Annotated in this window: 51 protein-coding genes (1 of these 51 only partly in view); 29 read left to right on the top strand and 22 right to left on the bottom strand. The window is 58.2% G+C overall.

Annotated elements, in window-relative coordinates; all coding sequences use genetic code 11:
- Positions 1-61 precede the first annotated feature (61 nt).
- The 3 genes from AC061P_RS10405 (at position 62) to AC061P_RS10395 (ending at position 2,774) form a co-directional block, all read left to right on the top strand.
- Entirely contained in the window at positions 62-838 is a 777-nt protein-coding gene (locus tag AC061P_RS10405; protein WP_480391151.1) for a biotin--[acetyl-CoA-carboxylase] ligase, read from the top strand.
- A 3-nt stretch (positions 839-841) separates the two neighbouring features.
- Positions 842-1,384 (top strand): PH domain-containing protein, encoded by a 543-nt coding sequence (locus tag AC061P_RS10400; RefSeq protein WP_449647246.1) that lies wholly within the window; start codon positions 842-844, stop codon positions 1,382-1,384.
- An 88-nt stretch (positions 1,385-1,472) separates the two neighbouring features.
- A complete protein-coding gene (locus tag AC061P_RS10395; RefSeq protein ID WP_480391150.1) occupies positions 1,473-2,774 on the top strand; it encodes a UDP-glucose dehydrogenase family protein in 1,302 nt (433 codons plus the stop codon).
- On the opposite strand, the gene AC061P_RS10390 is transcribed toward AC061P_RS10395, so the two are convergent.
- On the bottom strand, positions 2,673-3,281 hold the full coding sequence (locus AC061P_RS10390) for a GtrA family protein (protein WP_480391149.1): 609 nt from the start codon (positions 3,279-3,281) through the stop codon (positions 2,673-2,675). The two genes, AC061P_RS10395 and AC061P_RS10390, sit on opposite strands and share 102 nt — an antisense overlap.
- 103 nt (positions 3,282-3,384) lie before the next feature.
- On the opposite strand from AC061P_RS10390, the gene AC061P_RS10385 reads away from it, so the two are divergent.
- Genes AC061P_RS10385 through AC061P_RS10375 form a run of 3 tightly spaced genes read left to right on the top strand, consistent with a single transcriptional unit; the run spans position 3,385 to position 6,370 of the window.
- Positions 3,385-4,503: a 5-(carboxyamino)imidazole ribonucleotide synthase gene (locus AC061P_RS10385; RefSeq protein ID WP_480391148.1), complete on the top strand. Its 1,119-nt coding sequence runs from the start codon at positions 3,385-3,387 to the stop codon at positions 4,501-4,503.
- An 8-nt stretch (positions 4,504-4,511) separates the two neighbouring features.
- Entirely contained in the window at positions 4,512-5,015 is a 504-nt protein-coding gene (gene purE, locus AC061P_RS10380) for a 5-(carboxyamino)imidazole ribonucleotide mutase (protein ID WP_449647242.1), read from the top strand.
- Positions 5,012-6,370, top strand: coding sequence for an LCP family protein (locus tag AC061P_RS10375; protein WP_480391147.1), 1,359 nt, complete (start codon positions 5,012-5,014; stop codon positions 6,368-6,370). The genes purE and AC061P_RS10375 overlap by 4 nt, the downstream gene beginning before the upstream one ends.
- Before the next feature lie 75 nt (positions 6,371-6,445).
- Here the strand turns inward: AC061P_RS10375 and AC061P_RS10370 are convergent, their stop codons facing one another.
- Genes AC061P_RS10370 through AC061P_RS10350 form a run of 5 tightly spaced genes read right to left on the bottom strand, consistent with a single transcriptional unit; the run spans position 6,446 to position 11,391 of the window.
- Positions 6,446-7,576 (bottom strand): glycosyltransferase family 4 protein, encoded by a 1,131-nt coding sequence (locus tag AC061P_RS10370; RefSeq protein ID WP_449647240.1) that lies wholly within the window; start codon positions 7,574-7,576, stop codon positions 6,446-6,448.
- Positions 7,573-8,427 carry a dTDP-4-dehydrorhamnose reductase gene (gene rfbD / locus AC061P_RS10365; protein WP_449647239.1) on the bottom strand — a complete coding sequence of 285 codons (855 nt, stop codon included), beginning with the start codon at positions 8,425-8,427 and terminating at the stop codon, positions 7,573-7,575. The genes AC061P_RS10370 and rfbD overlap by 4 nt, the downstream gene beginning before the upstream one ends.
- A complete protein-coding gene (rfbB, locus tag AC061P_RS10360; RefSeq protein WP_449647238.1) occupies positions 8,424-9,407 on the bottom strand; it encodes a dTDP-glucose 4,6-dehydratase in 984 nt (327 codons plus the stop codon). The genes rfbD and rfbB overlap by 4 nt, the downstream gene beginning before the upstream one ends.
- Positions 9,404-10,417 (bottom strand): NAD-dependent epimerase/dehydratase family protein, encoded by a 1,014-nt coding sequence (locus tag AC061P_RS10355; protein ID WP_449647237.1) that lies wholly within the window; start codon positions 10,415-10,417, stop codon positions 9,404-9,406. Before AC061P_RS10355 ends, rfbB begins: the two co-directional genes overlap by 4 nt.
- Positions 10,418-10,452: 35 nt before the next feature.
- Positions 10,453-11,391, bottom strand: coding sequence for a glycosyltransferase family 2 protein (locus tag AC061P_RS10350; RefSeq protein ID WP_449647236.1), 939 nt, complete (start codon positions 11,389-11,391; stop codon positions 10,453-10,455).
- Positions 11,392-11,457: 66 nt separating this feature from the next.
- On the opposite strand from AC061P_RS10350, the gene AC061P_RS10345 reads away from it, so the two are divergent.
- The 6 genes from AC061P_RS10345 (at position 11,458) to AC061P_RS10320 (ending at position 18,571) form a co-directional block, all read left to right on the top strand.
- Entirely contained in the window at positions 11,458-12,450 is a 993-nt protein-coding gene (locus AC061P_RS10345; protein WP_449647235.1) for a glycosyltransferase family 2 protein, read from the top strand.
- A gap of 115 nt (positions 12,451-12,565) precedes the next feature.
- Entirely contained in the window at positions 12,566-13,177 is a 612-nt protein-coding gene (locus AC061P_RS10340) for a dTDP-4-dehydrorhamnose 3,5-epimerase family protein (RefSeq protein WP_480391146.1), read from the top strand.
- Positions 13,177-14,046: a glucose-1-phosphate thymidylyltransferase RfbA gene (gene rfbA, locus AC061P_RS10335; RefSeq protein ID WP_480391145.1), complete on the top strand. Its 870-nt coding sequence runs from the start codon at positions 13,177-13,179 to the stop codon at positions 14,044-14,046. Before AC061P_RS10340 ends, rfbA begins: the two co-directional genes overlap by 1 nt.
- Positions 14,043-15,398 carry a glycosyltransferase gene (locus AC061P_RS10330; protein WP_449647232.1) on the top strand — a complete coding sequence of 452 codons (1,356 nt, stop codon included), beginning with the start codon at positions 14,043-14,045 and terminating at the stop codon, positions 15,396-15,398. Before rfbA ends, AC061P_RS10330 begins: the two co-directional genes overlap by 4 nt.
- 47 nt (positions 15,399-15,445) lie before the next feature.
- Complete coding sequence (locus AC061P_RS10325; RefSeq protein WP_480391144.1) at positions 15,446-16,984, top strand: DUF2142 domain-containing protein; 1,539 nt, start codon at positions 15,446-15,448, stop codon at positions 16,982-16,984.
- 9 nt (positions 16,985-16,993) lie between these two features.
- Positions 16,994-18,571, top strand: a complete 1,578-nt coding sequence (locus AC061P_RS10320) for a DUF2142 domain-containing protein (RefSeq protein ID WP_480391143.1) — start codon at positions 16,994-16,996, stop codon at positions 18,569-18,571.
- On the opposite strand, the gene AC061P_RS10315 is transcribed toward AC061P_RS10320, so the two are convergent.
- The gene (locus AC061P_RS10315; RefSeq protein ID WP_480391142.1) at positions 18,549-19,844 is read right to left on the bottom strand and encodes a nucleotide sugar dehydrogenase; all 1,296 of its coding nucleotides are present in this window, start codon (positions 19,842-19,844) and stop codon (positions 18,549-18,551) included. The genes AC061P_RS10320 and AC061P_RS10315 overlap by 23 nt on opposite strands.
- A gap of 169 nt (positions 19,845-20,013) precedes the next feature.
- On the opposite strand from AC061P_RS10315, the gene AC061P_RS10310 reads away from it, so the two are divergent.
- On the top strand, positions 20,014-21,195 hold the full coding sequence (locus AC061P_RS10310; protein WP_480391141.1) for a hypothetical protein: 1,182 nt from the start codon (positions 20,014-20,016) through the stop codon (positions 21,193-21,195).
- On the opposite strand, the gene AC061P_RS10305 is transcribed toward AC061P_RS10310, so the two are convergent.
- The 5 genes from AC061P_RS10305 to AC061P_RS10285 form a co-directional block, all read right to left on the bottom strand.
- The gene (locus AC061P_RS10305) at positions 21,186-22,331 is read right to left on the bottom strand and encodes a glycosyltransferase family 4 protein (RefSeq protein WP_480391140.1); all 1,146 of its coding nucleotides are present in this window, start codon (positions 22,329-22,331) and stop codon (positions 21,186-21,188) included. The genes AC061P_RS10310 and AC061P_RS10305 overlap by 10 nt on opposite strands.
- The gene (locus AC061P_RS10300) at positions 22,328-23,506 is read right to left on the bottom strand and encodes a glycosyltransferase family protein (RefSeq protein ID WP_480391139.1); all 1,179 of its coding nucleotides are present in this window, start codon (positions 23,504-23,506) and stop codon (positions 22,328-22,330) included. Before AC061P_RS10300 ends, AC061P_RS10305 begins: the two co-directional genes overlap by 4 nt.
- 135 nt (positions 23,507-23,641) lie before the next feature.
- Entirely contained in the window at positions 23,642-24,169 is a 528-nt protein-coding gene (locus AC061P_RS10295; protein ID WP_480391138.1) for a hypothetical protein, read from the bottom strand.
- Positions 24,166-25,047 (bottom strand): glycosyltransferase family protein, encoded by an 882-nt coding sequence (locus tag AC061P_RS10290; RefSeq protein WP_480391137.1) that lies wholly within the window; start codon positions 25,045-25,047, stop codon positions 24,166-24,168. Before AC061P_RS10290 ends, AC061P_RS10295 begins: the two co-directional genes overlap by 4 nt.
- 504 nt (positions 25,048-25,551) lie before the next feature.
- Complete coding sequence (locus tag AC061P_RS10285; protein ID WP_480391136.1) at positions 25,552-27,360, bottom strand: ABC transporter ATP-binding protein; 1,809 nt, start codon at positions 27,358-27,360, stop codon at positions 25,552-25,554.
- 315 nt (positions 27,361-27,675) lie between these two features.
- On the opposite strand from AC061P_RS10285, the gene AC061P_RS10280 reads away from it, so the two are divergent.
- Both AC061P_RS10280 and AC061P_RS10275 read left to right on the top strand, forming a co-directional pair.
- Positions 27,676-28,398 carry a glycosyltransferase family 2 protein gene (locus AC061P_RS10280; RefSeq protein WP_480391135.1) on the top strand — a complete coding sequence of 241 codons (723 nt, stop codon included), beginning with the start codon at positions 27,676-27,678 and terminating at the stop codon, positions 28,396-28,398.
- Between the two features lie 4 nt (positions 28,399-28,402).
- Positions 28,403-28,783, top strand: coding sequence for a DUF2304 family protein (locus AC061P_RS10275; RefSeq protein WP_480391134.1), 381 nt, complete (start codon positions 28,403-28,405; stop codon positions 28,781-28,783).
- Between the two features lie 44 nt (positions 28,784-28,827).
- On the opposite strand, the gene AC061P_RS10270 is transcribed toward AC061P_RS10275, so the two are convergent.
- The 4 genes from AC061P_RS10270 to AC061P_RS10255 all read right to left on the bottom strand — a co-directional run bounded on the left by AC061P_RS10270 (position 28,828) and on the right by AC061P_RS10255 (position 32,750).
- On the bottom strand, positions 28,828-29,763 hold the full coding sequence (locus tag AC061P_RS10270) for a glycosyltransferase (protein WP_480391133.1): 936 nt from the start codon (positions 29,761-29,763) through the stop codon (positions 28,828-28,830).
- Positions 29,764-30,084: 321 nt separating this feature from the next.
- Positions 30,085-31,065: a Gfo/Idh/MocA family protein gene (locus tag AC061P_RS10265; RefSeq protein WP_480391132.1), complete on the bottom strand. Its 981-nt coding sequence runs from the start codon at positions 31,063-31,065 to the stop codon at positions 30,085-30,087.
- Entirely contained in the window at positions 31,066-32,142 is a 1,077-nt protein-coding gene (locus AC061P_RS10260) for a DegT/DnrJ/EryC1/StrS family aminotransferase (RefSeq protein ID WP_480391131.1), read from the bottom strand.
- Positions 32,139-32,750, bottom strand: a complete 612-nt coding sequence (locus tag AC061P_RS10255) for an acyltransferase (RefSeq protein WP_480391130.1) — start codon at positions 32,748-32,750, stop codon at positions 32,139-32,141. The genes AC061P_RS10260 and AC061P_RS10255 overlap by 4 nt, the downstream gene beginning before the upstream one ends.
- 164 nt (positions 32,751-32,914) lie before the next feature.
- Between AC061P_RS10255 and AC061P_RS10250 the strand changes: the two genes are divergently transcribed.
- The 3 genes from AC061P_RS10250 to AC061P_RS10240 all read left to right on the top strand — a co-directional run bounded on the left by AC061P_RS10250 (position 32,915) and on the right by AC061P_RS10240 (position 37,388).
- The gene (locus AC061P_RS10250; protein WP_480391129.1) at positions 32,915-34,090 is read left to right on the top strand and encodes a glycosyltransferase; all 1,176 of its coding nucleotides are present in this window, start codon (positions 32,915-32,917) and stop codon (positions 34,088-34,090) included.
- Positions 34,091-34,151: 61 nt separating this feature from the next.
- Positions 34,152-35,126, top strand: a complete 975-nt coding sequence (gene galE / locus AC061P_RS10245) for a UDP-glucose 4-epimerase GalE (RefSeq protein WP_480391128.1) — start codon at positions 34,152-34,154, stop codon at positions 35,124-35,126.
- A 243-nt stretch (positions 35,127-35,369) separates the two neighbouring features.
- Positions 35,370-37,388: an acyltransferase family protein gene (locus AC061P_RS10240; protein WP_480391127.1), complete on the top strand. Its 2,019-nt coding sequence runs from the start codon at positions 35,370-35,372 to the stop codon at positions 37,386-37,388.
- 62 nt (positions 37,389-37,450) lie between these two features.
- On the opposite strand, the gene AC061P_RS10235 is transcribed toward AC061P_RS10240, so the two are convergent.
- The 3 genes from AC061P_RS10235 to AC061P_RS10225 are packed head-to-tail and all read right to left on the bottom strand — an operon-like array spanning position 37,451 to position 41,271.
- Positions 37,451-38,752 (bottom strand): O-antigen ligase family protein, encoded by a 1,302-nt coding sequence (locus tag AC061P_RS10235; protein ID WP_480391126.1) that lies wholly within the window; start codon positions 38,750-38,752, stop codon positions 37,451-37,453.
- Complete coding sequence (locus tag AC061P_RS10230; protein ID WP_449647215.1) at positions 38,749-40,077, bottom strand: O-antigen ligase family protein; 1,329 nt, start codon at positions 40,075-40,077, stop codon at positions 38,749-38,751. Before AC061P_RS10230 ends, AC061P_RS10235 begins: the two co-directional genes overlap by 4 nt.
- A gap of 9 nt (positions 40,078-40,086) precedes the next feature.
- Positions 40,087-41,271 carry an acyl-CoA dehydrogenase family protein gene (locus AC061P_RS10225; RefSeq protein ID WP_449647214.1) on the bottom strand — a complete coding sequence of 395 codons (1,185 nt, stop codon included), beginning with the start codon at positions 41,269-41,271 and terminating at the stop codon, positions 40,087-40,089.
- A 108-nt stretch (positions 41,272-41,379) separates the two neighbouring features.
- Between AC061P_RS10225 and manA the strand changes: the two genes are divergently transcribed.
- From manA to AC061P_RS10185, 8 genes are all read left to right on the top strand, one after another.
- Positions 41,380-42,558, top strand: a complete 1,179-nt coding sequence (gene manA, locus AC061P_RS10220; RefSeq protein ID WP_449647213.1) for a mannose-6-phosphate isomerase, class I — start codon at positions 41,380-41,382, stop codon at positions 42,556-42,558.
- Between the two features lie 125 nt (positions 42,559-42,683).
- The gene (locus AC061P_RS10215; RefSeq protein WP_480391125.1) at positions 42,684-45,029 is read left to right on the top strand and encodes an FG-GAP repeat domain-containing protein; all 2,346 of its coding nucleotides are present in this window, start codon (positions 42,684-42,686) and stop codon (positions 45,027-45,029) included.
- Between the two features lie 21 nt (positions 45,030-45,050).
- Positions 45,051-46,304 carry a polysaccharide biosynthesis protein gene (locus tag AC061P_RS10210; RefSeq protein WP_480391124.1) on the top strand — a complete coding sequence of 418 codons (1,254 nt, stop codon included), beginning with the start codon at positions 45,051-45,053 and terminating at the stop codon, positions 46,302-46,304.
- Positions 46,305-46,428: 124 nt separating this feature from the next.
- Positions 46,429-47,418, top strand: a complete 990-nt coding sequence (locus AC061P_RS10205) for a GDP-mannose 4,6-dehydratase (RefSeq protein ID WP_480391123.1) — start codon at positions 46,429-46,431, stop codon at positions 47,416-47,418.
- Complete coding sequence (locus AC061P_RS10200; protein WP_449647210.1) at positions 47,415-48,362, top strand: GDP-mannose 4,6-dehydratase; 948 nt, start codon at positions 47,415-47,417, stop codon at positions 48,360-48,362. Before AC061P_RS10205 ends, AC061P_RS10200 begins: the two co-directional genes overlap by 4 nt.
- 140 nt (positions 48,363-48,502) lie before the next feature.
- On the top strand, positions 48,503-48,829 hold the full coding sequence (locus tag AC061P_RS10195) for a WhiB family transcriptional regulator (protein ID WP_449648192.1): 327 nt from the start codon (positions 48,503-48,505) through the stop codon (positions 48,827-48,829).
- A gap of 92 nt (positions 48,830-48,921) precedes the next feature.
- Entirely contained in the window at positions 48,922-51,735 is a 2,814-nt protein-coding gene (locus AC061P_RS10190) for a glycosyltransferase (protein ID WP_480391122.1), read from the top strand.
- Positions 51,732-53,312 carry a DUF5719 family protein gene (locus tag AC061P_RS10185; protein ID WP_449647208.1) on the top strand — a complete coding sequence of 527 codons (1,581 nt, stop codon included), beginning with the start codon at positions 51,732-51,734 and terminating at the stop codon, positions 53,310-53,312. Before AC061P_RS10190 ends, AC061P_RS10185 begins: the two co-directional genes overlap by 4 nt.
- A 21-nt stretch (positions 53,313-53,333) precedes the next feature.
- Here the strand turns inward: AC061P_RS10185 and AC061P_RS10180 are convergent, their stop codons facing one another.
- A complete protein-coding gene (locus AC061P_RS10180; RefSeq protein ID WP_449647207.1) occupies positions 53,334-53,777 on the bottom strand; it encodes a metallopeptidase family protein in 444 nt (147 codons plus the stop codon).
- 63 nt (positions 53,778-53,840) lie between these two features.
- On the opposite strand from AC061P_RS10180, the gene AC061P_RS10175 reads away from it, so the two are divergent.
- Both AC061P_RS10175 and AC061P_RS10170 read left to right on the top strand, forming a co-directional pair.
- The gene (locus tag AC061P_RS10175) at positions 53,841-54,050 is read left to right on the top strand and encodes a DUF3499 family protein (RefSeq protein WP_449647206.1); all 210 of its coding nucleotides are present in this window, start codon (positions 53,841-53,843) and stop codon (positions 54,048-54,050) included.
- The gene (locus AC061P_RS10170; protein WP_449647205.1) at positions 54,043-55,467 is read left to right on the top strand and encodes a phosphomannomutase/phosphoglucomutase; all 1,425 of its coding nucleotides are present in this window, start codon (positions 54,043-54,045) and stop codon (positions 55,465-55,467) included. The genes AC061P_RS10175 and AC061P_RS10170 overlap by 8 nt, the downstream gene beginning before the upstream one ends.
- Here the strand turns inward: AC061P_RS10170 and AC061P_RS10165 are convergent.
- Positions 55,464-56,324, bottom strand: a complete 861-nt coding sequence (locus AC061P_RS10165) for an RDD family protein (RefSeq protein WP_449647204.1) — start codon at positions 56,322-56,324, stop codon at positions 55,464-55,466. The genes AC061P_RS10170 and AC061P_RS10165 overlap by 4 nt on opposite strands.
- Before the next feature lie 16 nt (positions 56,325-56,340).
- Here AC061P_RS10165 and AC061P_RS10160 point away from each other — a divergent pair, with 16 nt between their 5' ends.
- Entirely contained in the window at positions 56,341-57,336 is a 996-nt protein-coding gene (locus tag AC061P_RS10160) for a stage II sporulation protein M (RefSeq protein ID WP_449648191.1), read from the top strand.
- Here the strand turns inward: AC061P_RS10160 and AC061P_RS10155 are convergent.
- Positions 57,333-57,504: the 3' portion of a DUF58 domain-containing protein gene (locus AC061P_RS10155; protein ID WP_449647203.1), read on the bottom strand. 1,121 nt of this gene lie beyond the right edge of the window; the window shows 172 of its 1,293 coding nt (coding positions 1,122-1,293); its start codon lies beyond the right edge, outside the window; the stop codon is at positions 57,333-57,335. The two genes, AC061P_RS10160 and AC061P_RS10155, sit on opposite strands and share 4 nt — an antisense overlap.

Below are 57,504 nucleotides of genomic sequence, written 5' to 3'. Positions count from 1 at the left end.
GTTTGAGGCCCGTTTCATTGAGGAAACACTAGAGACAGAGCGCTGCCTCTACGCTGAAGCGATGCAACTCCCTCTAAGCTCCGCCGTTCTCCCGCTGCTTGAGCACCTCGATGAGGTCGGATCAACCAACCACGAATTGATGGCGCGGGCCGCTAACTCCACCGCACAGCACTTTTCTGCGCTGGTCACGACGAACCAGACCGCGGGCCGCGGCCGGTTGGGACGGGAATGGATCGCGCCACCGGGAAAAACATTGGCCGTCTCCGTGCTATTCGCTCCAGAACGAGCCTCCATCGAATCATTAGCGTGGATGCCGCTCATTGGCGGCCTGGCCATGGCGCGGGCAGTACGCAGCCTCGTCAACGATCGCAAAGTCACCCTTAAATGGCCTAACGACGTTCAGATTGAGTCACTGAAGGTGTCTGGCCTGCTCTCTGAACTTGTCGCGGGAGGCTCAGGTGTGATCGTTGGGGCAGGGCTGAACCTCACGATTGAGCCCGCTGAGCTGCCGACATCCGTCTCGACATCGTTGCTGATCGAGGGCGTTGATCCCGGAGTTGATCTGGCGCTCAGCAGCTATCTCAGCGAACTTGTCGAACTCTACAAACGATTTAGCGATGGTGGTCTCGATGCGGTTCGAAGCGGAATTGCGGATGCGGCGCGGGCAGAGTGCGGAACCATTGGGCGTCGAGTGAGAGTGGAGCTTCCCGGCGGTGAGCGCATTTTCGGAACGGCCGAGACGATCGATGACCGCGGACAATTGGTCGTGATGGATGATGCGAACGGCCGCTTGCAGCACGTCGCGGCTGGGGACATCACCCACCTGCGGTATGAATGACCTATGCCTAATGAGACTGTGAGCGTTCAACGTGAGGCAATTGTTGCCCGTGTGCGTTCTCACGCGCGAGCGCTCATCTTTCCCGGCATTGTTTTGGTTGCCACGGCGGGAGCACTCGGCTACTTTTTCGGCAGTTTCGCCGAGGATTGGCAGAATCTTGCCTTGCTCACGGCCGGCTTGTTGCTGATTGTTGTCGCGTGGTTTTTGCCATTCTTTGGGTGGCTAGCGCGAAACTACACAATCACGACGCGACGAGTAGTGCTCTCAAGTGGAGTATTCGTTCGCGTCAGGCAAGAGCTGCTTCATAGCCGTGGTTATGACGTGACGGTGCGCCAAAATTGGGTGCAGCGGATGTTCGGCAGCGGTGATCTTCTGATCAACGCCGGTCATGACTATCCGGTCACCCTGCGCGACATCCCGTCGGTAGCGATCACCCAAGCGGCGCTGCACGACCTTATGGAGAACAACCAGAATGTTGTCTCGATGCGGCGCCAGCGAGACGAATCTCACGCTTCAGACGAAACGACAGTGTGGGGCACTCGCTAGCCTGCACGTCCACTGACAACGCACATTATCGATCGTGTTTCCGCACCGCGCTACTTTCTATCAACTCTGATCAGATAGGGTGCGCAACGTGAAGATCTCAGTAATCGGATGCGGCTACCTCGGAGCCGTTCATGCATCCTCGCTCGCAAAACTTGGCCACGATGTTGTGGGAATTGACATCGACCAGGCGAAAGTCGATCTCTTGGCATCGGCACAGGCGCCGTTCTACGAACCGGGCTTGCCAGAACTTTTAGGCGAAACCCTCGCAACGGGCAAGCTCGCATTCACGACTGATCTGAGCCGTGCGAATGGAGCGCGGGTGCACTTCATCGCGGTGGGTACCCCTCAACAGGAGGATTCCAATGCGGTCGATCTCACCGCGGTGGAGTCGGCCTTCGATGCGATCATCGCCCATCTTTCTCCCGGCGATGTCGTTGTTGGAAAGTCGACCGTGCCGGTAGGAACCGCTGAGCGTCTTGCTGCTCGTGTCGAGGCCGTAGGCGCCCACTTGGCCTGGAACCCAGAGTTTCTGCGGGAGGGCTACGCCGTGAAAGACACCATTAGCCCCGACCGCCTTGTGTACGGGATTCGCCCAGGGGACGACCATTCTGTCGCCATTCTTGACGAGGTTTACGCCACGGTGCTCGCTCAAGACATCCCTCGAGTGGTAACTGACTTCGCCACTTCCGAGCTCGTGAAGGTCGCGGCCAATGCATTTTTGGCAACCAAGATCTCCTTCATCAACGCGATGGCGGAGGTAGCGGAGGTCACGGGAGCTGACGTCACTCAGCTCGCGGATGCGATTGGTTATGACCAGCGCATCGGTCGTCGTTTCTTGAATGCCGGTCTTGGTTTCGGTGGAGGCTGCCTTCCCAAAGATATTCGTGGATTCATGGCGCGCGCTTCCGAACTCGGGGCGGGTGATGCTTTGAACTTTCTCGGCGAAGTCGATGCGATCAACCTTCGTCGACGAGAGCGCATGGTCGATCTGTGTCGTGAGGTGCTTGGCGGAACCATCGAAGGCGCAAAAATCGCGGTCCTTGGTCTTGCGTTTAAGCCCGACTCCGATGACGTGAGAGATTCCCCAGCGCTCGATGTTGCTGCGCGTCTCGCGGAGTTAGGTGCGTACGTTCGGGCAACAGACCCGCAGGCCATTGAAACCTCACGGCGTCTGCGCCCGGAGCTCGACTATGTCTCTACCGCAGCTGAAGCAACGCGAGACGCGGATGTCGTTCTTGTGCTCACCGAATGGCGCGAGTACCGCGACATCGATCCAAACGAGCTCGGCTCAGTCGTTTCGGTGCGTGCGATCCTCGACGGTCGAAACTGTCTGAACCCGGTGCAGTGGCGTGAAGCCGGCTGGACCTATCGTGCGCTCGGTCGCCCCTAGCGCAGCGTCTGCCGCGGCATCCGCAGTCCTAGTGGCGGCGTGAACGGCAGCAGTGACAGCGGTGTGCTCGGCAGTCAGTACGCCACGACTGGGGCTAAAGACCCACAAACGGTACAGCGCGAATCGGAAGAAAGCACCGAGCGCGAGCCCGACGACATTCGTGGAGATGTTGTCGGCGAGTAGCGAGGTGAATCCGAGGACATAGTGGGAGACCCAGAGACAGAGCACACCGATTGCCATACCGGCGACGCTGACAAGGGCAAACTCGACGCCCTCACGAGCTGCGCCAGTTCGACCAGCAGTGGCGAAAGTCCAGCGTCGATTGCCGACCCAGTTGGCCCCGATCGCGAGGGTCGTGGAGATCACCTTGGCGATCACGGGTCCCTCATGAAGCACATCGGGTGAGAGAATTGTGAGCCGCAACAGATTGAATACTGCGACATCGATCACAAGCCCGCCGAGCCCCACTACGCCGAAACGTAGGAATTGGCCGAGCAGCTTTCGCATGTGATCTCCGCAGTAGACAAGAATGGGGCAGGGCGGTTGGAAGTCTAACCTGCCAAGCTAGGCCCAAAGCTGGGCATCATCTTAGACAGTGCAGGAGTCACTAGTGCCACCGATCGTGGGCGTAATTGGCGGAGGCCAACTGGCCAGAATGATGATCCCGCGCGCAATCGAGCTCGGTATCGAGCTTCGTGTGCTCGCTGAGAGCGACGGAATGTCAGCCAAGTTGGCGGCAACTGCTGTCGGTGACTACACGGATGCTGAGACCGTTCTCGCATTTGCGCGAGACGTCGACGTCATTACTTTCGATCACGAGCACGTACCCCAGGATGTGCTGGCTCAGCTTATTGAGGCCGGAATCGCCGTGCATCCGGGACCAACACCGCTCGCGGTTGCGCAAGACAAAATTCTGATGCGCCAAGAACTGACCCGACTTGGACTTCCCGTTCCCGAGTGGGCGAGCGTAGCGACACCGGCTGAACTCGACGAGTTTCTGAGCAACAACGGCGGGCGGGTGATCGTCAAGACTCCTCGAGGCGGCTACGACGGCAAAGGCGTTCGTGTCGTTTCAGCTTCGAGCGATGTTGCTGATTGGTTCGCGGCGGGTAATCCACTCTTGGCCGAAGAACTCGTGTCCTTTACGCGAGAGCTTGCGCAATTGGCGGCGAGGAGCCCAAGCGGTGAAATCGCACTGTGGCCGTTGGTCGAGTCGATTCAGCAAGACGGCGTCTGTGCCGAAGTCATTGCGCCGGCACCGTCGCTCGCCGCGCCGCTCTCTGCGGAGGCGGCAACCATCGCTCGCACCGTCGCCGACGAACTGGGCGTAACGGGAGTGCTCGCGGTTGAACTCTTCGAAACGTCTGACGGTCGCCTCTTGATCAATGAACTTGCGATGCGGCCCCACAACAGCGGGCATTGGACGATGGATGGTGCGGTCACGAGCCAATTCGAACAACACTTGCGTGCAGTGCTCGATCTGCCTCTCGGTGCGACCGATGCGCGCTCGCCGTGGACCGTCATGATCAACGTGCTCGGGGGACCGACATCCGGAACCATTGCGGAGCGCTACCCCGCAGCATTCGCGAATCAACCGACAGCCAAGTTTCACGAATATGGCAAAGCGCCTCGCCCTGGGCGCAAGGTTGGTCACGTGAATGTGAGCGGTGACGACCTCGATGACGTGGTGTACCGTGCGCGTGCCGCAGCAGCAATTCTGAAGGATTGACACCTACCATGGGTTCCGTGACTCAACCGCAAGTAGCCGTCGTAATGGGATCAGACTCTGACTGGAACGTCATGGTCGAAGCATCCGTTGCGCTGAACGATTTTGGAATCGACCACGAAGTTAGTGTGGTTTCAGCGCATCGCAGCCCCGAGAAGATGATCGCTTTCGGCAAAGAAGCAGCTGGTCGCGGAATTCGAGTCATCATTGCTGGCGCGGGCGGCGCAGCACATTTGCCCGGAATGCTTGCCTCCGTAACAACTCTTCCCGTTATTGGGGTTCCTGTTCCGCTTTCACGACTCGATGGCATGGATTCGCTGTTGTCGATCGTGCAAATGCCTGCGGGTATTCCTGTGGCTACCGTATCGATCGGCGGAGCTCGCAATGCGGGAATTTTGGCTGCACGGATTCTCGGTTCGGGTGATGCTGAACTCACCACGAAGCTTGCCGACTACGCCGCACAGCTCGAAGCCCTTGTTGACGACAAGAACGCTGCACTGAACGCGAGCCTGTGAGCGCAGCAAGCTCCCTCCGTCAACCGGCCGACGGTTCGCCGGAGACGATGACAAAGCGAGCATGGTGGCTGCTCGGGCTCAACGTGCTCATCCCCGGTACTGCTCAACTTCTTGCCGGAAACCGAAAGCTCGGTCGCTTCGGCGTCGTCGCTAGTTTCGTTTTCCTGCTCCTCGTCGTTATCGGTGTGGTGCTCTCGCTCGTTGCACCGGCCGTCATATTCACCGTGGGTAGCAGCACGCTCGGTCTCTGGGCGATCGCGCTCATTCTGGCGTTCTATGCAGTGCTGTGGCTCATCCTCACTGTCAACGCGTGGTCTCTCGCGAACCTTGGTCGGGCTACACCCGGTGGTCGCTCCGCTGTTGCGGCATTCAGCGCCATTGTTTTAGTCGTTGTGGCTGGCACGGCAGGATACGGCGCCTACGTAGCGACTACCGCTAACTCGTTCCTCAGCGACGTGTTCATCGCGGCACCAACCAAAGAACCTATTGACGGGCGCTACAACATTTTGCTCCTTGGTGGAGACGCCGGAGTTGATCGTGATGGATTGCGCCCCGACAGCATCAGCGTTGCCAGTATTGATGCCGAAACCGGAGAAGCCATAATAATTGGCCTGCCCCGCAACATGGAACTCACCCCTTTTGTTGCCGGATCTCCGCTCGCTGACAAGTATCCCGATGGCTATGGCGCCTACGGCTGTGACGTCGACGTTTGTCTTCTCAATTCGATCTACACCGAAGTCGAGCTGAACACCCCCGATCTTTACCCGGATGCTGCGGCAAACGGCAGCTCGCCGGGAATCGAAGCCATGCGTGACGCGGTTGAAGGAATCACCGGACTCGGCATCCAGTACTACGCCCTCATCGATATGCAGGGCTTCTCAGATCTCATTGACTCGCTCGGCGGTGTGACGATCAATGCCGAAGAGGCTGTGCCAATTCACGCGGATGCTGAATTTACGATTGTCGCAGAGTGGATTCCGGCTGGCGTGCAAGTAATGGATGGCTATCACGCACTCTGGTATGCACGATCGAGGCACGACACTACTGATTACGACCGCATGGAACGGCAGCGCCAACTTCAGCAGGCCGTTATCGAGCAGTTCACCCCCGCGAACGTGCTGACGAAGGTGCAAGCGATAGCCGCGGCAAGCTCGAAAGTTGTGACGACTGACATACCGCAGGGGAGCTTGGGCTACTTCGTCAATCTTGCCTCGAAGACACGAGCGCTTCCCATCGGATCGCTGGAGTTGGTGCCAGCGAACGATATCGTCCCGGAGAACCCGGACTTTGACTACGTCCGTGAGCTCGTTGCTGCGGCGACAGTATCCACGGTCGTCGACGAGAACACCGAATAGCTCGCACGCGCACTGATCGGCGCTCGCAAGCGGCGCGACGGGAACCTAACGGCGCTAGTGGCACCGAGCGGGCGGTTAGAGGTCAGCGTGGAGCTGCCACACCTTCTCAGCAGACATACGCCAGTTGAAGGCGCGAGCACGATCCTGACCGGCGTAAAACAAGCGTTCGGCGAAGGCAGCATCGTTCAGCACTCGACCGATACCTTCGGCGAGTGCTTCGCCGTAACCCTCGGCCGGTTCACGTTCGACGACAACTCCAGCATCGGCCGCGATTTCTACCAGCGCGGGCGCATCGGAGTGCACAACAGGAATTCCGAACGAGAGTGCCTCAAGCACAGGCATTCCGAACCCGACATCAAGGTTCGGATACACAAATACGGACGCGTGGTCGAAGGCAACGGAAAGATCCTCGTTGCTGAGAGTGCCTAGGCAGCGAACGCGCTCCGCGCTGACGCCCTCTGCCTCGACGAAGGCCGCGACAGCCTCATCCTCGGGCTCTGGCCCCACCATCAGCAGGACGACGTCGTCATCGAGGTCGCGAAGGGCGCGGATCAGGTGATCCATTCCCCGATGCGGTTCGAGGCCGCCGATGGCGAGCAAGAATCGCTCTGGAAGTTCAAGCTCTGCTGCGCGTTCTTCGACGTTATCTGGCACCCGGAGGCTAGTGCTTGCGGCGCCGCTAATGACCCGTACGCGGTCGCCAAAATTGGCGATGCCCTCGAGTTGTTGCGCAACCGTGTGGCTGGGGACAACGATCGCATCGGCATACTTTTCTGCGCGCTTGAGCATCGCGCGACTCCAGCCGGCCTGACGGCTCCCGATCGACTCTGGCCGCGTCCAGGCCACCGTGTCATGCACGGTAACGACGATCTGATCACCGCGATTGAGGCGATCATGACGACGAAGCGGTGCAAGCAAGCTTGGCGCATGAAGCATGCCGCTGCCCGGGACCTTCGTGAACCCGTGTTGCCACGATGCGCGAAGTTCGCGACGGCTCAGGGCACTCTTGTGAAGCTTCGCAAGGTTGGGCAGACGCGCCTCGATGAGGGCATATTCCTCTTCGGTCGAGGCAGAGACGAAGCCCTCAACAAAGCAATTGCTCGGTGCGCTGGCAATAAGTCCCCGCGTCAACTCTTCTGAATATCGGGCGACACTGCCATGAGTAGGCGAGAGCATCTCGTCGATGATGACGCGGAGAGTGGTCATTCTGCAGTCAATGCTCCTGAATCAAAGGCGGCTTGAAGAGCCTGTTTCCAATCGCGCATCGGCTCAATCCCCGCGTCGAGCCATGCCTGGTGGCCAAGAACAGAAAAGCTTGGTCGCGGCGCAGGCCGTTGGAAAGCTGAACTGTCGGTCGGCTTGACCCTATCAGGATCAAGCCCGGCACAAACGAAAACTGCCTGCGCAAGATCGAACCACGAAGCGCGACCAGAGTTGGTGCCGTGGAAGATGCCAGCAGGCGTTCCGGCATCGATGAGGGTCACAAGCTGAGCGGCGAGATCGCCGGTCCACGTCGGCTGACCATGCTGATCATTCACGACGTCGAGTGTCTCGCGATCCGCTGCCAGCTTCAGCATCGTTCGGGGAAAGCTTGAGCCCTTCGTTCCATACAGCCAGGCGGTGCGCACAATGGTGGTTCGCCCAGGATTGTGCTCAAGGGCCAGCAGCTCACCAGCCGCCTTTGTGCGGCCATACGCTGACACTGGATGCCGCGGCGAATCTTCTGCATAAGGCTCAGTAGCGGTGCCGTCGAAGACGTAGTCCGTCGAGAGCTGCACAAGTCGTGACCCGTGCTGTGCGGCGGCGATGGCGAGGTTATGAGGGCCAACCGCGTTCACGGCGTTGGCGTTCTCTTCGTCGGTTTCTGCATCATCCACTCGGGTGTAAGCAGAGGTGTTGACGATCACGTCGTAACCGCTCAGAACTTCGAGGGCGGCTTCGCGGTCGGTAATGTCGAGCTCATTGCGCGTCAGAGCAGTGGCGTCGCGGCCACTCAGAGCGTGCATGAGGTCAGTGCCGAGCATCCCGCCGGCACCGACAACGGCAATCCGGGTCACAGGGCGGCCTTTTCCTTGAGCGGTTCCCACCACTCGCGGTTGTCCCGGTACCACTGCACTACGTCTGCGAGGCCCTTCTCGAACGGAACCTGAGGGGCATAACCGAGCTCAGCGCTGATCTTGGAAATGTCGACGCTGTAGCGGAGGTCGTGACCGAGCCGGTCCTCGACGCGGTCGACAGACGACCAGTCGGTTCCGGTGTGATCGAGGAGCATTTGGGTGAGTTCTTTATTGGTGAGCTCGGTGCCGCCGCCGATATTGTAGATCTCTCCTGCGCGGCCACCCGTGACTACGAGCGCGATTCCGCGGCAGTGGTCGTCAACGTGGAGCCAGTCGCGGATGTTGTTGCCTTCGCCATAGAGGGGAACGTGCTTGCCGTCAATGAGATTGGTGACGAACAGCGGAATCAGTTTCTCGGGAAAGTGATAGGGCCCATAGTTGTTCGAGCATCGTGTGATCGAGAGGTTCATTCCGTGAGTGCGGAAGTAGCTGCGCGCGAGAAGATCGCTACCTGCCTTCGACGCGGAGTATGGCGAGTTGGGCTCGAGCGGCCGCTGTTCATCCCACGAGCCCTCGGCAATCGACCCGTAAACCTCATCAGTGGAGACGTGAACGAAACGGGGAGTTTTGGCTCGTAGTGCTGCATCGAGCAGTCGTTGGGTGCCAAGAACGTTGGTTTCGACGAAAGCGCTCGCATCGCGTACCGAACGGTCAACATGGGATTCGGCGGCGAAATGCACAATCGCATCGATGTCGCCAAGGATCCCGTCGAGCAGGTCAGCATCGCGGATGTCGCCTTCGACGAACGTGAAGCGAGGGGAATCAGCAACAGGAGCGAGATTCGCACGGTTGCCCGAGTAGGTCAAAGCATCGAGAACGACAACATCGGCACCCTCGAGACCGGGGTAGGCATCTTCGATTGTGCGACGAACAAAATTGGAGCCGATGAATCCGGCACCGCCGGTCACGAGAATTTTCATGAGGGGTTCCTGTCGTTGTTACGCGGTGAGCTGGAGTTGTGAGTCGAGGCGCCGGTGGCCGGAAACTCAGACGCGAGGGTTCGTTTGAGAGCTTCCTGCAAGCTATAGGTAGCCGTGTAGCCGGAGTCGCGTAGTCGGTCAGTATTCACGGTTGTATCCGCGGCAAACTTGCGAATGCGCACCGCACTAATCGGAAAAGTGCGTCGGGTGATTTTAGCGGCAGCATCGAAAACGTAGCCAGCCGCTATCCCCAGCCCCAATGGCAACCGCAGACCGCTAGCAGCATGAACATTCATCTCATCGCGAAGAATCGAGATGAGATCCTTGGTCGAGAGGTCAGGTTTGTCAGCAAAGTTACGGATCTCGATTCCGGCGGGGGCATCAAGGCGACTCGCAATGTACCCAACGATGTTGCCGACGTAGGCCATCGACTTTTTGTTCTCGCCCTTGCCGACCATGATGAATCGTCCAGAAGAAACCTGCTTGGCGAGATTGTAGACGTTGCCGCGGTTGCCTTCTCCGAACACCACAGACGGGCGAACAATTGCCAACGAACGTGAGGCATCCGCGTTCGCCCAAGCGCTAAAGACGACTTCGGCGGCTAACTTGGAGCGGCCGTATTCGTTGAACGGCTCCGGCACGGAATCTTCGGCAGCATTGTTCTTGTCGAGTCCGTACAGCGCGACCGTGCTCGTAAAAACGATGCGATTGATGCCATTGGCTTCTGCTGCGGCGACGAGAGCATGTGCGCCACCGACATTTACCTCGGTGTAGAGGCTCAACGGGGTCACATCGTCACGGTGTTCGGCAGCAAGGTTGATGATTGCGTCGTGACCGGCGCTCGCTGCGGTGAGCTCTTCTGCCGAACGAACATCGCCGGCAATGGACTGTTCTGGAAAGCGAGTCGAAATGTGGCGGTCGAAGTTCGTGAACTTGTGACCCTGTTCGCTCAAGGTTTCAAGAAGGCGAGTGCCGATAAAGCCACTACCGCCGACGACGAGAATCTTCATAGAGTTACTTTCGTTGTGTGCGACAGACAGTTTGTTCACCAGACACCAGCGCCGATCAACAGCGCAATTATCCACTGATCTCTTGGGCGTCGCCTGAGTTGTGACGCGCGGCGAGCCAGAGCGAATCGGGCTCGGAGGTTTCGGTGTTCGACGAGGTCGCGCATCCGGAGCAATTCGGGGCGGTGTTCATCGTCGGCAACGCTGAGCGCGACGCGCGTCAAGAGCCGTGCTTGACCGCGGTGCCACTGTTCGCGAACCAACGAGAGCCGTGACAGGGCGGAGCGTGCCCCCACATTGGCGCCCATGACATTGGCGTCGTGTTGACGGTATTCGACGGTCGGCACCGCATCGATGTGCCACGTCCAGCCGTGTGCCCTCGCCAAGACATAGAGCAACCAGTCGTGATACTGAGGTGGTTTCGTCGTTTCTGGAGAGTCCAAATAGTCCCGCGCCAAGGCAACAAGACGATTGGACATGAGGAAAGTCGAGCCAGGACCCGGGCTCTCAAGCAAATAATCGAAGCGGCGCTGGGGAAAGTCTTTCTTCACCAGACTCTGTCCGCCGTCTGGCGTGAATGACGTCACGTTTGACGAGACACCATCGACCCCCAAAGCGGCGCTCAGCCGTACATGGGAAGCAAGTTTGGTCGGTACCCAAATGTCATCCTGATCAGAGAATGCGTAATACTCGCGATCAGCGGGAACGAGCTGAATGAGGCGGTAAAAGTTGGCGGCGGCACTGCCAGAAGCGCCGTCGCTGGGGATGATTGTGAGGCGTGGCTCTGAGGCGGCACATTCGGCAAGCCATTCGGCAGTGCCATCCGTTGATGCGTCGTCTCGCGCGAACACTTCGACATCCACGCCCTGCTGAGCAAACACACTCTCGAGCTGTTCGGGAAGCCAGCGGCGACCGTTGTGGGTCGCCAGCAGCACTGCGACGCGGGGGAGCACCCCTGGGGTGGAATCGGCAGGCATAACTCCACAATGATAGTTGGCTTGGCGTTGCGCAATACCGCCGGGTGCGAGCCGTAGGCTGGAGCAATGAGCGCAACAGAGCCCACCCCGTCCATCTCGGTGGCCCTCTGCACTCACAACGGCGCAACCTACATCCGGGAACAACTTGTCAGCATCCTTGAGCAAGTGCCGGCGCCGACGCAACTTGTCGTGTCGGATGACGCCTCTAGCGACGACACGATCGCCCACGTTCGCGAAGTTGCGGCCCGCTATCCCGCCGTTGAACTCACGGTGTTCGAAAACATTCCGCCACTGGGCGTAACCAAGAACTTTGAGCAGGCTATTCGGGCTTGCACCGGTGACTTCATCGCCTTGAGCGATCAGGATGACCTCTGGCATGCGGGGCGCCTCGCGCTCTTTGGGGAGCAGTTCGCAGCGCATCCGACTGTCGCCCTTCTGCACAGTGATGCTCGACTCGTTGATGCCGCGGGGGAGCCGCTCGGTCACACTCTCGCCGAGGCGCTGGGAGTGAACGCAGTCGAGGCGGCGAGCATCCATGCCGGTGACGCATTTTCGGTATTACTTCGCCGCAATCTGGTTACGGGCGCCTGCACAGTCTTTCGTCGCAGCCTCGTGGAATATGCCGCGCCATTTCCTCCGTCGTGGGTGCACGATGAATGGCTTGGCGTGATTGCGGCCGCTGTCGCCTCGACCGACTTCATTGAGCAGCCAACCATTGACTACCGTCAGCACGGAGCGAACCAAATCGGCGCGACGAAATTGACGCTTGCCGGCAAATTTGGGCGAATGATGGAACCGCGTCGCGCGAGAAACGCTCGTCTCGAGACCAACATCTCGGTACTGGTCGATCGGCTACAGCGACTCGGCTCCCGGGTGAGCGACGACAAAGTGAACCGCGCGCTCGCCAAGTTGGAGCATGAACGTATGCGAAATGCCCTACCCGAGAAGCGGATGCGACGGATTCCTGCAGTGACGCGTGCCCTCTTCGCCGGTAGCTACGGTCGGTACTCTCGTGGCCCGCTCGATGCTGTGCGCGACGTTCTGCAACCCGTGGACTGAGTCGGCGCGGATATCACGCGGGTTCGACAGATTCGTGTCTAGCTCATACGTCACCGGATTGCCCGCAGCGGAGCGCTGAACTGAGTTCCAAGCCTCGCCGGGTAGGATTCCGGGTGTGCAGATACGTGAACTCTCGGTGCCTGATTCCTACGAAATCACCCCTAAACAATTCGCTGACGACCGCGGCGTTTTCTTGGAGTGGTACCGCTTCGACAAGCTCGAAGAGGTAGTGGGGCACCCGCTCGACCTTCGGCAGGCCAATACGTCGGTCTCGAAGCGCGGCGTTGTGCGGGGCATCCACTATGCGGATGTTCCTCCAGGGCAAGGCAAATATGTCACGGTCACGCACGGCCGCGGCATCGATTTCGTTATCGATATCCGTGAGGGTTCGCCGACGTTTGGCCAGTGGGACTCTGTCATTCTCGACACCGTCGACCGTCGTGCCGTTTATGTCGCTGAGGGTCTTGGCCATGCCTTCATTGCGCTCACCGATGACGCCACCCTCACTTACTTGGTGAGCGACGTGTACAAGCCCGGAGCCGAACACGACATCAACGTGCTCGACCCTGAGATCGGTTTGGTCTTCCCTCCCGAACTTGGTGACCTAGTTCTCTCACCCAAAGACAAAATTGCGCCCACTCTTTCCGAGCGCCTCGCCGATGGCTCCCTGCCGTTGTACGCTGCCGTGAAGGAGTACTACGAGGCGAACCGAAAGGAACGCAACTAATGCGCGGAATCATCCTGGCCGGCGGCAGCGGAACGCGCCTCTGGCCCATCACCAAGGGCATCTCCAAGCAGCTCATGCCCATCTACGACAAGCCCATGGTCTACTACCCCTTGTCGACTCTCATGAGCGCGGGCATCCGCGAAATTTTGATCATTACGACACCGGATGACCAGCCGCAGTTCCAGCGTCTGCTTGGCGATGGCAGTGAACTCGGCATCGAGCTCACGTATGCCGTGCAGCCGTCACCGGATGGACTCGCGCAGGCGTTCATCATTGGTGAAGAGTTCATCGGTGACGAGAAGGTCGCTCTCGTTCTTGGCGACAACATTTTTCACGGTGTGGGGCTCGGATCGAACCTGCGCAAGCACAATGACGTCGATGGTTCGCTCATTTTCGCGTACCACGTGCGCAATCCGCGGGCCTACGGCGTTGTCGAGTTTGACGAGAATTTCATCGTCCAGTCGATCGAAGAGAAGCCCCTCGAGCCGAAGAGCAACTACGCCGTTCCCGGACTCTACTTCTACGACAACTCGGTCATCGAAATTGCCAAGTCGATCACGCCGAGCGCGCGTGGCGAACTCGAAATCTCGACCATCAACGAGCACTACCTTAATCGTGGTCAGCTCCAGGTCAACGTACTCGACCGTGGCACCGCCTGGCTCGACACGGGAACGTTTGAGTCCATGGTGCAGGCCACCGAGTTTGTGCGCGTCATCGAAGACCGCCAGGGCTACAAGATCGGCTGCATCGAAGAGATCGCGTGGCGTGCCGGCTGGATATCGGATGACCAGCTCGCCACCCTCGCAGCACCTCTCGTCAAGAGCGGCTATGGCGTCTACCTCGAAGGACTGTTGGCGGCGGCGAAGTGACTCGAGTACTGATCATCACGGGAGACCCGATTGGTCCCCGGATGGCCGGGCCCGCGATTCGCTCGTGGAATATGGCTCTCGCGCTCGCCGAAGCGGGCAACGAGGTCACGCTCATGACGACCACCAAGCTGCAGACGGTGGATGCTCCTTTTGAGCTCACGCTTGTGACGCCGGGGGAGAACGACGCCTTTGCGAAGCTTGAGCAGTGGTGCGATGTCGTTGTGTTCCAAGGGCACGCGATGCGTCAGTTCGAGGTGTTGCGCACGACAGACAAGATCACCGTGGTCGACATTTATGACCCCATGCACCTCGAGATGCTTGAGCAGGGCCGCGAGCTCGCGAGGGCCACGTGGGAGCTTCGCGTCACGACGGCCACTGAGGTGCTCAACGAGCAACTCGCGCTCGGTGACTTCTTCATGTGCGCCTCCGAACGGCAGCGCCTCTTTTACTTCGGCCAGATGGCCGCCCTCGGGCGCCTCAGTCCCACCACCTACGAGAACGATCCGCATCTCGAAGGTCTCCTGAGTGTCGTGCCATTCGGGCTCGAGCACACACCACCCGCCCACGAGCGCGACACCCTCAAGGCTGTTCTGCCTGGCATCAACGCCGACGACAAGCTCATGATTTGGGGCGGCGGCGTCTACAGCTGGTTCGACCCTAAGACTCTGATCCGCGCCGTTGCGAAACTGGCTGAAACTCGCGATACGGCCAAGCTCTACTTTCTCGGCACCCGGCATCCGGGAGTCGACCAGATGGGTATCGTGCGCGAATCGCACGATCTTGCGAGCGAACTTGGTGCCCTCAACACCTCGGTGTTCTTCAACGAGGAGTGGGTCGACTATGCCGACCGCCAGAACTACCTGACCGAAGCGGATGCCGGCGTGAGCACTCACATGTCGCATATCGAGACGACGTTCTCGTTCCGCACGCGCATCCTCGACTACCTGTGGGCTGGCTTGCCGATGGTGGTTACCGAGGGTGACAGCTTTGCTGACCTGATTGAAACCGAGGGGTTGGGGCTCACCGTGCCTGCCCAAGACGCGGATGCTCTCGCCGCAGCCCTCGACCGTGTTCTCTACGACGAAGCGTTCATTGCCGAGTGCAAGCAGAACGTCGCTCGGGTTCGTGAGGACTTCTACTGGGAGCGCACGCTCGCGCCCTTGGTGAATTTTGTTGCCAACCCGCAGCACGCCGCAGACCACGCTGCAACGCGTCGTCGTGGCGTCACGCTTGGCCGAAAAGTGCGCAAACCTTATGGTCTGCGCCATGATCTCCGGATGGCCTGGCATCACTTGCGCCATACGGGTGTGAAGGCGACGGTAGACAAAGCGGTCGCCCGGGTGCGGCGATAGCTCTCGTTCACAGCAATCTCAAAGTTTACTGCCGTTAGCTTTGAGCAATGTTGACTGGCCTGCGTTCCGTTCTCTCACGGTCAGACCGTCGAATCGGGCTGCTTGTGGCGCCCTTATTGGTGTTCGTTGCTCTTGCGGCGTGGGCGCTGTCTTCGCCCGTTGGCTCAAGTCCCGATGACGATTTTCACCTGACCAGTATTTGGTGCGCGACCGGTAACGCCGACTACTGTGCGTCCAGCGGAGACTCGGGCACAAGACTTGTTCCCCCTGCAGTGGGCGATCCTGCCTGCTTCGCCTACGACGCCGACAAGAGCGCCGGCTGTCAAGACCGCATCGATTTCGCGGCGGGTCCCACCAAAGAGACTGCGCGGGGCAATTTTGCTGGCGGCTACCCTGTTGTCTATTACGGTGCCATGAGCGTCTTTGTTGGGCCGGATGTTCATGCTTCCGTTCTGATAATGCGCCTCATCAATATCGCACTATTCGTGGGACTGGGCGTCGCGCTCTACCTGCTTCTGCCAGTCAACCGTCGGCAAATTGTGGTCTGGCAATGGGCGCTCACGACAGTCCCCCTCGGACTATTCGTGCTCTCGTCAACCAACCCAAGCTCGTGGGCTCTTATGGGCGTCGGCTACGGGTGGCTCGCCCTGCTTGGCTTCTACGAAGCGAACGGGCGAAAGCGGATAGCTCTTGGCGCACTCTTCCTGCTTTCGGCGGTCATGGCATCCGGTTCTCGTAGTGATGCGACTGTCCTCTTCGTGGTTGCGGTCTTTGCTGCTGTGTTCCTTGTGGCACGCAACACTCGACGTTTCTGGCTTTCATCGTTGCTGCCGGTTGCCGGCTTTGTCATTTGTGCACTCTTGTTCCGTGCTTCACGATCAGCGGATGCCGTAACGAGCGGAGTGGATGAGCAGCTGGGGCTGGGCGTCATCCTGCCCCGAATCGCTTATAACCTCACGGAGGTTCCGTCGATTTGGACGGGCATCTTTGGGCAGTCGTGGGGTCTGGGATGGCTCGATACGTCGATGCCCGCGATCGTGTGGGTGAGCGGTGTTGCCGCGCTTATCGGGGCAGGTTTTGTTGCTGCACGCGCATCTTCGGGGAGAAAGACTCTCGTTGTGGCGCTGGGGGCTGTAGCGCTTGCCATGATTCCCGTTGCGCTTCTCGTGCTCGCCGGAAAAGACGTCGGTGATGACTATCAGCCTCGATACTTGTTGCCTTTGATCATTGTCTTCGTGGGCGCCGTGTTCTTCACCGCACGAGGCCAGTTTGTGCACATCTCCCGAGTGCAAGTGTGGGCAATTGTTGCCGCATTGTCTGGCGCTCAGTTCATCGCGCTGTACCTCAACATCCGCCGCTACGTCACCGGAATCGATGCACTAAGTCCGAACCTTGATGCGGGCCGCGAGTGGTGGTGGGCGTTGGCCATCACGCCCAATGTGGTGTGGCTGGTTGGCTCGCTCTGCTTTACTGCGGCGCTCGTCGTGTTGCTTCCCTTACACCGAACGACAGCTCCAGCCTTGACTGATGCTCTCGGGGCAGACCATTCTGCACGGCGACCCCAGCGTTCGCGCTCTCTGAGATAGCCTGTACGGATGCTACCCGGCCGCTCTGAATCTGTTGTCGCGTCCGCGCGTACTCGATTTCTCCACCGTTTTCGCGTCATTTACTTAGCTCCGGTTTTGGCGTTGCTTGCCCTTTCCGCTTGGGCGTTCGCATCTCCGATGGGTGCAGCGCCCGATGATGACTATCACTTGGTCAGTATTTGGTGCGCGACGGGCGATGACGCTTACTGTGCGCCAGGTTCAGCGGACTCGACTCGGATGGTGCCGCAGGCGGTTCTGAGTTCTCCTTGTTACGCGTTCTACAGCGAGGAGAGCGCAGCGTGTCAAAATCGTCTCGATTTCGACAGCGAAACTCTCGTCGAGACGAAGCGCGGAAACTTTGTGGGGGCTTACCCGCCGGTTTACTACGCCGCTATGAGTATTTTCGTCAGCGATGACGAGCACTTCTCGGTGATGGCGATGCGACTATTTAACGTTGCTTTGTTCGTCGGGATTACAACAGCGCTGTACTTGCTCCTGCCTATCACTCGTCGGCCGGCTCTTGTTTGGGGTTGGCTAATTACGACGATGCCGTTGGGTGTGTTCTTGTTGGCGTCGAATAACCCCAGCGGGTGGGCGGTGGCTGGGGTCGGTTCAGCGTGGCTAGCTCTGTTGAGTTTCTATGAAGCTCGAAATCGGTTGGTGCTTGTCGCATCCGGAGTGCTCGTCGTGATTTCCGTGCTGATGGCGGCAGGGTCCCGGGGCGACTCGGCTCTCTACGTAGTGGGAGCGCTCGGTGTAGCGGCGATTGTGGCGTTCGAAAACAGACGACAATTCTGGTTGCGCTCGGTGCTTCCCGCAGTGATGTTCATTGTTTCGGCAGCATTCTTCTTGGCAGCACGTCAAACTGCGGCGGGGACTGGTGGGTTTGGGGGGCAAGACGCTGCACCCGCTTCCGATCAGGCTTCCTCCGCTTTGGATAATCTCGCTGGCTTCGGTCTGCTCGCGTACAACCTTCTCAACGTGCCGTCGCTGTGGACTGGTGTGTTTGGAGGCTGGGCGCTCGGTTGGCTCGATACTCCTATTCCTGCGTCGGTTACTTTCTTCGGTATCGCTACTTTTGTGGGGGTCGGGTTCGCCGGGCTGGCCGTATTGACGTGGCGCAAGGCTTTTGTCATTGCCGGGGTTGGGTTTGTTCTTCTCGCCTTGCCTACGTACGTTCTCACTCAGGGCGGTGACAAGGTGGGGGAGCAAGTGCAGCCTCGTTACATTCTTCCGCTCATAGTGTTGATGGGCGGAATATTAGTTCTGCAGGCGGGACGCAAACAGTTTTCACTGGGCCGCGTTCAAACAATCGCGGTTGTTTTCGCATTGAGCGCCGCAAACCTTGTGGCTCTTCACATGAATATGCGCCGGTATGTAACGGGAAACGACGTTCCGGGATGGAACCTCAACGCGGGCGCTGAGTGGTTCTGGCCCGGCGCACCTGCACCGATGGTGGTGTGGGCAATCGGCTCGCTGGCCTTTGCCGGATTGGTCGTTATCTTGGCGCGCGAAATGTCACTTTCAGCGGCGGTAGTGGCTGAGCCGAAGATCGGCGAAAAAGCTACGGTGTCGGTTTCCCGATAACGCGGTACGTTACTCCAGACCACTGATCGGCACTACTCACGCGGCGTCCGTCGACGAATGTGCGAATGCCGGGCAGCTGCGCAGCGCTGAGAGTCCGGTATTCCTTGTGGTCGGCCTGCACGACGACCGCATCAACAGGCTCCCCGTAGTGGTACGGCGCAAAGCCAAGCTTGGTCAGTTCTTCGTCGGTGTAGAGCGGGTCGTGCACAAGAACTGTTGCGCCGCGGCTTGTAAGAGCATCCACGGTTGCGAAGACTCCTGAGAACGCGGTCTCTTTGACTTCACCGCGGTACGCAGCACCGAGTACTACAACGCGGGCGCCGGCAACGTCGCCGTGTGCGCCCTCGAGCAGCCCAATGGTGTACTCCGGCATTCCGGCGTTTGCTTCGCGTGCAGCCCGAACGATGGTGGCGTCAGGATCGTTCCACAGGTAGAGGCGTGGGTAGACCGGAATGCAGTGACCGCCGACGGCGATTCCCGGTTGATGAATGTGGCTGAAGGGTTGTGAGTTTGTGGCTTCAATCACGGCGTAGATGTCGATGCCGTTTTGACCGGCAAAGCGAGCGAACTGGTTGGCAAGACCGATGTTGACGTCGCGGTACGTGGTCTCGGCCAGCTTTGCGAGTTCTGATGCCTCTGCAGAGCCGAGATCCCAGACACCATTTTCGCGGGCCAAATCGGGGCGCTCGTCGAAATCGAGTACAGCGTTGTAGAAGTCGGTAGCCTGCTTCGCGCCTTCGGGTGACAAACCACCAACGAGCTTGGGGTACTTGCGGAGGTCCTCGAAGACACGCCCGGTTAGGACGCGCTCGGGGGAGAAGACAAGGTGAAAGTCCTTCCCCTCCGTAAGGCCCGAAACCTCTTCGAGCAACGGCTTCCAACGATTGCGGGTAGTGCCGACAGGAAGCGTTGTTTCATAGGAGACTAGCGTTCCGGGAGTGAGGTGCTCGCCGAGCGAGCGCGTGGCAACATCCATCCAGCCGAAGTCTGGTTTCGCATCGTTGTCGACGAACAACGGCACGACGAGTACAACGGCATCGGCGCCGGGAATCGCGTCCGCGTAGTCAGTAGTCGCTCGGAGCTTTCCTGCTGGAACTAGCTCGCTCAGGAGCTCCTGCAAGTGAGCTTCGCCGGGGAAGGGTTCGATGCCCTTATTGATGCGGTCGACGAACTCGGCGTTAATGTCGACGCCCACGACGTCGTGACCCTTCGAGGCAAACTGAACGGCCAGAGGGAGGCCGATCTTACCGAGGGCGACAACTGCGATTTTCACTGGGGAGAGTCCTTCTGTCGAGGGCTGCGCAAGGCGTCAAGCGCAGGGAGGTTAAGTCTAGTTGCCCTTAGCGCCAGAGGTGGCTCTTGTGCGATGGCTTCACAGTTGGTGTACACGGAACTAGGGGGAGTCGAGAACGATAACCTAAGGATGCACGAAAGGTGGCGAGATGATCAAAGAGATCAAGTGGGTTGCGGGTAAAGTTCTGCGTGTTATTCCCGAACCGCTGCTCGGTCGTTTGCTTCCAGGCGAGTTTCGGTTCGACCCCCGTGACCTGCCTGAACTTCCGACACCGCCTATTGGCGCGATTCGCGTATACATTGCTCCGGCGAACTATGCAGGTCAAGGATGGGAGTGGGCTCGCGCCATAGACCGCTACATCGACGGCGCCCAAGCATCAAATATGGTCTACCAGCGAAAGGCCGATTTTCGGTATCAGGCTGACAGCGCTGTCCCTTTAGGTTTCTACGCGGCATCGAGACGCTGGCAGCGCCGCCAGTTTGACTGGGTGGTTAAGAACTTTACTCACGTCATCATTGAGGCGGAACAGCAGCCATTCGGTGCCGTTCTCGACGAATCGGTCACTTCTCAAGTTCGAAGGCTCCAGGCGCGCGGCCTCACCGTTACGATGCTCTGTCATGGAACAGACATCCGGTTGCCGAGTCGCCATCGTGAACTTGTGCCGAATTCTCCGTTCGCGGATTCCCTCGCCGGCGTTGCGCCCAAACTTGAAAAACTCGCCAGAACTAATCGTCAGATTCTCGACGAGTTGGCACTTCCGGTACTCGTCTCTACGCCAGATCTCTTGGCTGATGTTCCCGTCGCGCGTTGGCTTCCTGTCGTCGTTGATGCTGCGCGGTGGAGTGTGACGTCTGAGCCGCTTGATCGTGCAGTTCCGGTTGTCGCCCACGCCCCCAGCAAGGGTGCGGTCAAAGGATCTGAGCTTATTGATCCCATTCTCCAGCGGATGCACGAGAGAGGCGTTATCGAATATCGGCGGGTTAACGGTGTGCCGTCTGCACAGATGCCTGACGTCTATCGGAGCGCAGACATTGTGCTCGATCAGTTTCGGCTCGGGTCGTATGGAGTCGCTGCGTGCGAGGCGATGGCGGCGGGTCGGGTAGTCGTTGGCCACATTACGGATGAGAACCGGGCCAGAGTCAGGGAGTCGACGGGGGAGTCGTTGCCGATCGTGGAGTCGACGGTGGAAGATCTCGAAGAGGTTCTTCTGGGAGTCATCCACAATCGGGAAGGGTCCCGTGAGACCGCTCGCGCAGGTGCGGCATTCGTCGCCAAAGTACACGACGGACGATTCTCAGCTGCAGTTTTTGAGGACCTTTTTCACCCCTGATCTAGGGAGAGTGCGATCGCCGTCGCGGCATGATCAGCTACGGAGCGCAATGAATAGTTGGCCTCAACCCACTCGGAGAGCCGCCTATCCGGATGCTGGCGCGGTGTAGACAGTGCATCTAACATCGCGTCAGCGACCTGCGTGGCTTCCCAGTTTGTCGCCCAGCCCAAGTGGTTCTCTGTGACGAGTTCGTTGAGGGGACCCGCTCCTGAATAGATCACGGGAACGCCGCAACTTAGCCCGGCGAGAGCCTTGGTCGCGAAAGCGAAGTCATAGCCCTGGCCTGGTCGTAGCGAGGCTAGGATCGCGGTCGACCCTCGAAGCCACGCTGAGATCTCGGCGGCTTCTACTGCGTCATGAAACGTGACTCGATCCGCGAATGCGCGTGACCGTGTCTTGATTGCTTCGAGCTCTGAGCCGCCTCCGAACATCTTTAGAGTCACGGTGGGATGCTCTCGGCAGACTCTTTCGAACGCGTCCACGAAAACTGAGGCTCCGTGAACTTCCGACATCGTGCCGGCGTAGATGAAATACGGTGACTTTTCGGTCTTCCGCGGGCCATCAGGAGAGAACACTGAGGTATCGACCCCGGTGCCGACTACCGTGACCCTCGCCCGTTCGGCGCCAAGCGCGACGACTTCATGCCGGATGTCTTCAGAGATCGCGAGCACACCCCGCGCTCCGCTGAGCGTGAGGCGCTCCATCGTCGACACCGCTGAAAGCACGAGGGGGTGCACCCCGAGTTTCTTTACTACAGCGGTGGTCACATCTGCGGAGTAGTAGAAGTAAGGGGTGCGGCGCACCCAGCATGCCAAGCGAGTTGCCATTCCCGTAGTGGGGGGAGGCTCTGCGATTACAACGTCAACGCGCCGGGATAGCAGGAGCCGGAAAAAGAGGGGCACATCAAAACTCAGATATTGCAGGTAGCCACGAACGACGCCGTTCTTGTCACGTAGCACCGGCCATCGCCGGATCCTGTCTGTGCTGCGAGTGGCTCCTGGAGCCTGGGTGGTCAAGACCTTGGTTTCAAATCCGGCGGCATCGAGTGAGCGCGCGAGGTTACCGAGCCGGTACGCAGCTGCTGCTCCTTCCGGCTCGAAGACGCGGGTGGCGATGATCGCCCTGCGCGGAGTCACGAGTCTGTACGAGGAAGTTCGACGAGTGAACGGAATTTAGTGCTCTCTACACTGGCATTGAGCTGTGATGCCGCGCTGTGTGAGGCCCACTTCATCGCTTCAATTTGTGCACTTGACAGATTTGACAGTGTCTCTGCGAGTGACTCAACGGTCCATTCGGGTGCTACGGCACCATTGCCGAATTCACTAACGATCTCAACCATCATTGCACTTTCGCCAATTACGACTCCCAGTCGGCCTTGGATCGCCTCAAATAGTTTGTTGGGCAGAACCCATTCGAGATTTCGGGTCGTTGGCGGGAAGAACATGATCTCAAGGTCATACTCATTGATGCATTCGGCAATTTTGGCCGTCGGCACTGGTTGCCGGAAGAGAACTCTATCTCCCAGATCTGCAGCGTATTCCTTGAGCTCCTGGAGTAGCGCATCATCGTGCATCATCATGAATGTCATGACGAAACGATCGTCGACAAGTCGAATGGCATCAACGATCTCCCACAGTCCGCGTCTCTTGTTGGTGATTCCATGATGGATCATCCGAACTGTCCCGGGCAGTGTGGGCGAGGGAGCAAGCGCAGAAAACTCGGGAATATTTCTCACGACTGTCGGAGGCTCAATACCGAGTTCGCGAGCGTATTGCAATGCTATTCCAGAGCTGACGGTCGATCGCGAAGTGAATCTCTCGTGGCCAATAAGCGCACGAGCCCATTCATAATATGGCGCTGATGCACGAAGCCAGAGTGTATTGCGGCCCAGTTTCTCAGGAAAATACTCGTGAAGGTCGAGATGAATATGGGCGAGCGTCTCCGCGCGGCCAAAAGTTCTACTGTCGACCGCCCAGGGGACAAAATGTCGGTCGTTGAGTATGACCAGATCGTAGTTTCCGTTTCGCACGATGCGTCGAAGTGCCAATGGGATTCGTGCCGCTGTGAGAAGCCGAAATTTTTGAGTATGGGACAGCAGCCCGTAAATTACTGCAGTACCAAAGCGTGTACTTATCCATGATGGTTCAGCCTTCAGCGAAAAGTGCTCACGGGCCCCTGGGGGTCGCTCTCCTAGCCCCAAAGTATCGACGACCCAGCCATCGTCCTGCAGCCATTCAATCTGGCGGAGAACGCGTGGGTCACTCGAAATGTGAGACATTACTGCGATCAATGCTCTCTTTGTCTGAGTCATTTTGAGCGCTTCACCTCTTACCACTATTCACACGAGTCGAGAGCGTGGGGGCCCCCGCAAAATCCCCATTGAGGAATGACACTGTCAACGCCAGGATAAATTGAACCCGTCTCACAGTGACTCCAGTATCGGGTCTCATTCAGGGCTCGCCGTCTCGCTAGAGGTGAAGGATCCTAAAGAGGTTGCCCTGTGGTCGTAGAGAGCTCGACCTACCCACTTCTTCTTCACCGCAAACCATGCTGTTCGGGTGCTGTGGATGTCTGCCGCGATCGCAATGTCAGAGTTGGTTAAGAGTTGGAGTGCTTCGACATTGCGCCGCACGGTCCTCCAGAAAACTCTCCCCTGATCTGTTGGACTAATTGAGTTGAGCAAGCGGCCAATTGAGTACTCCGCCAGCTTCCCGCGCAAATTAAAAAGCCCAAGTCGATCAAAAAAACGATCAAGCCGACCGTAGTCAGATCTCATCAAGCGCACATGTTGCGCCCCGTTGATGACATCCGACCTCAGCCCGAACGAAATGACGGATAGCTCCGTTTCGTCCGGTGAATCATCGAGCAACTTTTCCAGTATCGATGGCTCTCCAGCGACAGCTGAGTTACGAGACGATTCGAACCCCGAACCAATCAGTACAACGATTCGTTGAGAGTCTGGCGTCACGGTCACTGTGAGCCTCCCCGAACCAACGATGCAAGCTCGGCCACTCGGGGCAGTAGCTGTTCGTCTCGTGCGAGGTGTCGAGCCCAATTTTGATTCGCGATGAAGTCGTGTTCTTTCATGTGGACTGCAGCATCTGCGGCATCGAGAATAGCGGTGGTGATATCGGCGACCGTGACGTTCTCGATTGGATACCAACCGGGATACCCGGAGAGAATCTCTGAGGCTGCGGTCTCAGGATGATGTGCGGAAACGATCGGCAAACCTGTTGCCGCATATTCAAAGACCTTTCCGCTAGTCACATATTTGCTGCGTCCAAGAATTAGCATCAGTACGTCAAAGCTCTTGTAGACCTCGGAGATGTTTGTCTTGCTGACGGGGCCTTCGTATTTCACGCCTGCGTCCGCATACTCTTCGAATAGCGCAGCAACAGCCGAATCTGGTTCTGCAAAATGGCCCAACCTGCCGCGAAAAACGAGCTGGGACCGACCTACCAATTCTGACGAAGCTCGAGCTTGAACCCAAGCGTCCAAAGTCTCGCGGAGCGGCATTGGGCCATACGTGGTGCCGAGGAAGCCGAATACGAGCCCTTGATCGCTCGGCAACCGTGACCGCGTTTGATCAAGGAAGCTTGGATCGTATCCGTTCGCGACGACGTGAAACGAGTCTGATCGTTCTGGATACGTTTTCGCGTGCCAATCCCGAATCGCCCCATTGACAAACCATGCTTCAGAACTCAGCGCGAAGAGCTTTTTCTCAAGACGCCTAGATCTTCGACTTCCGATATGTCGTCCCGAGTACACATTGAGGTGCCAAGTGTCTCGATGATCCATGACGTAAGGGATTCCAAAGCGACGGTGCAGCGCATAGCCCGGCATGAAGTCCACATTGGGATTTGAAGTCCCCAAGACAAGATCCACGCTGTCGTTTAGATGAATATCCACGGCTGCGTGTACAAGAGGACGAAGCCAGCTTGCGTAGCTAGGCTCAGGAAACTTTAGGCCCGCCCATTTCCACCGAAGATAGTTCCAGAGAAGTGGCGAAAAAAGTCGCCAGCGACTCCACCGGGAGATGTCGGGCTCCCCGCGTTGTGGGTCAAATGGAATCCGGACCACATTCACACGAGGATCAATCGACGCCTCCGAGTCGGGGTCGCTCCCGGTTAAGCGCTCGAAGGTGTCACGAGTCGCGGTGAGGACGGTAACTCTCCAGCCATTTTGAGCGAAAGCATTGGCTGTAGCGAGTGCGCGATACATCCCGGCGCCTCGGGAGGGCGGATATCCCCAAGCTACGTAAAGAAGGTGAGGCTCGGTGCTGGGGCGGGCTGGGGAGGGTTTCGGCATTGGTCTCATTATAGGCAGAGCTGCGTATCGAACTAGAGTTTGCGCTTGCTAGGAAGCGGGATCAGCTTGATCGCCTCCGAGGCCAGCGAGTCGGGCCTGATTCGCGAAATCGGGCACCGAGGCGACGAGTTCACTAAAAGTCCCTTGTGCGCCGACTTGGCCGTCTTTCATGAAGAAGATTATGTCTGACTCTTTCACCGTCGCGAGTCGGTGAGCAACGGTGATAATCGTCATGGATCCTTTGAGCCGACGGATAGCATCCGTGACTGCAGCCTCCGTCGCCGTGTCGAGTGCGCTAGTTGCTTCGTCCATGACGAGTACCAGCGGATCGGAGTATAAGGCGCGTGCTATTCCAAGTCGTTGACGTTGCCCGCCTGAGAGGGCCAAACCGCGCTCGCCAATACGAGAGTAGATTCCGTTTTCACGGCTCTCAATTATCGAAAGCATTTGAGCCTGATCAAGTGCAACGCGGGCGCGATCCGCGTCCGCGTCATTTGTCCATGTCAAGGCAACATTTTGAAGTGCGCTTGCATCGAAAAGGGAAACGTCTTGCGGTACATACCCAATGCTGTTTCGCCAGTCCACGGCTGCTTCGGTTAATGAGATGTCGTCGATATAGATGTCACCAGACGTGGGTTCTAGCAGTCCCAGGATGAGATCGATAAGAGTCGACTTACCCGCCCCAGACGAGCCAACGAACGCAACTGTGGATCCAAAAGGAATCGATAGAGTGACGCCCGCTACCGCCATCGGGGCATCATCATTGTACTGAAACGAGACATTTTCGAAACGAATCTCGCGCGGGTTCTCGGGGAGTTTGCGTTGCGTAATGTTCGCTTTCAACCGTCGGTGCAATTCTGATCTCTCAATTTCAGTCACGACTGCGTGCGCATGCGGATGGCTCACGGACACCTGTGTCACAACCGATTGAAAACGCACGATTGAGGGCGCGAGCCGAAAGCCGGCGAGGCCGAAAAGCGCGACCGCGGTCGTCGCACCCACCATTCCGCCGGTGAGATATCCAGCGATACCGACCAGCGCGAATCCTCCAACAATCCCGGAGTCAAGGGCGAAGCGAGGTACCTGGCCCAAGAATTGTGAGTTCGACCGTGCTTTGGTCGATCGTGATCGGTTACCTCGTACAACGGCAGCGGCCTCTGCAGTCTTGTTCCTCAGGCTGACCTCTTTAAGGGCGCCGACCATTTCAGTTATCAGACGGGAGCTCCTCAACGAAAAACGAAGAGCCACGAGGCCAGCCTCGCGTGCGCGCTTAGTTACCCAGAAGAATAAAGCGGCACCGAGTAACCCCAGATAGATGATGGCGATTATCGCAACCATGGGCTGGGCGATTGCGAGGACGGTAACGACCATGACGAAACTGAGAAACTCGCCGACAAGTGTGGTGGCCGGAAGAATAAACCCTGAGACAGTGGTGCTCACACTGCTGTCTGTGAGACGGACGATATCCGCGGAGTTGCGCTTGAGCCGGTCTACCCAGTTTGATTCGAGATAGCTGTCAAAAAGGCGTGAACCCAGCTCGAGCTCGTAGGTGGCGAAACGTCGAGTTGCGCGCCACATCATTCCCAACGTTCCCGCGCTCTTGCCAATAATCAGCAAGCAGATGGTGCCGAAGAGGGCGAGCACGCCTGCACCTTCGACTGGCCCGATCACCGGAAGGGTCAGAGGACTGCCAGATGCGAGCGGTGCGATCGCGAGCGCTAGCAGCGCAAGAGCAGCCGCGTCGACCACTGACAGTAGTGCGAGTCCGACCGAATATCTAACGAGGAATCGGCGGGCAGAGCTCGGTAGCAAGCTCAGCACCTCGCGGTACGTGGCTATTAGCGCTTTGAAATTCATAAGTATTCCGTATTCACAAGTTCGTCGATGGTGTGGCGGGTTAAGTGACCAGCTGCTGCCGCAATGGTGTCAACGGTTTTGATGCTGACGTCATTGCCCGCATCCACTTACATCGAGCCGTCTCTTGATTGTCGTCGATCGTGATTTACTTTCGCTCCAAGCACCACAAAGTTCTCAGCTTACCTTCGATTCTACGGGGCTGATCAACCGGCAAAAGTGCTTGTTGAGGGAGGTTCGTGAACCCGAGGTCGCACGGTCATCCTGTCGCTTGCGCCGAAACTCGCACAGTGTGAGCTCAGCCATTGCGCTGTATCGATGGCGCGGCCCGCGCAGCGTGGAATTTGTGATTTGCATTGTGTCAGACTGGACGTCATGGGTCGAACTTGGATTGTTGTGCCAATGTACAACGAGGGCAGCATGATCGGCTCCGTGATTGACGACCTCAAGCAGTCATTCGCACATATCGTGTGCGTAGATGATGGTTCATCAGACGACTCAGCAGACGCCGCGAGAGCTGCTGGGGCCACCGTTGTTGTCCACCCCATCAACTTGGGGCAGGGGGCAAGTCTGCAAACGGGATTTGAGTTTGCTTTGTCCGATCCAGCGATGACGGAAGTCGTTACGTTCGACGCTGATGGACAACATCAGGTTTCCGATGCGGTTTCTATGATTGAGAAATTACACGCAGACGAGCTGGATGTTGTAATCGGCTCGCGATTTTTAGATGACCGAACCTCGATGAGTCGAGCAAAGCGATCGGTGCTTCGTGCCGCGGCCGCATATACGAGGGCGACGAGCGGAATGGAGCTCACGGATGCTCACAACGGGCTGAGAGTTATCGGCCGTGATCTTCTCTCTCGAATCTACCTCACGCAGAACCGCATGGCCCATGCGTCAGAATTGATTGATCAAATCAGCTCGTGCCGGGCCCGTTGGGCGGAGTTTCCCACCCATATCGTTTACACAGATTATTCAAAGAAGAAGGGGCAATCCCTTCTCAACTCAGTCAATATTCTCGTAGAGATCATGTTTAGGTGACCAAATGACCATTGTTTTCCAAATTCTTGCTGCGGTGACAATTCTTGTCGCCGGATACTTCATGTTTCGCGGCGGAGGGGCACGTCACCAGGCTATCCAGCGGATCATGCTGGTCGTATTCATGGCAGCGGCAACTTCATCAGTCTTCTTCCCGCAGCTATGGACCTACGCTGCGCGTTCAGTTGGCGTAGGCCGAGGTGCGGACCTACTTCTTTACATCACCGTGCTTGTTTTCCTAGGCTTTATCGCGACGACGTATCGACGGTTTCGGCGCACTGAGAACGACCTCACCGAATTGGCACGGAAGGTCGCGTTGCTCTCCGTCGAGAAGCGGGATTCGAAAACTCCATCGCCCGAAGACGATGAACGTGAACGCCGGGACTAATTCGTCCTTCGATGGCAAGCGCCCTGCTCCAAGCAGGGCCAAGCTCAATTCGATTGGCTACCGCGGATTGGCTTGAGGAAAGCCTTTCCTTCAGATTCAGCACTGAGTTGGAGAGCCGCGTCATGTGACTTTTGCTTGAGCCTCACGACTTCCTCTTGGGTAAGCGAATTGAGGCTCGAAACTAGTGAATCCACGCTCCAGCCGTCGACGACGATACCGTTGTCGAATTCTTCGACGACCTCAACCATCATCGGGCTTCGACCGATCACCAAACCCAACCGGCCTTGCACGGCTTCAAAGAGCTTGTTGGGTAGAGCGAACTCCAAGTTCTTCGTCACGGGTTTGAAGAACATAATCTCGAGATCATATTTGTTGATCTCCGCGGCGATAGCGGGCATAGGAACTGGAGGCACAAAATTCACCCGTGCGCCGAGAGGTGCTGCCAAGGCGCGCAGCTTCTTCTGAAAGGCCTCGTTGCCGGTAAGCATGAACGTTAGCGTGAAACGCTCGTCGAGCCGCTCCATGGCTTCGATCATTTCCGCTAATCCTCGACTAGCGCTCGCGAGTCCGTGGTAGACCAAGCGCACTCGTCCTGATTCGAGAGCACTGGGATTCTGGCTCTCGTATGGAGGACAATTTCGGACGATTGCGGGAGTATCAATGGCGAAATCCCTTGAATACAGATCTGCAATCCGCGAAGCGACAGTACTTCTCGAATCGATCCGAAGGTCGCCTATCATCGCTCGCTGCCATACGTAGAACCGTCTTGTGAGATAGCGCCATGCGGTTGTGAGCGGTTTTGAGCGGCCGCGGTACTCGTGGATGTCTAGGTGAACGTGCGCCTTCATCGTGGCTTTCGAGAAGATCGCCGGATCGCGGATGATCGGAAGGAAGTCGAAATCGTCGAACACTACCAAGTCATATTTTCCGTTGCGCAGGCGGCGTCTTGCTTCGAGCGGAATCCGATCGCTGGTGAGCACGCGGAACAAATAGCGCAATGGGAAAAGAGCGTAAACAAAAGCAGATCCCCACTTTGTTCCTACCCACGCACGTTGTGGAAGCAGATCAAAGTGCTTGTTGACTTCTTCAGAGGGCCGCCCGCCCCATCCGATGGTGTCTACGGACCATCCGTCCTCAGCTAGCCAAGTGATTTGGTGGCGAACTCGAGGATCATTGCGCGCTTCTGAAAAGACAATTACCAGCGCTGACTTTGAATCTTTCATGGGCTCCTGGGACTAGATCAATGGATGACACTCGCCCTCGACAACTTTTCTGTTGACGCTAAAGGGCTGCAGCGCACACTACTGGATGCGGTAGTTCTGTCCGTCGAGAGCCATGTCTTCGGCGATCTTCACAACGTTTGTACCCTCTGCGAGAGTAACGATTCCTTCGACATTGCCGGTTATGACGGCGTCGCGGAAGGCTTCGTGTTCCGCCCGAAGCGGTTCCTTCTTGTCGAGCGCGAAACGGGTGACGTCTCCTTCGCTGACACCGCGGAAACGAGAAATGTCATCCCACGTGTTTTGAATCACACCGTTTTGGTAATGAGTCAGATCTGCAGTGAGAGTGTCGGCAACGAGCGCGCCCTTCTCACCGGTGATGATCGTTGTGCGTTCCTTAAACGGCGTTAACCAGTTCACCGTGTGACTCGTGATCGTGCCATCGCTGAGGGTGCCGACAGCGACGAGCATGTCCTCGTGTTCGCGTCCACTGCGGAATGCCGTGCGGGCGTTGACAGTAACGAACTCTTGCTGAGTTACCCAAGCGGTGAGGTCGATATCGTGGCTCGCGAGATCCTTGATCACGCCAACATCCGCGATGCGACCAGGGAACGGGCCTTGACGGCGCGTAGCGACCTGATAGATCTCGCCGATCAGTCCGTCTTCGATTCGCTGCCTGGCTGACTGCAGTGCGGGGTTGTAACGCTCGATGTGGCCTACGCCGCCAATGAGTCCCGCATTAGCAAAGAGATCGCGCAGAGCAATTGCATCTGCTGTTGTCGACGCCACAGGCTTTTCGATCAGCGCGTGGATGCCTCGCTCGGCAAGCGTGCGGCCGATATCGAGGTGATAAATGGTTGGCGCTGCAACAACGCAGTAGTCGAAACCCATGTCGAGGAATTTCTCGAGATCACGGACAACCGGCTTTCCTTCTATCTGATCGGCCACTGCCGGTGATGGGTCATAGACCCCCTGAAACTCAACGCCTTCTAGTTCGTTCAGAACCCGGCTGTGGTGGCGGCCCATTACTCCGAGGCCGAGAACGCCTGCGCGTAATGTCATTTAGCTGCCTGCCTTTGCGACGTCGTTTACTGCCTCGACGATGGTGTCACGTTCCTGCTGAGTGAGCGAGGGGTAGACGGGCAACGAGAGCGCTTGAGTAGCGACCTCTTCAGTAACAGGAAGGTCGAGTTCGAGCTTGAACGAGGGCAGACGGTGGATCGGTGTTGGGTAGTACACGCCCGTGCCAATTCCGCGAGCGGCGAGTGCCTCCGCGAATGCATCGCGGTCGTGATCGACCACGCGGATCGTGTACTGGTGGTACACGTGAACTGAGCCATCGGCAGTTGGGGGTGTGACAACACCGCAGAGGTTCTCGTTGAAGAACTGAGCGTTGTCTTGACGCTGCTCGGTCCAGCCGGCAAGTTTTCCGAGCTGGACTCGCCCAATTGCGGCGTGAATATCCGTCATGCGGGTGTTGAAGCCGACGACCTCATTCTCGTAACGACGTTCCATGCCCTGGTTGCGCAGAACGCGCGCCATACGAGCCAGCTCGTCGGACGAGGTTGTGATCATCCCGCCCTCGCCCGAAGTCATGTTCTTGGTGGGGTAGAACGAGAAAGAACCAGCGATTCCCCAGTTGCCGACCGGGATTCCATTGACCGATGCGGCGTGTGCTTGAGCGGCATCCTCAAAGACGAGCAGATCGTGCTTCTTCGCGATAGCCGTGAGCTCGACCATGAGGGCCGGATGTCCGTAAAGGTGAACAGGCATGATTGCCCGGGTCTGTGGCGTGATCGCGGCTTCAACTGCGGCGGGATCAATGGAAAAGTAGTCCTTCTCGATGTCGACGAAGACGGGGGTCGCGCCGGCAAGTGCAACGGCGTTCGCGGTCGCCGCGAAACTGAACGAGGGAACGATAACTTCGTCGCCTCGACCAATTCCGGCAGCGACGAACGCCATATGAAGCGCGGAAGTCCCCGAGTTGACGGCGACGGAGTGTGCGCCGCCGACGATTGCCGAGAACTCAGTCTCGAACGCGGCAACCTCTGGGCCCTGCGCAAGCATTCCTGACCGCATTACGCGGTCAACGGCATCGCGTTCTTCTTGGCCGATTTCTGGCCTGGCTGCGGGAATCACTTACTCTGCACCTCAATCAATTGGTCTGTAGCTATTTCGCGATATTTCGCGTCGGTTATCGGGCAAGTCCATTCCCCAGGAGCTGTCTCTTTTAGCGGATGCCCGGCAGTGCCGACCCAGCCGACTCGTTTAGCGGGGCTGCCAACGACGAGCGCGAATTCGGGCACGTCCTTGACGACGACGGAACCGGCGCCTACTAGCGCCCAACGCCCGATTACCAACGGTGCGATGCACGTTGCGTTAGCGCCGATGGATGCTCCCTCGCGGATGTCGACCCCGACAGGGTGCCAATCATCCGCCGACTTGGGGGTGCCATCCGCGTTGATAGCGCGCGGAAAGTGGTCGTTGGTCAGAACGACTGCTGGGCCGATGAACACGCCAGCGGCGAGCTTGGCCGGCTCATAGACGAGAGCGTAGTTCTGGATTTTGCAGTTCGGGCCAACTTCGACCCCGGTGCCGACGTATGCGCCTCGACCTACGATGCAATTCTCACCGAGTTGGGCGTGCTCGCGGACTTGTGCGTAGTGCCAAACTTTTGATCCCTCTGAGATGAGCGCGCTGTCGGCGACATCTGCGGTGTCGTGTACAAAGCCGCGGGGCACAGTCATAGATCTCCGGAGTATCTGAATTGGGGAAACTTGATGCACGAATCCTATCGCGTCGTCCTGAGTCTCCTAGGAATCCCACTGAAAGAGAGGCGCGAGTGAAAACTGAGTCAAATCCAGAAGGAACTCTACGGATGCTAGCTGAGGTTCTGGCATGATGGCGAGTAATGAAACGTCAGCTGCTTCGTACTCTCGTCGCTCTTCGCGATGTTCTTCCCGAACGGATCTCGGGCCGGCTGCGTGCCAAACGTTTTCGGTACACACCGAGAGACGTGCCTCCTGTTCCGCGCACTGTAGGCGGAGAGGTGCGCCTCTACATTGCCCAAGCAAATTTTGCGGGCCAAGGCTACAGATGGGCGAGAGCCGCCGAATCGCTTCCGGGCGTCGTCGCTGCGAACCTGATGTTGTTGCGAGCACCCGCACGCTTTAGCTCCGATTTCACTGTCCCGCTCACTGTCTCGAGGGCATCGAGTCGCTGGCAGAAGAAGCACTTTGCCAGCATCGTTAGCGGAACGACTCACGTGCTCATTGAGGCATCGCGGCCAATCTTTGGATCCCTATTTGAGGGTGACCTTCGTCGCGAAGTGGCAGCTCTTCAGGAGCGTGGCATTCGAGTCGGAATGATCAGCCATGGGAGTGAAGTGCGCCTTCCCAGTCGTCACGCGGCCGCGCATCCTTTCTCTCCTTTTCATGTGATGGAGCCCAATCAGGTGTCGTCAATGGAACAGGTCGCGCGCAGCAACCAGACGCTCCTTAGTGAATTAGGGGTTCCCACGTTTGTCTCTACGCCGGCGTTAATGATTGAGCAGCCTGAGGCCACGTGGTTGCCTGTTGCTATCGACACCAGTGAATGGTCGAGTGCACACGTTCCGTTGGTGCGAGAGGTGCCGGTTGTTGTTCATGCTCCGAGTCGAGAAGTCATCAAACGCTCGGACTTGATCGATGCTGCTCTGTCCAAATTAGATGGCGAGGGTCTGATCTCATATCGCAGAATCGCTGGCTTGCCCAACTCTGAGATTCCTGCGATTTTTGCCGATGCAGATGTTCTCGTTGATGCAGTCGGCACGGGAAACTATGGGGTAGCTGCCTGCGAGGGAATGGCGTCGGGTTGCGTGGTAGTTTCCTATGTTGACCCGCAGGTTGCTCGGTTCGTGCGGAGCGAAACTGGGCGAGACTTGCCCATCGTTCATACAGAGCCGGACCAACTTGAGGACACGATCCGTCGAGTTCTGAATGACCGAAAGCGCTATCAAGACCTAGCTGCTGATGGTCTGAGCTTCGTTGCTGAGTTTCACGATGGTGCTCGCTCTGCTGCTGCACTTCGTCCTTTCCTAGCCACCTAGTCTGCGGATCGGGCAGGGGGTTGTCGTAGGGCAGACCTGACGATTCTCTTAGACTGTCAAGATGCGAGTACTCGTCACCGGCGGAACCGGGTATATCGGCGCCCATACATCCCGATTGCTTGAGGCACGTGGCGACGTTGTCGTTATCGTCGATGACCTTGTCACCGGCACGAAGGATCGCGTTCCGACCATTCCTGTCGTCGAATTAGACCTCGCTACGGATTGTGCTGGCGAGCTCGCAGAAATCATGCGCAGTCAGAAAATCGATGCGGTGATTCATTTCGCTGGTCAAAAGCAGGTACTGCAGTCGCTGCGCAAGCCTGCGTGGTACTACGCCCAAAATGTCGCAAGCGTGGCTCAGGTACTTCTCGCTATGGAATCGGCAGGGGTAAATCGCCTCGTTTTCTCCTCCTCCGCCGCAGTGTATGGAGACGCCTCGGGTGCAATCGATGAGAAGTCACCGACTGATCCCATCAACCCCTACGGCGCGACAAAGCTCGTCGGCGAACAGCTGATCAGCGCCACAGCACGGGCATGGCCCCTCCGTGCCGCAAGCCTCCGCTACTTCAACGTCGGGGGTGCTGGCAGCCCAGAACTCGGCGACACTCAAGCGCTCAATCTCATCCCGATCTGCTTCGAACAAATTGCCGCTGGCAAACCGCCGCTAATCTTTGGCGACGACTATGACACTCTCGATGGCACGTGCGTTCGAGACTATGTGCACGTCAGTGACGTTGCAGAAGCGCATCTAGCGGTGCTCGACGCTCTGCCAGTGCAGCCGGGCAACACCGTTCTCAATATCGGCACCGGCGTCGGCACAACAGTGCGACAGATGGTGGACGCAATCCTGCAGGTTTCCCACAGCGATCTTGTGGCGACGGTTCTCGATCGTCGTCCAGGAGATCCGGCAGCAGTCGTTGGTGTCGTGGACAGCATCCGCGAGTTGACAGGGTGGAGCGCTCGCTACTCTGTCGAGGACATTGTCAATTCCGCATGGCAGTCGCGGCAATACTTTGAGTCGCGTTCGCTAACGTAGGGTCAGATCCGCACAGACATTCTGATCCCAAGTCTTTGCCCCTTCTCAGCGAAGGGTTCTGTAAAATCCCTCAGGGCGACATTGGCAGTTCGAACAACATTTTCGCGCGGCGCCTTGCGCGCAATCGTCTGTTGCCCGCATGGGCCAACACGGGCGGGTTATGCGCATATGCAAAAACACCTGTGGCTCGCAGAAACCCGCACGCGAGCGCCGAATGACTGCGCTAAACGAAAGTTGCATGAAATGAAATCAGCTACCGCGACCGGGGGGTCATTCGTGCGCGCTGGTTTTCGCGCTGACATTCATGGTTTGCGGGCCATCGCCGTGCTATTGGTGCTGCTGTATCACGCAGGACTTCCGGTGCCGGGTGGATTCGTCGGTGTCGACGTCTTTTTCGTTATTTCTGGATTTTTAATAACGAACCATTTGATTTACGAACTAGCCAGTACGGCGCGGATCAGGTTTGCTCGCTTTTACGCCCGGCGAGCGCGACGAATTCTTCCCGCGGCTTTGACCGTAGCTGGACTTACTGTGCTCGGAGCTCTCGCGGTGTTGCCGACCGAGCTTGTGAAGTCATCAGTTCAGGATGCGATCGCGACGGTTTTCTATGTTCCCAATTTTGTTTTCGCGATTAGAGGAACCGATTATCTCGCTGAAACAGCTCCATCTCCTTTTCAGCACTATTGGTCTCTTGGGGTCGAAGAACAGTTCTACCTACTTTGGCCACTAGCCTTATTTCTGATCTGGAAAGTCACCAAATCTCTCCGCGTGCGCATAGCGTTGGTGACGCTCCTCGTTATCGTCTCGCTTGCCCTGAGCGTGACTCTTGTTGACCTGAGCGGACCGTGGGCCTTCTTCTCGCTGCCCTCTCGTGCCTGGGAGCTCGGCACTGGCGCACTGATCGCGCTCGTTTACGGTCAACTCACGTTGCTCCGCCCGGCTTTCGCGGCAGTCCTTTCTTGGCTGGGGTTGGCGCTGATCATAGTTTCTGCGGTTACCTATGGAGAGGGAACGCCTTTTCCCGGTGTTGCGGCGCTTGTACCCGTGCTCGGTGCGGCTTGTCTGATTGCTTTTGGGGAGCGAGCTGGCGCTCTCGGTCCTCTGAGCCTTCTACGGCTGAGAATTTTCCAATTCTTGGGCACGATTTCGTACTCGCTGTATCTCGTTCATTGGCCGCTTCTAGTGTTTACGCAAAACATTGACTGGATTAAGCCGGAACAACTCGACGCATCCTTGCTGATCGTTGGTCTGCTCTCGGTGCCAGCGGGCTGGGTGATGTATCGATTCGTGGAGAAGCCCTTCATCCGCAGCAAGGTACAAACGAGTGTTTCTTCACGACGCACCCTCGCCTATACGCTCGGGGCGTCGGTCTCAGTGGCAGCGCTTGCGCTGTCGTCACTTTTTCTCGTCAGCCTCCGGCCGACCGATTCCGGGGTCGAAGCTCGCCCCGTATCAGAAGCGACATTGGGCCCGAACTTCACGTCTTACGTTCCATCGAATCTCGAGCCATCACTCGCTACGGCCAGCGAGAGCGTGCCCGTAATCTATTCTGACGGCTGCCACCTTTCAGCATCCGACACCGTGCCTCAGAGGTGTGAGTTTGGAGACGTGGCAGGCAGCAGCGCCACGGTCGTACTCTTCGGAGACTCCCACGCTGCACAATGGTTTCCTGCCTTAGAGCAAGCCGCCGTCGTAAACGAATTCTCGCTATGGAGCTTCACCAAGTCGTCATGCCCCTCTGTTCTTGTCGATTTGCTGCTCCGCAACGTTCGCTACTCGGCTTGCGACGAATGGCGCGACGCAGCAGTTGGTCAAATAAATGAGATGAAGCCAGACTTGCTCGTCATTTCCAACCTCAGTAGGTACACGGCGCTCAACGGAAAACCGGTCACCCCCACAATGTGGGCTGAAGGGTATAGCGAATTGCGCGCACAGATAGACCCGACCATTGCGATAGCGGTTATTGCAGACACGCCCCGCTTTGAGGCGACTCCCGCACTCTGCCTAGACAAGAACCTGAAGTCTGCTGATGAGTGCTCAATCGCCGAAGCGGATGCCATCGACGAGACGTTTGCGGTCGCTGATCGCGATGCTACCGCGATGATTGGTGCCACCTATGTCGACCTGACCGACTACTTCTGTTACCGAGCAGAATGCGGAACCATTGTTGGCTCGACGCTTGTCTATCGGGACTCGCACCACATCACCGTGGAGTACTCGCGACTTCTATCCGGAGCGCTCTGGCGAGCACTAAACGGGTAGTCGTTCGCCGGAGAGGCTCGCTGGTCACCGAGAAGCAGCCTCGCTAATCTAGGGTGCCTTGGTTAGACCATCGATGTGGGCTTTGCGTCGAGCGCATTTCTCCAGCTCAGCTCTCGCGCGGCCTTGACACAGCACACGACAAAGGTCAGCCATCCAAACTCGATCAGTAACGAGCTTTCGGCGCTCGCACTGAGGATGAGCGTCAAGAGAACCAAAGCGGGCCACGCGTAAACGACACTGCGGCGACGTGACGCCAGCAGCCACGAGCGCATAAAGGCGAGCCCCAGGAGTCCAATAAAAATTAGGAAGCCAACCAAGCCCAGTTGGAACCAGACGTCGAGGTAAGCGTTGTGTGCCGAGCCAGGGACGCGACTCCCGAAGTTTCCGAACGCTGTAAACGGTGCAAGATCAGCATTCCACGCGCCGATCCAGCCCCACCCTTCGAGGCGATGTACCTCACCGAGGTCCCAGAGTTGACGCCACACCCGCAAGCGATAGGTGAGATCGCCGCTCGCATCAAATGAGGCAACGATGGCGACTCGTGATAGCCAACTGATGATCGCACCAGCGGCAACGAATCCGATCAAAACGAACTGCCAATACCGGCGTCGCCCGGAAGGAACCCGGCGCAGTGCATAGAGAGCGGCGCTAGCGGCCAAGACGACCAATGCAGTACCAAAGGCAAGGGGAGATTGGGAGAGAGCAAGCACAACACCGGCGAGCACAAGTGAGCCGATAGCGTAGCCGCGCTGGAGGGACTTGGTGCGCAGCTCGGTTGCGAACGTGATTAGGGCAATGACAGCGATGACGCCCAGTTGGTTTCGTGAGCCAAAGATGCCCTGGATTGGCTCCGCAATGCCGAGGTTGCCAGCGATTGCCAGGGCCTTGAATGAGGTATCAAAGACAAGTCCCGTCAAGATCTCTAAAGCAATCGATACGACCAAAACGAACCGCATCACATCCCCAAAAGTGCGAACAATCTGGATGGTGTCGCGCACCAGAGCGATATAGATCCCCAGCACTGTGAATACAAGCAGGTAGCTCAGCGCTGCTAGGGATGCCCACTGGTATTGGCTCCAGAAGATCGTGAGCCAGGACCACAGCGTGAATACCATCAACGAAATCGGAACGAGTGCGCGCCAACCGATGTTGCCCCACTGCGCTGCTAGCGATGCGCCGACGAACAAGACAAGAACGACCAGAATGGCGAGCAGCCCTGGCCCGCCAATTGTGTTGCGAAGAGCAAACGCGCACAGTGCTGTACCAACTGTCGCCGTTGAGAGAACCGAAGACACTCGAGCGGAACCGAGCACTGTTGCGCCCGTGTCGATGATCGCTCGGTAGCGGGGCGGAGGCTGAATCATGTGATGCTGACCGTCCAGTCGGGCCGTTTCGTCTTGACCGCAATGATCACGAGCATCGCGAGAGCGTATTCGCCGATCAGCCGGCTCTCGGGGATGCTTTGCACGACCAGAGCGACCATTATCAAAATGGGCAAGAAAGTGAGCGCAGAATATGGATCTGTTACTCCGGGCATCGTGCGTGGGCGATCCACGGCAAGAAGCCAAGCTCGCAGCAAGGCTGAAGCCACGAGCGCGCCGAAGACCACGACACCCACAATTCCTAGTTGAAGCCAGACATCAAGCCACGTGTCATGAGCTTGAACCTGAACAACACCGTTGCGAATAACAAGCCCCTTGAATGGCTCGGTCCAGGGCATCCAAAAGCTGATCCAGCCCCAACCAAACACTGGACGTTGCTCGGCAAGCCCGATGACCGTTTGCCAGATCTCGGAGCGGCCGGTGAGGTCGCTGCTCTTGCCGAGCAACTCGAAAATGGTGCCCCGCAGTGCGAAGCCAACCGCGGCGCCGACGCCAGCAACAGCCACAAACCCCACAGCGCTCCAGCGGCGTCCACGCTCACTGCCACGGCTACGGATGACGAATAACCCCACTGCAGTGATGGCGACAGCGGCTAGCGCCACCGTCACCGTCGCGGAACGCGTAAAGAAGAGAGTGACTGCGGCCAGCACGATCCACGAAATTGACCACCGCCTGCTCACGCTCCCGGTGGCCCATTGGATCGCAAAAGCAATCAGGCCAAGAAGAGCCAAAAATCCGAGATGGTTGGCATTGCCAACGATGCCCTGAATGCGCCCCTGATCGAAAGTCTCGAAGAGCTCGTTGCGCGACCAGTAGAGCATTTTCGGAATAGTGTCGTAGCCGGGCACCGCGACTTCTGGTTGAGCAGTCCACGGCAGGATCGGACCGCGAACTATTGTCGCAATGATCAGTTCGAAAACGAGTGATGCGGCGATCAAGATGCGCAGTACTCGAGCGAGCCCGTCGAGCAACTGTTGCCACGTGAAGCTAATCGCCAGCGCTAGTGCGCCCAGAACCGTGAGCCAAGTCGTCAGCAGACCGAGGGCGCTCGCGGCCGGATACTGCGACCAGGCCAGTGACACTGTCGCCAACGCCATGAACACAACAAAGGGGTAGGGCAGCCCGCCAATACTCCAGCGGTGCCGAGCCTGAACCAGAATCACTGCGGATGCCGTGGCAATCGCAATTGCCACGGCACCGAAAACCACCCAGCCGACAGAGAATCGCCAAGCATCTCCGCCGAACAGAATCAAGAGCGAGAGAACGAGGTACCAGGGCCGCGCCCGTGGGTGCTCAATCAGTCGCATTACGCAAGATTAGACGAATGCTGCCTTACCTGTGATCGCACGGCCCACGATGAGCGTATTCATTTCACGAGTTCCTTCATACGAATAGATCGCTTCGGCATCCGCGAAGTGACGCATTACGCCGTAATCGAGAACGATGCCATTGCCGCCGAGCACTTCACGGCACCAAGCGACGGTCTCGCGCATCCGGCTGGCCGTGTATTCCTTAGCCAACGCGGCGTGCTCATCTTTTTGGGTGCCCTCATCGAGCATCTCAGAAACTCGGGTAACCATGCCGATGGATGCCGTGATGTTGCCGAGGCTCTTGGCGAGGTGTTCTTGAACAAGCTGGTGGCTACTGATGGGCTTGCCGAATTGGATGCGCTCCCCGGTGTACTTGACGGCGGCTTCGTAAGCGCCGATCGAGTTTCCGACGGCGGCCCAGGCGACTTCGGCCCGAGTGAGTCGAAGCACGGCGGCAGTGTCGCGGAATGATGTGGACTTCTGCAGACGGTTAGCTTCGGGAACAACAACGTTCTCGAGCACAATGTCAGCATTCTGCACGATGCGCAGAGCTTGCTTGTTCTCGATCCGCGTCGCTGAATAGCCGGGGGTGCTCGTGGGAACGATGAATCCCTTGACCTGGTTGTCGGCTTCGTCGCGAGCCCAAATGATGGTGACGTCGCTGATGGAGCCGTTGCCGATCCAGCGCTTCGCACCGTTGATGATCCAGTTGTCACCGTCACGCTTGGCGACGGTCTGGAGTCCTTGGGCAGTGTCGGAACCCGAGAGTGGTTCGGTGAGTCCGAAGGCGCCGAGCAACTCCCCGGAAGCGAACTTGGGCAGCCACTCGTCGCGCTGCTCTTGTGAACCAGCGACCCCGATGGAGCCCATGACAAGGCCGTTCTGCATGCCAACGAGCGTCGCAGCGCTGGCATCGACGCGGGCCAGTTCGAGGGCGACCCAGCCGCGGAACACGGCAGAGTTCGGGAACTGCTGGGTTTCAGCCCAGGGGAGTCCGAAGAGCCCGAGGTCAGCGAGTCCCTTGACGACTACGTCGCGGTCGAAGAACTCGGCCTTTGCCCACAGATCGTTCGCAATCGGGCGCACCTCTTTATCGAGAAATGCGCGCAGCTTCAGGATGGTGTCTTTTTCCTGATCGGTCAGCGCATTCTCATAACCGTAGAAGTCGCTGCTGAGGGTCTCAAATGACATAGTCGTCGCTCCATTGCTTATCGAAATCACTGTGATCCTAAAGCGTGAGTACACGTCGCTTCTAGACGGTTGGTACTTTGGGCTAATGCTGAGAGAAGAGTGGACTGAATGTTTGTAGGCATCACTAACACGCCCCGTGATTACGCGTGGGGTTCAGCTGGCGAAATATCCGCGCTATTGGGCACGGAACCGACAGGAAAGCCTGAGGCTGAACTCTGGTTTGGTGCGCATCCGGGGAGCCCGAGCGTCATCGTCGATCCAACTCAGACAGATGGAGCGACAGATCTCAATGAGTGGATCCAGCAGGACGCTGCCCGCATCCTTGGTTACGGTCACAGTCGGCTCCCGTTCCTTCTGAAAGTGCTTGCCGCTGGAGCGCCGCTCTCCCTGCAGGCACACCCCACCCCTGAGCAAGCCGTCGAGGGGTTCGCCAGGGAGAACGCTGAGGGCATTCCCCTCACAGCGGGGCACCGCAACTACAAAGATGCTTCCGCTAAGCCAGAACTCATCGTCGCAGTAAGCGATACCTTCGAGGCGCTGTGCGGCTTTCGATCAATGGCCGACACCCGAGCATCCATTGAACGACTAGCTGAGTTGGATGCCGCAACCGCCAACCCCAGGCCGGCTCTGTTTACCGAGTGGTTGGCTTTCGCTCGCGACGACACCGATATGCGCGCGATGTTCGAGTGGCTGATCTCGGCGGGGGACCCTTTGCCGGAGCTCGTGAAACTGGTGAGCGCGCTCGCCGATGATGCCGGGGAAGAATTTGCGCTTGTCCGCACCCTCGCTGGGCATTACCCCGGGGATGCAGGGGTACTTATCGCGTTGATGCTCAACCATGTCACTCTGGCGAAGGGCGAGGCCCTGTTTTTGGCGGCTGGCAACATCCACGCCTATCTAGGGGGCTTGGGAATCGAATTGATGGCATCCTCCGACAACGTATTGCGCGGCGGTCTCACTCCGAAGCACGTCGATGTGCGCGAGTTGCTGAGCGTGCTTGATTTCTCGGCGAGCCCGGTGCCCTATTTGCCCGCACGAGCGTTGGGGTCGACCGCTCAGGTCTTCCAGCCACCGGTGCGTGATTTCCAATTGCTCGTACTCACGGGTGATCAGACTGTGGAATTGGTTGGCGCCGCAATCGCTGTTTGTGTGGATGGGGACTTCACCCTTGACGGTGAAGAGAACGCCACGGTGCTCAAGCGCGGAGAGGCTACGTTCATCACTGAGCATGAGCGGAGGGTGCGTTTTCGTGGCGAAGGAACCCTCTATGTGGCGACAATCCAGTAGTTTTCGCGCCCAAAACGGGGGTGGAGATTGCCAATCCTGATGCGGAGGAGCGTCAGGGAACGTAGTGTTTAGAGATACGTCTAGTGTTTCTTAGCACTGGGCAGTTCAGTAGGGGGACAATCGCGATGGGCAACAGCCGCACCAGATTGAAAATGCTTGCCGCAGCTCTTGCAGGTTTTGCGCTAGCTGGCACACTCATTGTCGCGCCATCTCCCGCTCCGGCGAGTGCCGTTACGGGTTCTGAATTCAGCGCCGGAAACATTATCAGCGACGCCCTGTTTTATGACGGTCAAGCGATGACCAAAAACGAGATTCAGGCTTTCCTGAATTCCAAAATTGGCACGTGCATCAACGGTCGCTGTTTGAATGTCCTTACTGCTCCGGTAAGCAGCCGCGCGAAGGATGTATCGCAGACGACGGGAAACCTCATCTGTGAAGCGTTCACCGGGGGAACCCTCAGTGCTGCTGACATCATTTATCGCGCACAGGTAGCTTGTGGAATTAGCGCGAAAGTAATTCTCGTTACTTTACAAAAGGAACAGGGCTTGGTCTCCAGCCGGGCGCCGGGTGAAGCGGCCCTTGACCGGGCAATGGGCATGGCATGCCCCGATACTGCACCGTGCGCCGAATATGCTCTCGGGTTCGGCAACCAAGTTTATTTAGGGGCACGACAGCTGAAGGCCTACAAGGCCGCGGCATTTGCGAAGCAGCCCGGAGTGCACCAGATTCAGTACCACCCGAATACCTCGTGTGGCAGCAGCTCAGTAAATATTGTCAACTATGCAACAGCGGCGTTGTACAACTACACCCCATATCGCCCCAACGCCGCAGCGCTGGCCAACTTGGGTGGAGTTGGTGACTCCTGCTCGTCCTACGGGAACCGAAATTTCTGGTGGTACTACTCCAACTGGTTCGGCAGTTCTGTAGAGCCGACGATCGTCTCGACCGACACCGGTTCGCACTTGCTCGCGCGCACCGCATCGGGATCGCTGTCAATTTTCCAACCGAACTCCAAGGGTCAGATAGCGAAAGCTGAAGGCATCGGTTCTGGTTGGTCGTCCATGAGCTCAGTGATCACTGCGGGCGATGTCGATGGCGATGGACACAGAGATGTACTCGCGATTGATGGCTCGGGAACGATGTGGCTTTACCCGACTGACGGTGTCGTCGGTTGGAAGGCCCGGACAGAGGTCCCTGGAAATTGGGGTGACTATGTTCGAGTATTCAGCGCCGACCGCTTTGACGGAAATGAATGGTCGGATCTCATGGCGATCGACAGCGCCGGAGGCTTGTGGCTCTTCGGCGGAACCGGGCGAGGCTCGTTCGCCGCGCCTAAGCAGATCGGTCGCGGGTGGAGCTCGCTAGACCAAGTTTTCGTTGCTGGTGACTTTGATGGGGACAAGAAGAGCGACGTCATCGCGAGGGACAGCCGGGGCGACCTTCGGATTTACACGGGCAACGGTTCCGGAAGCTTCAAGAGCACCTACAAGATCGGCTACAACTGGTCGAAGCTCACATCAATTTTCGCAGCTGGAGACTACAATCACGACTCGAAGGCAGACGTTTTCGCTCGTACTTCCTCCGGTTCCATCCTGGTTTATCTTGGCAACGGCCGCGGTGGCTGGCTCGGTAGCAAGACTGTTCCTGGGGACTGGTCCGATTTCGATCTGATTACTGGTCCGGGTGCCTCGGCAGGCGACGCCTACATGGCCCCTCCGGGGTTTGGCGATTTCAACATTGACACCAACGCGGACCTCGTCGCGCAAACTAGCGGCGGTCGCGTTCTGCTTTATCCCACAAATGGCGCGGGCGGCTGGCGTGGAATGGTGAATACGGGCCAGGACTTTCCCGATTCCACCGCGCTCGTTGCTATCGGTGATCTTTCGAGAACTGGCTCGCCCGATCTGCTTGCACGTGACGAGTCCGGTGCGTTGTCGCGCTACTCCATCGGCGCAGACGGTACTTTCGGCGACGCAACCAACTTGGGCGACGGCTGGGACGCATACGAGACGTTGATCGCCGCAGGCGATCCGAGCGGCAATGGAATACCCGACCTACTTGCGGTCACTTCCGGCGGCGTCATGATGAGATTCCTCGGTCAACCTGATGGAACTTTTGACGCTGGCACTCAAATCGGTCGCGGGTGGGGAACGATGACGGCGATCTTCAACATCGGCGACTTTGATAGTGACGGGTATACCGATCTTGTCGCGCGTGCATCGAATGGCGACCTCCTGCTGTACGGGGGAACGAGCACCATGGTCTGGAAATCGCCGGTAAAGATCGGCAATGGCTGGGGCAAGGCAACCGCGATAACCGCATCAGGCGACTTTGATGGCGATGACAATCCCGATATCGTCGCCCGCTTCTCTGACGGTTTACTGCGCGTGTACGCGGGCAATGGCCGCGGAGGCTGGAAGACCTCGTTCATTGTCGGTCGCGGCTGGAATGGCATCGACTGGATCGGCTAGTCAACGCAGTAACCTCGACGTATGTTCGTCAAACGCATCCTCGGCTTTGCGGGGCTGCCGTTCCTATCGTTGATTACCCCTTTTTTGTTCTTGCCGATTCTGGCGAGGGTCGCTGGGGCTGATGCGTGGCTTGCGATAGCCGTTGGGCAGTCCAGCGGTGGCTTCTTCGCGCTCATTGTTGCGCTCGGATTCAACACGGTAGGGCCTCCGCTGATTGCGCTTGCTGAGCCGAGCATCCGGCCCCGAATATTAGCGACGAGTGTGCAGGCGCGATTGCTTGTGTGGTTGCCCAGTGCCGTACTCGCGGGCGCTATCGCTGCCGCTGTATCCCCAAGCGACTATCGGGTGGATGCCGCGGTGATGGCGGTCGCGATGAGCTTGACCGGATTATCGAGTGCCTGGTTCATGATCGGGCTCGGGCGCGCAAGTTTGATCGCGATCTATGAGATATCGCCTCGCATCGTTGCCACGATCATCGCTGCCGTGATCGTGTTGAATGCTGGCGATGTGCTCTGGTATCCGGTTCTCCTTGTTCTTGCGTCTGTCGTCAGTGTTGGCCTTTTTGCTCTGCGCACGGCAGGGATAGCTGAACTGCGCCGTCGAGATGGCGCCGCTATTCGCGAAGTGTTTTGTGCCAATCGCTCGGCCGTAACCACCGAGGTTGCCGGGGGAGCGTACAACTCTCTTGCCGTCACCTTCGTCGGAGCTACCGCGGCAAGCGCCCAGGCTGCTGCGTATGTTTCGGGCGACAAGTTGTATCGCATAGGACAGTATTCCGTTTCGGCGTTAGGCAATGCGCTTCAAGGGTGGGTTGTTGAAGAGGGTGATGCAGAGTTTGGTCGCCGCATCCGCCGTTCATTGATCGTGCATGCTGGCCTTGGGCTTTCTGGCCTCACCGCCTTTGCTCTTCTTGGTCCTTGGCTCTCTGAGGTGCTCTTCGGTGCGGAAGTCGCAATCAATGAGGCCACTGCCCTCGGTCTTGGGGTAGCAACCCTGGGTATCGCACTCGGCACGTCGCTTGGTCGCATCACACTTGTCGGAATGGGCGCACGACGACAATTCATGCTGAGCGTGCTGCTCGCTGCAGCAGTCGGCGTTCCCGCCATTCTCGTGCTTAGCGCAACCTATGGAGCCGCCGGCGGCGCTTGGGGGTTAGCTATCGGCGAAACGGTATCGGTGTGTACTCAAGCGCTCTTCGTCTGGCGATTAAGGGTCAAGGCGGGCTCCTTTGTCGTGGCAACGACGAGGACGAAAGACAGCCAGACTGAGTCCTAGGCTTCAATGCCGCGGACGCAATCGGGCTCTGCACAGATGCTCAAGTTCCAGTAGCGTTGCATCCGCCGAGATATCGGCTCAGAACCCGGGAACAGCCGGCCGCTAGCAAGCAAGAGAGACAACTATGAAGCGCGCATTCATCACAGGTATCACCGGCCAAGATGGGCTCTATCTTGCAGAGTTGCTTCTCTCGAAAGGGTACAAAGTTTTCGGCCTAATGCGGGGGCAGAACAACCCGAAGCGCGAATTGCTTGAGCAGCTCATCCCGGATGTCGAAATTTTGACCGGTGACCTCACCGACTTGTCGAGCCTCATGCGTGCGATGAGCGTCGCCAAGCCCGATGAGTTCTACAATTTGGGCGCGATCTCCTTCGTCGCCTACTCGTGGGAGAACGCACACCTCACCAGTGAAGTTACGGGCATGGGAGTGCTCAATGCTCTCGAGGCAGTGCGGCTTCACATGGCGGCCACTGGTCAAGATGTGCGGTTCTACCAGGCATCGAGCTCCGAAATGTTTGGCAAGGTTCAAACCGTGCCGCAAAACGAAGACACGCTCCTGTGGCCGCGCTCGCCCTACGGCGTTGCCAAGGTCTACGGCCACTACATGACCATCAACTACCGCGAGTCGTACGGGATGCACGCCTCGTCTGGTGTGCTCTTCAACCACGAGTCGCCGCGCCGTGGCCCAGAATTTGTCACTCGCAAAGTCAGCCGCGCCGTTGCCCGCATTTCGTTGGGTCTGCAAGACAAGATCACCCTCGGCAACCTTGACGCCCAGCGCGACTGGGGGTTCGCGGGAGATTATGTCGAAGCAATGTGGTTGATGCTTCAGCAGGATGAGCCAGACGACTATGTCATTTCGACTGGCGAAACTCAGAGCATCCGTGCGCTTCTCGACCACGCCTTTGCCGCTGTAGGAATCGATGACTGGACAAACTATGTCGAGCTGGATGCGCGATTCATGCGCCCCGCCGAGGTCGATCTGCTCGTTGGCGACTCAGCAAAAGCCAAAGCCAAATTGGGTTGGGAGCCTACGGTCAAGTTTCCGGAGCTCATCGCGATGATGGTTGACGCTGACGTAGCGGAGCAGAAAGCGCTTGCCGGACTCAAATGACACTGGCACTGATCACGGGAGTCACTGGCCAGGATGGTTCGTACCTTGCCGAGCTCCTGCTTGCGCAAGGCTACGAGGTGCACGGCGTCACACGTGATGCCGATGAGGTCGTCACCAGCGGAGTTGTTGCTCACGAACTGGATCTCGGCACTGACAGCGCCATTGCTCAACTCATTGCGGACATCGAACCGCACGAGATTTACAACCTTGCTGCCCTGAGTTCGGTATATCAGTCGTGGCAGAATCCGGCGCTTACTGCGCGATTGAATGGTTCGGTGGTCGCCGAAATGTTGGCGGCGGTGAAGCTAATTCACGATCGCGGCAATACCGACATCCGTTTCGTTCAGGCGTCGAGTGCTGAGATCTTCGGTGCGCCAACAGAATCGCCTCAAAACGAACAGACGGCAATACGCCCCACAAGTCCCTATGGGGCGGCTAAGGCGTACTCACACGGCCTTGTGGGCGCCTATCGCACCGCTGGCGTGGCTGCTTCCTCAGTGATCCTGTACAACCATGAATCTCCGCGTCGCCCTGAGGCGTTTGTCACCCGCAAGATAACGGCTGCCGCGGCCCGAATTTCGGCGGGACTGCAAGAGACGTTAGAACTCGGAAACATGGATGCACAACGGGATTGGGGTTGGGCTCCCGACTATGCGGATGCGCTAATGAGAGCAGCGCAACATCCTGAACCGGATGACTTTGTGATCGCGACCGGTGTTTCTCATTCCGTTCGTGACTTCGTGATTGCTGCGTTCGATCGTGCTGGTGTCGATAATTGGCAAGACCGAGTTAGTGTTTCTGGCACACTGCTGCGTTCGGGGGATGCCGCCCTCCAACTGGGGGATGCGAGCAAGGCTCGGAAGATTCTAGGTTGGTCTCCAACGGTGAAGTTTGAGGAAATCGTGGCGACTATGGTCGATCACGATCTCGCTTTGCTGAGTTAACTGAACTCACGGCGCGCCATAACCCTTAAGTTCTGGTCGAGGCAATTATGATCTGCGACTTGACTCTCGGGAACTACACCGGTGTAATTATGTAACGCGATTTGATGCGAAGCATTGAAAGCGGAGGGGAGAGAGACCAGATGGGCAACAGCGGATACCGCTCGGGAGTTCCTGACGACTGGTTCGTTGACCCCGTTCGACTCGGGGTCCCTGGTGTGCGGCAACCGCTCACCGACGAAGACGGCAATGCACTTTCGTGGCAGACAGACTCGCTCTGTGCTCAAACTGATCCTGAAGCGTTCTTCCCGGAAAAGGGTGGGTCCACGCGGGACGCGAAGAAGATCTGTTCTTCCTGCGAAGTACGCACTCAGTGCTTGGAATATGCTCTCGAAAATGACGAGCGTTTCGGTATTTGGGGCGGGCTTTCCGAGCGCGAACGTCGCAAACTGCGCAAACGCGCCAGTTAATTACGCAGCTTTCGTTGAGGGCAACTCTCAGACTCGCTCGAGCGCAGCGAGTCGAGTCGGATTGAGTGCCGTCGACGCATAGTCTCAAACAAATGCAGCCGAGAGTCACAGCAGTCATCGTCGCCAGAAACGGCGCCAAATATCTGCCACGAACGCTAGCCGCGATTGCGGCGCAAACTCGGCGACCCGATTCGGTCATTGCGGTTGATGCAGACTCCAGCGACGAGTCGTTGTCGATCATGGTTGAGTCTGCACCAGCGCAGATCGCAGACGCTCACGGTAGGCGCACCTTTGGCGGAGCAATCGCCCAAGCGCTGCAATCTGCTGCGCCTCAAGCAGCAGAAAACGAGTGGCTCTGGTTGCTGAGCCATGACAGTGCTCCAGAACCCAATGCTCTCCGCGCCCTCCTTGGCGCTGTTGAAATTGCCCCATCGGTAGCCGTGGCCGGGCCAAAACTCGTTCGCTGGGACGATCCTGCGGTCATCTCAAACTTCGGCGAATCGCTTACACCGCTCGGACGTTCGCTCGGCCTCGTCAGTGATGAGCTCGACCAAGCTCAGCACGATGTGCAAACAGATACTTTGGGCGTAGCAGCCGCCGGAATGCTTGTCCGGCGGCAAGTCTGGACAGCGCTTGGCGGCTTCGATCCCCAACTGCCATCGGTGGATGCCGCGCTCGATTTTTGTGTTCGCGCTCGACTGGCCGGTCATCGGGTAATCGCCGTCGCTGATGCCCGCGTCGCCAGCGCCGGAGGCCCCGAGCTTTTCGGAAAACGGTCAGTTTCGGCCGCTGCCCACAATCGGGTTCAGCGCTTTGCCCAACTGCACCGCCGTTTGGTTTATGCCCCAGGATTCGCGGTGCCATTGCACTGGCTCACCCTCCTGCCGTTGGCAATCATGCGCTCGCTCGGGCACCTTGTCGGAAAACGGCCCACTGCGGTTGCCGGTGAATTGGCTGCCGCATTTGCGGCAATCTTTGATGGTGGTGGTGTTGTCGCCGCCAGACGCAACCTCAAGCGCAATAAGCGTCTCAGTTTTGGCGCGGTCGATCCGCTCCGAATCACGTGGGCCGAGCTTCGCGAGCTGCGCGCTCACGAACGCAGCGGCGATGCGCCAGATGCCGCTTTCGAAGTCGCTCGCCCCAAATTCTTCGGTAATGGAGGCGCCTGGGTTGTTTTGCTCGCTGCTGTCGCGGGCGTCATCAGCTTTTCCCGCTTTGTCGACGTTCCGGCTCTGACCGGGGGAGGGCTGCTTCCGCTCTCATCAAGCCCGGCAGAACTCTGGTCCCATGTCGGTTACGGCTGGAACGATTTGGCGCAGCAGGTTGTTGCGGCTGATCCCTTTGCCGTTGTTCTCGCCGTGATGGGGTCACTGACTTTTTGGAATCCATCCTTCAGCATCGTTGTGCTGTATCTAGTGGCGCTCCCGCTTGCTGCCCTTGCTGCGTGGCTCTGTGCTGCATCCATTTCGGAACGAACGTGGGCACCGACCCTTGCGGCCGTGGCCTGGACGCTGGCGCCCAGTTTCTTGATCTCTCTCGGCGAGGGGCAACTGGGGGCCGTCCTCGTGCACTTGCTGCTTCCGTGGCTTGTGCTCACCGTGCTTCGAGCCGCGCACAATTGGGCGATGTCGGCGATCGCCGCGCTTCTGTTCGCTGTGATCGCTGCGTCGGCACCTAGCCTCATCCCTGCACTACTGATCGCCCTCGTGGCGTGGATCATTGCCCGGCCCAAGGCATCGCACCGCCTGTTGTGGATTGTGATTCCTGCCGCCGCGCTGTTTGCTCCGCTCGTCGTCCAGCAGGTTTCGCGGGGCACACTGTTGGCAATTTTTGCGGATCCTGGCGTACCCGTGGCTCGCGTGGCATCCACCGGCTGGCAGCTGGCGCTTGGCAGCATCGTTCCCGGCGCTAACGGCTGGAGCCCGTTACTTGAGACCCTTGGGCTGAATGGCCAGTACGGTCCGGTGCTCGTTGCGGCACTGTTGTCACCGTTCGCGGTGCTCGCGGTAATGAGTTTGTTTGTTCCGGGAAGTCGTCGAGCGATTCCGGCCCTCTCATTGGCGCTCTTAGGTTTTGTGACTGCCGTCGCCGTCTCTCACGTTTCCGTGAGTTCGACGGGTGAATCGTCGGTTGTGGTGTGGGCGGGTGCGGCCCTCAGCCTTTACTGGTTGGGATTGTGTGGTGCCGTCGTGGTTGCCGTTGAAAGCCTCGAACGACATGCGGCGCTCCCGGCGTTGGTTGCCTTGGTCGGGGTCTTCGTGCTTGCAGCAGCACCGTTGTGGGTTTTGGCATCCGGAGCCGCGACTGTCTCGGTAAGCAACGGCCGCCTCCTCCCCGCATTCGTTGCGGCAGAGTCGACTCAGCACGATGGGCTGGGAACACTCCAGATCACAGTCACCTCCGATTCAACGATCGCGGTAGATGTCCATCGTGGTCGCGGTTCCGGTCTTGATGAGCAGTCGACGGTCGCAGCGACGAGCACCGCGCTTTCCGCTGAAGCGAAGCAGACCGCGACTCTGGCGGGCAATATCGCCTCACGCAGCGGCTTTGATGTGGCGGGCGGGCTCACGGATCTTCAGATTGCGTTCATTGTGCTCACTCCTGAGTCCAGTCAGGATGATGCGCCAACTCGTCAACGCATTATTGAAGCCCTCGACGGCAACAGTCTTCTCAACCCCATCGGTAGTACCGACCAGGGCTATCTCTGGCACTATCCGGACGTAAGCGACGTGACGAGCGCCATCGGGCCGAGCAACGTCGGCACTCAACTTGGGCAAGCGATTCTTGCCGGCCAGGCAGTGATTTTCACGCTCACTTTGCTGTTGGCAATCCCGACAACGCGTCGTCGACGGCTGCGTGCGGCGAAGGCAGAGAGCGCTGTGACCGTGATTGAGGCGAGCGAATGACCGGCACAGATCCCACCCACGACGAGGCAGCAGCCCTGCCTGAGCAGCCCACGGGCAGCGAGTTTGACGATGATTCGGAGCTGACGGGAGCTGCCGAACCGGAGTCGAGCACGCGGCGACCGGTATCGGCAAAAGCTGCAGCTCTTGTCGGAGCGCGCGTAATTGTGGGCATTGTCGGTATCGCTACGGCAGCTGCTGTCGTGCTTGGGGCGACCTTCATCGACCTTCCAACAGTGAGTACCTCTCCGCCGAGTGCTCGAGTAGTTCCCGTTCCTACTGCACAGCAGCTCACGTGTCCTGGCCCGCTTTTGCGGTTGTCTGACGAGTCTGGCGCCGCGGCATCGTCAGTGTTCACTCTTGGTCAGGCTGTCACGCGATTCTCATCGAGTTCTGGCGCAGTGGACCAAGCACGCATCACCGCTTCGGATGCGGAAACAGGCGAAGCAATTGCTGCACCGCTAGTTCTCAGTGCTGCCCCTGATGCGCAGGATCCGCAAAGTTTGGTGCGGCTGAGTGGCGCGCAGTCTCAGTACGTGAACGTCGGTGACTATGTCGGTTTTGCTGCCGCAGGGTGCCGCGCGGTCGGTGGAGATAGCTGGCTTGTCGGTGGAGCGACAACGACAGGTCGCACCACTCTGATTGCGCTCACAAACCCGACCGAAGTTGCTGCAACGGTTACCTTGGAAATTTTCGACGAGCGTGGGCTTGTTTCTGCGGCGGGAACTGCCGGAATTGTGGTTCCTCCCAACGGGCAGCGCGTGCTTTCTTTGGCGGGTTTTGCTCCCGGTGTTTTGTCCCCGGTAGTTCATGTCACAAGCACGGGCGGCCAAATAACGGCGGAACTTCAACAGTCGATCGTTCGCGGGCTTGATCCGGGCGGCGTAGACATTCTGGGCCCGACGCAGCCGCCGTCGCGATCCGTAGTCGTGCCGGGAATTGTCATCACAGATCTTGAGGCAGTTCAGGCGTTGCTTGGCACAGTCGCGCAGGGTGACGATGTCATCGCCGCCGTTCGAGTTTTCGTTCCCGGTGAAGAACCTGCAACTATTTCCGCGACGTTGACGCCGGCAGATGACGCCCGAGACCCCATTAATTTCAGCCTCGATCTGAGCGCGGGCGTTGTCACGGATATTCCGCTTGAAGAGCTCGAAACGGGGTCCTATTCGTTGCAGATTGAGTCTGACGTTCCGGTTGTGGCCTCTGCGCGAACCACTTCTGCTGTGTTGTCTGGCGGGGCCGTCACGGCAACAGATTTTGCTTGGTTCTCAGCGAGCCCGGCCCTCGATGATGACACTCAGTTCACGGTTGCTGCAGGGGTGGATGCGCTGCTCAACATTGTGAATCCTGGCGACGATGTGGTGAACCTGACGCTCACCTCCGCTGACGGTGTTGCTAAGGAACTCGCGATTGAGGCCGGACTAACGTTGCGCGTTCCCGTGTCCAACGGAACGACGTACACGCTTGAACACAGCTCTCCGGTTCATGTCAGCGTTACGCAAGCGGAGGACGGGTTCATCGCGGCGTATGCGATTGACCCGCAAACTCCGGGATCCTCCCCACTGACCGTATTCCCGTAGGGGCTTCTCAGCGGTCGACGGCTAGAAGTGTCGAAAACGGTTGGGCGCTAGTTCCCATGGTTCTTTGCCGAGGTATTCAGCTACGGCACGGAATACGCAACTTTCGATCAGCATCCGTCGGTGTAGCTCGTCGTCACGGTGCAAGCGCACCATGCGCTCAATGGGGAGACGAAACAGAATAATGCGGTGCTCATCGGCAACCACTTTCCAACGTGCGACCTTTGTGCCCTCTGGGCTGGTGCCGGGCATGAGGCCAACTTCGAAGCGCGCATTGGCGAGTTCTTCTGGCCACATTTCTTTCAAAAACTGAGCGGCAGAAGCGACCGTGAGCTCGAAGTTGCCGTGGCGACTGCGCAACAGCGGTAGGTGTGGCCCGGTGACGGCAGCGCGGATGCCGCGGCCATGGCGATCTCGCCAGTTGCCACGCACAGAGCGCGTTTGCTCTCGCTTCGATGATCTAGCCACGAGACCATTCTACGGGCCGCAGTTGCCCTCCTGTGGGTGCACAGTCGTAGGCTAGGGACCACAATGATTCAGCGCCCGTGTAGCAAGGTCTCCTGCAATGAAGAAGCCGAGGCCACTCTCACGTATGTCTATGCGGATTCAATGGCGGTGCTTGGACCGCTCAGTTACACAGCAGAGCCACACAGCTACGATTTGTGCGCTCGTCATGGCGATCGACTCTCTGTGCCGCAGGGCTGGCAGGTCGTTCGCCATGTAGTTTTAGGGCATGAGTAAAGCTAGTCCGATTGACCTCACCCCTTTCATCAAGGCCTACGACGTTCGCGGTCTTGTTGGCTCGCAACTCACCGACGACGTAGTCGAAGCGCTCGGCGCTGCATTTGTCGATGAAGTGGATGCTGCAGGCAGCGAAATTATCGTCGGCCACGACATGCGAGATTCCTCGCCAGGGTTCGCGGCGGCCTTCTCGGCGGGCGCTCGCGCTCGCGGAGGCAATGTTGTGCTGATCGGGCTCTGCTCGACGGACGAAACCTATTTCGCATCCGGTTCGTTAAATGCGCCTGCCGCAATGTTCACCGCTAGCCACAATCCGGCAACTTACAACGGCATCAAATTCAGTCGGGCGGGTGCTCAGGGCATCAGTTTCAATACGGGGCTCAAAGCGATTCGTGATCGCGCGCAGTCCTACCTTGAATCAGGAATCGATGCGGTCGCGGTCCTAGGTTCTCAGCGTGAGGTTGATGTTCTGGGCGGCTATGCAGGCTATTTGCGGGAGCTTGTCGATCTGCGCAGCATTCGGCCCATCCGCGTTGTCGTAGATGCCGGCAACGGCATGGGCGGAATGACGGTGCCTGCGGTGCTCTCAACGGCGGCGGGACTCCCGGAACTTCCGATTGAGATCATCCCGATGTATTTCGAACTCGATGGCACCTTTCCTAACCATGAGGCGAACCCGCTTGAGCCGGCGAACATTGTCGATCTCCAGAAAGCCGTAATCGAACACGGCGCAGATGTGGGGCTTGCCTTCGATGGCGACGCTGACCGATGCTTCGTGGTCGACGAGCGCGGCGAGGCTATGAGCCCGAGCGCAGTAGCGGCAGTGGTTGCTCTGCGCGAAATTCAGCGGGTGCGGGCCTCGCAGCCCGACGGTGACATTTTTGTGATCCACAACCTCATCACTTCGAACATCGTCCCGGAGACAATCACTGCGGCGGGTGCTATCCCGGTGCGCACCAATGTCGGTCACTCGCTCATCAAGGATCAGATGGCGGCGACGGGGGCGATTTTCGGCGGCGAACATTCTGCCCATTACTATTTCCGCGATTTCTGGGGCGCCGATAACGGGATGCTCGCCGCAATGCACTTACTCGCAGAATTTGGTTCGCAACCGCAGCCCCTTTCGGTGCTCTCGGAGCGCTATTCTCCCTATGCCAACAGTGGTGAGATCAACTCGGTTGTCGCTGATGTTCCCGCGGCTACGGCACGTATCCGTGCTGCGTTTGCTAGCGAGGCAGAGTTTGATGAGCTTGATGGCCTCACAGTGACGGGAGTCACGAAGGGTGCAGAGCCGTTCTGGTGGTTCAACGTGCGCGCCTCGAATACGGAGCCTTTGCTGCGATTAAATGTTGAAGCCGCATCGAAAGAGCAGCTCGAAAATATTCGCGATCGAGCTCTCGCGATCATTCGCGCCTAACCCCGGTTGCTCGGAAATCCACGCGGCACGCTCGTGAGCGCTGGCTCAAGTGTGGTGAGCCGATCCTTTTCACCGGCAAGCGCTACCGATTCACGCTCACGCCGCAGAGCGCTGACAGCTGAGAGAAAGGGTTCAGCTTCAACCGATGGCAGCGGTGACACGAACGCTGCAGCCTCGTTGGCAAGGTTGGTGGCGTGCCGCTGTCGAGTTGCCGCGGTGTAGCCGTCTGCGGCGACAAGGAAGTGCGAGATTCGTCTGGCGAGTCCATCCGGCATCTTGGCCACATCGGCCGTGCGCGCCCACTCAGCGAGTTGCCCAGGAAGTTGCACGACAGGATTGGCAAACTTTTTCACTCGCTCGTACTGGCTGTAGGTGCCAGCAACGAGATCTCCGAGGCGCTGCGCTCGAGTATTGAGCAAACCGACGACAGCGGCGAGGCCGCCAGCGGTCATGAAGATTTCAAGAAAACCGATGAGAGCGCGGATGAAGGCGTGGCGAAACCCGATCGCTCCACCATCGTTGCGAACAATGCGTGCGCCGATCGCGAGTTTGCCCAAGGATTTTCCTCGGCTAAGAGTCTCAACGGCGGTGGGAAGAACAACAAGACAAATCACTAGCGAACTTACTGTGAGCGCTTGACCGATCGCGGTGTCGAGGCCGGCATTCGTCGCGAACGCAAAGGTTCCGAGGAGCAACCCAATGAGCGCAAGTCCGTAGGCCAAGAAATCGATGATCGACCCGGCAGCACGCAACACAAAACTTGCTGAACGAAGCTCCAACGCCACCGCTTCACCGGTGATCAACTCGTCGGGTTCATCCTCATAGGCGAGAGTGTTGCTCATTTGTGTGCCGGACATGACATCATTTAAGCAGATGGATCTCGACTCGTACTCAGCCGCGCACCGCGAAGACTGGGATCGCCTTGCCCAATTGGGCTCACAGCGCCGACTTTCGGGCGCGGAAGTCGATGAACTCATCGACCTGTACCAGTCGGGCGCCACGAATCTTTCGGCGATGAAGACGAGTACCGGCCAGTCTGCGCAGGCAGATCGCTTGTCGCTGACGTTGAGCCGTGCCCGCCTGCGCTTCACGGGAGCTTCGGCGAACCTCCTCAGCCAATTGCCGCAGTTCTTTGTCGTGCAGCTTCCGGCTGCGCTCTATCGAGTGCGGTGGATGTCACTGCTGCTCGCCGCTGCCACATTCCTTGTGGGGTTTCTCTTTGCGTGGTGGGCAATTTCGAACCCCCAAGTGCTCGCCAATTTTGGCAGCCCGGCCGAACGCGAGGCCCTCGCCCGCGATGACTTCGTCGGCTACTACTCGGAGTTCTCTGGTGGGTCATTCACGGGATTCGTGTGGACCAACAACGCGTGGATCGCGGCGCAGTCGATTGCCTTCGGAATTGTGGGGGTCTACGTCCCCTATTTGTTGTTCAACACCGCCCAGCAACTCGGATTCACCGCGGCGATCATGAATGAATTCGACCGCCTCGATGTATTTTTTCTCTACATCGCACCGCACGGACAACTAGAGCTCTACGCGATCTTCGTCGCTGGCGCCACGGGGGTAATGATCTTCTGGTCGTGGGTCGCCCCCGGTGCCCGCACGCGAGCTCAAGCTCTCGCGCAAGACGGGCGTGCGCTATTTACCATCGTCGTCGGACTAATCCTTGCCCTACTTGTCTCGGGCATCATCGAGGGATACGTCACGCGTCAGGACTGGCCGTGGCCGATCAAGATCGGTATCGGCACTATCGCACTCGGTGGATTCTTGGCATACCAGTGGATTCTCGGTGGGCGCAGTGCACGTGCAGGAAACACGGGCGACCTCAGCGAATTCGACGCTGGCGCCACCCACATCGTCGCAAACTAGAGCTTTCCAGCAGCCTTCAAAGCGATGTAGTGGTCGGCAAGCGCCAGTGGCAAATCAGAGGGGCGTTGTGAGACGACGGATGCTCCGAGTTGGGTGATCGCAGTGGCCACTCGTGACTGGTCGAGGAGCGCGCGCTCTGCAGCAGCGGCCTGATAAACAGCGTCACGG

This window comes from Rhodoglobus sp. G.S.4 (genome assembly GCF_056619605.1).
Note: the sequence above shows the minus strand (reverse complement) of the source record. Positions and strands in the feature narration are given on the sequence as shown.

Coding starts and splice junctions, on each gene's coding strand:
- AC061P_RS10405 (WP_480391151.1), top strand. CDS start 62: ATGCAACTCCCTCTAAGCTCCGCCGTTCTCCCGCTGCTTGAGCACCTC.
- AC061P_RS10400 (WP_449647246.1), top strand. CDS start 842: ATGCCTAATGAGACTGTGAGCGTTCAACGTGAGGCAATTGTTGCCCGT.
- AC061P_RS10390 (WP_480391149.1), bottom strand. CDS start 3,281: ATGCGAAAGCTGCTCGGCCAATTCCTACGTTTCGGCGTAGTGGGGCTC.
- purE (WP_449647242.1), top strand. CDS start 4,512: ATGGGTTCCGTGACTCAACCGCAAGTAGCCGTCGTAATGGGATCAGAC.
- AC061P_RS10370 (WP_449647240.1), bottom strand. CDS start 7,576: ATGACCACTCTCCGCGTCATCATCGACGAGATGCTCTCGCCTACTCAT.
- rfbB (WP_449647238.1), bottom strand. CDS start 9,407: ATGAAAATTCTCGTGACCGGCGGTGCCGGATTCATCGGCTCCAATTTT.
- AC061P_RS10355 (WP_449647237.1), bottom strand. CDS start 10,417: ATGAAGATTCTCGTCGTCGGCGGTAGTGGCTTTATCGGCACTCGCCTT.
- AC061P_RS10350 (WP_449647236.1), bottom strand. CDS start 11,391: ATGCCTGCCGATTCCACCCCAGGGGTGCTCCCCCGCGTCGCAGTGCTG.
- AC061P_RS10345 (WP_449647235.1), top strand. CDS start 11,458: ATGAGCGCAACAGAGCCCACCCCGTCCATCTCGGTGGCCCTCTGCACT.
- rfbA (WP_480391145.1), top strand. CDS start 13,177: ATGCGCGGAATCATCCTGGCCGGCGGCAGCGGAACGCGCCTCTGGCCC.
- AC061P_RS10325 (WP_480391144.1), top strand. CDS start 15,446: ATGTTGACTGGCCTGCGTTCCGTTCTCTCACGGTCAGACCGTCGAATC.
- AC061P_RS10320 (WP_480391143.1), top strand. CDS start 16,994: ATGCTACCCGGCCGCTCTGAATCTGTTGTCGCGTCCGCGCGTACTCGA.
- AC061P_RS10310 (WP_480391141.1), top strand. CDS start 20,014: ATGATCAAAGAGATCAAGTGGGTTGCGGGTAAAGTTCTGCGTGTTATT.
- AC061P_RS10300 (WP_480391139.1), bottom strand. CDS start 23,506: ATGACTCAGACAAAGAGAGCATTGATCGCAGTAATGTCTCACATTTCG.
- AC061P_RS10285 (WP_480391136.1), bottom strand. CDS start 27,360: ATGAATTTCAAAGCGCTAATAGCCACGTACCGCGAGGTGCTGAGCTTG.
- AC061P_RS10280 (WP_480391135.1), top strand. CDS start 27,676: ATGGCGCGGCCCGCGCAGCGTGGAATTTGTGATTTGCATTGTGTCAGA.
- AC061P_RS10275 (WP_480391134.1), top strand. CDS start 28,403: ATGACCATTGTTTTCCAAATTCTTGCTGCGGTGACAATTCTTGTCGCC.
- AC061P_RS10265 (WP_480391132.1), bottom strand. CDS start 31,065: ATGACATTACGCGCAGGCGTTCTCGGCCTCGGAGTAATGGGCCGCCAC.
- AC061P_RS10255 (WP_480391130.1), bottom strand. CDS start 32,750: ATGACTGTGCCCCGCGGCTTTGTACACGACACCGCAGATGTCGCCGAC.
- AC061P_RS10250 (WP_480391129.1), top strand. CDS start 32,915: ATGAAACGTCAGCTGCTTCGTACTCTCGTCGCTCTTCGCGATGTTCTT.
- galE (WP_480391128.1), top strand. CDS start 34,152: ATGCGAGTACTCGTCACCGGCGGAACCGGGTATATCGGCGCCCATACA.
- AC061P_RS10240 (WP_480391127.1), top strand. CDS start 35,370: ATGAAATCAGCTACCGCGACCGGGGGGTCATTCGTGCGCGCTGGTTTT.
- AC061P_RS10235 (WP_480391126.1), bottom strand. CDS start 38,752: ATGATTCAGCCTCCGCCCCGCTACCGAGCGATCATCGACACGGGCGCA.
- AC061P_RS10230 (WP_449647215.1), bottom strand. CDS start 40,077: ATGCGACTGATTGAGCACCCACGGGCGCGGCCCTGGTACCTCGTTCTC.
- AC061P_RS10225 (WP_449647214.1), bottom strand. CDS start 41,271: ATGTCATTTGAGACCCTCAGCAGCGACTTCTACGGTTATGAGAATGCG.
- manA (WP_449647213.1), top strand. CDS start 41,380: ATGTTTGTAGGCATCACTAACACGCCCCGTGATTACGCGTGGGGTTCA.
- AC061P_RS10215 (WP_480391125.1), top strand. CDS start 42,684: ATGGGCAACAGCCGCACCAGATTGAAAATGCTTGCCGCAGCTCTTGCA.
- AC061P_RS10210 (WP_480391124.1), top strand. CDS start 45,051: ATGTTCGTCAAACGCATCCTCGGCTTTGCGGGGCTGCCGTTCCTATCG.
- AC061P_RS10205 (WP_480391123.1), top strand. CDS start 46,429: ATGAAGCGCGCATTCATCACAGGTATCACCGGCCAAGATGGGCTCTAT.
- AC061P_RS10200 (WP_449647210.1), top strand. CDS start 47,415: ATGACACTGGCACTGATCACGGGAGTCACTGGCCAGGATGGTTCGTAC.
- AC061P_RS10195 (WP_449648192.1), top strand. CDS start 48,503: ATGGGCAACAGCGGATACCGCTCGGGAGTTCCTGACGACTGGTTCGTT.
- AC061P_RS10190 (WP_480391122.1), top strand. CDS start 48,922: ATGCAGCCGAGAGTCACAGCAGTCATCGTCGCCAGAAACGGCGCCAAA.
- AC061P_RS10185 (WP_449647208.1), top strand. CDS start 51,732: ATGACCGGCACAGATCCCACCCACGACGAGGCAGCAGCCCTGCCTGAG.
- AC061P_RS10175 (WP_449647206.1), top strand. CDS start 53,841: ATGATTCAGCGCCCGTGTAGCAAGGTCTCCTGCAATGAAGAAGCCGAG.
- AC061P_RS10170 (WP_449647205.1), top strand. CDS start 54,043: ATGAGTAAAGCTAGTCCGATTGACCTCACCCCTTTCATCAAGGCCTAC.
- AC061P_RS10165 (WP_449647204.1), bottom strand. CDS start 56,324: ATGTCCGGCACACAAATGAGCAACACTCTCGCCTATGAGGATGAACCC.
- AC061P_RS10160 (WP_449648191.1), top strand. CDS start 56,341: ATGGATCTCGACTCGTACTCAGCCGCGCACCGCGAAGACTGGGATCGC.